The sequence below is a fragment of the Armatimonadota bacterium genome (assembly GCA_031081675.1).
GTDB classification, from domain to species: domain Bacteria; phylum Sysuimicrobiota; class Sysuimicrobiia; order Sysuimicrobiales; family Kaftiobacteriaceae; genus Calidihabitans; species Calidihabitans tengchongensis.
The window spans coordinates 1-55,798 of sequence record JAVHLZ010000004.1 but is presented as its reverse complement, the minus strand read 5'-3'; the positions used below and the strand labels follow the sequence as shown (position 1 = coordinate 55,798).

58 protein-coding genes and 1 tRNA gene (1 of these 59 cut by a window edge) are annotated in these 55,798 nt (G+C 72.5%); 21 read left to right on the top strand and 38 right to left on the bottom strand.

All coding sequences use genetic code 11. The annotated features are described in order from the left end of the window. The 4 genes in view from RB150_02380 to RB150_02365 are tightly spaced (at most 37 nt apart) and all read left to right on the top strand, a layout consistent with a single transcriptional unit that may run on beyond the window. Positions 1–84, top strand: partial view of a cytochrome c maturation protein CcmE gene (locus RB150_02380; GenBank protein ID MDQ7819387.1) — the final stretch only. 306 nt of this gene lie to the left of the window's left edge; 84 of the gene's 390 nt are visible here — the last part of the coding sequence; the start codon falls outside the window, past its left edge; its stop codon occupies positions 82–84. Next, positions 81–2,030: a cytochrome c-type biogenesis CcmF C-terminal domain-containing protein gene (locus RB150_02375; protein MDQ7819386.1), complete on the top strand. Its 1,950-nt coding sequence runs from the start codon at positions 81–83 to the stop codon at positions 2,028–2,030. The genes RB150_02380 and RB150_02375 overlap by 4 nt, the downstream gene beginning before the upstream one ends. Next, complete coding sequence (locus tag RB150_02370) at positions 2,009–2,641, top strand: TlpA disulfide reductase family protein (protein ID MDQ7819385.1); 633 nt, start codon at positions 2,009–2,011, stop codon at positions 2,639–2,641. Before RB150_02375 ends, RB150_02370 begins: the two co-directional genes overlap by 22 nt. 37 nt (positions 2,642–2,678) lie before the next feature. Continuing rightward, on the top strand, positions 2,679–3,122 hold the full coding sequence (locus RB150_02365; GenBank protein MDQ7819384.1) for a cytochrome c-type biogenesis protein CcmH: 444 nt from the start codon (positions 2,679–2,681) through the stop codon (positions 3,120–3,122). Positions 3,123–3,327: 205 nt separating this feature from the next. On the opposite strand, the gene RB150_02360 is transcribed toward RB150_02365, so the two are convergent. The 16 genes from RB150_02360 to hemA are packed head-to-tail and all read right to left on the bottom strand — an operon-like array spanning position 3,328 to position 18,104. Beyond that, a complete protein-coding gene (locus RB150_02360) occupies positions 3,328–4,908 on the bottom strand; it encodes a hypothetical protein (GenBank protein ID MDQ7819383.1) in 1,581 nt (526 codons plus the stop codon). Between the two features lie 3 nt (positions 4,909–4,911). After that, a complete protein-coding gene (bshB1, locus tag RB150_02355) occupies positions 4,912–5,589 on the bottom strand; it encodes a bacillithiol biosynthesis deacetylase BshB1 (protein MDQ7819382.1) in 678 nt (225 codons plus the stop codon). After that, a complete protein-coding gene (locus tag RB150_02350; protein ID MDQ7819381.1) occupies positions 5,586–6,341 on the bottom strand; it encodes a glycosyltransferase family 2 protein in 756 nt (251 codons plus the stop codon). The genes bshB1 and RB150_02350 overlap by 4 nt, the downstream gene beginning before the upstream one ends. A gap of 47 nt (positions 6,342–6,388) precedes the next feature. Next, positions 6,389–7,012 carry a helix-turn-helix domain-containing protein gene (locus tag RB150_02345; protein ID MDQ7819380.1) on the bottom strand — a complete coding sequence of 208 codons (624 nt, stop codon included), beginning with the start codon at positions 7,010–7,012 and terminating at the stop codon, positions 6,389–6,391. Further along, entirely contained in the window at positions 7,009–7,767 is a 759-nt protein-coding gene (locus RB150_02340) for a hypothetical protein (protein MDQ7819379.1), read from the bottom strand. The genes RB150_02345 and RB150_02340 overlap by 4 nt, the downstream gene beginning before the upstream one ends. Positions 7,768–7,781: 14 nt before the next feature. Next, on the bottom strand, positions 7,782–7,952 hold the full coding sequence (locus RB150_02335) for a hypothetical protein (protein ID MDQ7819378.1): 171 nt from the start codon (positions 7,950–7,952) through the stop codon (positions 7,782–7,784). Next, positions 7,949–9,325 carry a protoporphyrinogen oxidase gene (gene hemG / locus RB150_02330; GenBank protein ID MDQ7819377.1) on the bottom strand — a complete coding sequence of 459 codons (1,377 nt, stop codon included), beginning with the start codon at positions 9,323–9,325 and terminating at the stop codon, positions 7,949–7,951. Before hemG ends, RB150_02335 begins: the two co-directional genes overlap by 4 nt. Beyond that, positions 9,322–10,224 (bottom strand): ferrochelatase, encoded by a 903-nt coding sequence (hemH, locus tag RB150_02325; GenBank protein ID MDQ7819376.1) that lies wholly within the window; start codon positions 10,222–10,224, stop codon positions 9,322–9,324. The genes hemG and hemH overlap by 4 nt, the downstream gene beginning before the upstream one ends. Beyond that, a complete protein-coding gene (hemE, locus tag RB150_02320; GenBank protein ID MDQ7819375.1) occupies positions 10,221–11,255 on the bottom strand; it encodes a uroporphyrinogen decarboxylase in 1,035 nt (344 codons plus the stop codon). Before hemE ends, hemH begins: the two co-directional genes overlap by 4 nt. Next, positions 11,252–12,514, bottom strand: coding sequence for a glutamate-1-semialdehyde 2,1-aminomutase (hemL, locus tag RB150_02315; GenBank protein ID MDQ7819374.1), 1,263 nt, complete (start codon positions 12,512–12,514; stop codon positions 11,252–11,254). The genes hemE and hemL overlap by 4 nt, the downstream gene beginning before the upstream one ends. Then, a complete protein-coding gene (locus RB150_02310; protein ID MDQ7819373.1) occupies positions 12,511–13,599 on the bottom strand; it encodes a TIGR04053 family radical SAM/SPASM domain-containing protein in 1,089 nt (362 codons plus the stop codon). The genes hemL and RB150_02310 overlap by 4 nt, the downstream gene beginning before the upstream one ends. Beyond that, positions 13,596–14,276, bottom strand: coding sequence for a chlorite dismutase family protein (locus RB150_02305; protein ID MDQ7819372.1), 681 nt, complete (start codon positions 14,274–14,276; stop codon positions 13,596–13,598). The genes RB150_02310 and RB150_02305 overlap by 4 nt, the downstream gene beginning before the upstream one ends. Further along, positions 14,273–15,283, bottom strand: a complete 1,011-nt coding sequence (hemB, locus tag RB150_02300) for a porphobilinogen synthase (GenBank protein ID MDQ7819371.1) — start codon at positions 15,281–15,283, stop codon at positions 14,273–14,275. Before hemB ends, RB150_02305 begins: the two co-directional genes overlap by 4 nt. After that, on the bottom strand, positions 15,258–16,016 hold the full coding sequence (locus RB150_02295) for a uroporphyrinogen-III synthase (GenBank protein ID MDQ7819370.1): 759 nt from the start codon (positions 16,014–16,016) through the stop codon (positions 15,258–15,260). The genes hemB and RB150_02295 overlap by 26 nt, the downstream gene beginning before the upstream one ends. Next, a complete protein-coding gene (gene hemC / locus RB150_02290) occupies positions 16,013–16,909 on the bottom strand; it encodes a hydroxymethylbilane synthase (GenBank protein MDQ7819369.1) in 897 nt (298 codons plus the stop codon). The genes RB150_02295 and hemC overlap by 4 nt, the downstream gene beginning before the upstream one ends. Next, positions 16,902–18,104, bottom strand: a complete 1,203-nt coding sequence (gene hemA / locus RB150_02285; protein ID MDQ7819368.1) for a glutamyl-tRNA reductase — start codon at positions 18,102–18,104, stop codon at positions 16,902–16,904. The genes hemC and hemA overlap by 8 nt, the downstream gene beginning before the upstream one ends. Before the next feature lie 242 nt (positions 18,105–18,346). On the opposite strand from hemA, the gene RB150_02280 reads away from it, so the two are divergent. Continuing rightward, entirely contained in the window at positions 18,347–19,465 is a 1,119-nt protein-coding gene (locus RB150_02280; protein MDQ7819367.1) for a nucleoside recognition domain-containing protein, read from the top strand. Between the two features lie 3 nt (positions 19,466–19,468). Here RB150_02280 and RB150_02275 read toward each other — a convergent pair whose 3' ends face one another. Together RB150_02275 and yajC are read right to left on the bottom strand one after the other, a co-directional pair. Continuing rightward, positions 19,469–20,164 carry an HD domain-containing protein gene (locus RB150_02275; GenBank protein ID MDQ7819366.1) on the bottom strand — a complete coding sequence of 232 codons (696 nt, stop codon included), beginning with the start codon at positions 20,162–20,164 and terminating at the stop codon, positions 19,469–19,471. A 22-nt stretch (positions 20,165–20,186) separates the two neighbouring features. Continuing rightward, a complete protein-coding gene (gene yajC, locus RB150_02270; GenBank protein MDQ7819365.1) occupies positions 20,187–20,534 on the bottom strand; it encodes a preprotein translocase subunit YajC in 348 nt (115 codons plus the stop codon). Between the two features lie 195 nt (positions 20,535–20,729). Between yajC and RB150_02265 the strand changes: the two genes are divergently transcribed. Further along, entirely contained in the window at positions 20,730–21,182 is a 453-nt protein-coding gene (locus RB150_02265) for a hypothetical protein (GenBank protein MDQ7819364.1), read from the top strand. A gap of 35 nt (positions 21,183–21,217) precedes the next feature. Here RB150_02265 and RB150_02260 read toward each other — a convergent pair whose 3' ends face one another. The 7 genes from RB150_02260 to RB150_02230 form a co-directional block, all read right to left on the bottom strand. Further along, positions 21,218–22,354 (bottom strand): SpoIID/LytB domain-containing protein, encoded by a 1,137-nt coding sequence (locus RB150_02260; protein MDQ7819363.1) that lies wholly within the window; start codon positions 22,352–22,354, stop codon positions 21,218–21,220. Next, positions 22,351–22,557 carry a DUF2905 domain-containing protein gene (locus tag RB150_02255; GenBank protein MDQ7819362.1) on the bottom strand — a complete coding sequence of 69 codons (207 nt, stop codon included), beginning with the start codon at positions 22,555–22,557 and terminating at the stop codon, positions 22,351–22,353. The genes RB150_02260 and RB150_02255 overlap by 4 nt, the downstream gene beginning before the upstream one ends. A gap of 31 nt (positions 22,558–22,588) precedes the next feature. After that, positions 22,589–23,608: a Holliday junction branch migration DNA helicase RuvB gene (gene ruvB, locus RB150_02250; GenBank protein ID MDQ7819361.1), complete on the bottom strand. Its 1,020-nt coding sequence runs from the start codon at positions 23,606–23,608 to the stop codon at positions 22,589–22,591. 15 nt (positions 23,609–23,623) lie between these two features. Beyond that, a complete protein-coding gene (gene ruvA, locus RB150_02245; GenBank protein MDQ7819360.1) occupies positions 23,624–24,292 on the bottom strand; it encodes a Holliday junction branch migration protein RuvA in 669 nt (222 codons plus the stop codon). After that, positions 24,289–24,795 carry a crossover junction endodeoxyribonuclease RuvC gene (gene ruvC, locus RB150_02240; protein MDQ7819359.1) on the bottom strand — a complete coding sequence of 169 codons (507 nt, stop codon included), beginning with the start codon at positions 24,793–24,795 and terminating at the stop codon, positions 24,289–24,291. The genes ruvA and ruvC overlap by 4 nt, the downstream gene beginning before the upstream one ends. Before the next feature lie 132 nt (positions 24,796–24,927). Beyond that, positions 24,928–25,674, bottom strand: coding sequence for a YebC/PmpR family DNA-binding transcriptional regulator (locus RB150_02235; GenBank protein ID MDQ7819358.1), 747 nt, complete (start codon positions 25,672–25,674; stop codon positions 24,928–24,930). Positions 25,675–25,722: 48 nt separating this feature from the next. Beyond that, positions 25,723–28,107: a penicillin-binding protein 1A gene (locus RB150_02230; GenBank protein ID MDQ7819357.1), complete on the bottom strand. Its 2,385-nt coding sequence runs from the start codon at positions 28,105–28,107 to the stop codon at positions 25,723–25,725. Between the two features lie 152 nt (positions 28,108–28,259). Between RB150_02230 and RB150_02225 the strand changes: the two genes are divergently transcribed. The 3 genes from RB150_02225 (at position 28,260) to RB150_02215 (ending at position 30,313) form a co-directional block, all read left to right on the top strand. Beyond that, a tRNA-Ala gene (locus RB150_02225) sits at positions 28,260–28,335 on the top strand. Between the two features lie 98 nt (positions 28,336–28,433). Continuing rightward, complete coding sequence (locus RB150_02220) at positions 28,434–28,856, top strand: hypothetical protein (GenBank protein MDQ7819356.1); 423 nt, start codon at positions 28,434–28,436, stop codon at positions 28,854–28,856. 461 nt (positions 28,857–29,317) lie between these two features. Continuing rightward, complete coding sequence (locus RB150_02215) at positions 29,318–30,313, top strand: helix-turn-helix domain-containing protein (GenBank protein MDQ7819355.1); 996 nt, start codon at positions 29,318–29,320, stop codon at positions 30,311–30,313. Positions 30,314–30,423: 110 nt separating this feature from the next. On the opposite strand, the gene RB150_02210 is transcribed toward RB150_02215, so the two are convergent. From RB150_02210 to RB150_02180, 7 genes are all read right to left on the bottom strand, one after another. Then, the gene (locus RB150_02210) at positions 30,424–31,197 is read right to left on the bottom strand and encodes a creatininase family protein (GenBank protein ID MDQ7819354.1); all 774 of its coding nucleotides are present in this window, start codon (positions 31,195–31,197) and stop codon (positions 30,424–30,426) included. A gap of 5 nt (positions 31,198–31,202) precedes the next feature. Continuing rightward, on the bottom strand, positions 31,203–31,709 hold the full coding sequence (locus tag RB150_02205; GenBank protein ID MDQ7819353.1) for a hypothetical protein: 507 nt from the start codon (positions 31,707–31,709) through the stop codon (positions 31,203–31,205). Between the two features lie 79 nt (positions 31,710–31,788). Beyond that, entirely contained in the window at positions 31,789–33,396 is a 1,608-nt protein-coding gene (locus RB150_02200) for a sodium/proline symporter (protein ID MDQ7819352.1), read from the bottom strand. A 305-nt stretch (positions 33,397–33,701) separates the two neighbouring features. Beyond that, positions 33,702–35,012, bottom strand: a complete 1,311-nt coding sequence (locus tag RB150_02195) for an aspartate aminotransferase family protein (GenBank protein ID MDQ7819351.1) — start codon at positions 35,010–35,012, stop codon at positions 33,702–33,704. 138 nt (positions 35,013–35,150) lie between these two features. Beyond that, positions 35,151–36,389: an ABC transporter permease gene (locus RB150_02190; protein ID MDQ7819350.1), complete on the bottom strand. Its 1,239-nt coding sequence runs from the start codon at positions 36,387–36,389 to the stop codon at positions 35,151–35,153. 10 nt (positions 36,390–36,399) lie between these two features. Then, positions 36,400–37,140, bottom strand: a complete 741-nt coding sequence (locus RB150_02185) for an ABC transporter ATP-binding protein (GenBank protein MDQ7819349.1) — start codon at positions 37,138–37,140, stop codon at positions 36,400–36,402. After that, complete coding sequence (locus tag RB150_02180; GenBank protein MDQ7819348.1) at positions 37,137–38,531, bottom strand: efflux RND transporter periplasmic adaptor subunit; 1,395 nt, start codon at positions 38,529–38,531, stop codon at positions 37,137–37,139. Before RB150_02180 ends, RB150_02185 begins: the two co-directional genes overlap by 4 nt. A 125-nt stretch (positions 38,532–38,656) precedes the next feature. On the opposite strand from RB150_02180, the gene RB150_02175 reads away from it, so the two are divergent. Continuing rightward, positions 38,657–38,818 (top strand): hypothetical protein, encoded by a 162-nt coding sequence (locus tag RB150_02175; protein MDQ7819347.1) that lies wholly within the window; start codon positions 38,657–38,659, stop codon positions 38,816–38,818. A 58-nt stretch (positions 38,819–38,876) separates the two neighbouring features. Here the strand turns inward: RB150_02175 and RB150_02170 are convergent, their stop codons facing one another. After that, positions 38,877–39,899 (bottom strand): glycosyl hydrolase family 18 protein, encoded by a 1,023-nt coding sequence (locus RB150_02170; GenBank protein ID MDQ7819346.1) that lies wholly within the window; start codon positions 39,897–39,899, stop codon positions 38,877–38,879. A gap of 259 nt (positions 39,900–40,158) precedes the next feature. Here RB150_02170 and RB150_02165 point away from each other — a divergent pair, with 259 nt between their 5' ends. Next, complete coding sequence (locus RB150_02165) at positions 40,159–41,109, top strand: 2-dehydropantoate 2-reductase (GenBank protein MDQ7819345.1); 951 nt, start codon at positions 40,159–40,161, stop codon at positions 41,107–41,109. Positions 41,110–41,118: 9 nt separating this feature from the next. Next, positions 41,119–41,859, top strand: a complete 741-nt coding sequence (locus RB150_02160; protein MDQ7819344.1) for a class I SAM-dependent methyltransferase — start codon at positions 41,119–41,121, stop codon at positions 41,857–41,859. Positions 41,860–41,931: 72 nt separating this feature from the next. Here RB150_02160 and RB150_02155 read toward each other — a convergent pair whose 3' ends face one another. Beyond that, complete coding sequence (locus RB150_02155) at positions 41,932–42,336, bottom strand: thioesterase family protein (protein ID MDQ7819343.1); 405 nt, start codon at positions 42,334–42,336, stop codon at positions 41,932–41,934. Between the two features lie 108 nt (positions 42,337–42,444). On the opposite strand from RB150_02155, the gene RB150_02150 reads away from it, so the two are divergent. Then, positions 42,445–44,925, top strand: a complete 2,481-nt coding sequence (locus tag RB150_02150) for a tetratricopeptide repeat protein (protein MDQ7819342.1) — start codon at positions 42,445–42,447, stop codon at positions 44,923–44,925. 127 nt (positions 44,926–45,052) lie between these two features. Here the strand turns inward: RB150_02150 and RB150_02145 are convergent, their stop codons facing one another. After that, complete coding sequence (locus RB150_02145) at positions 45,053–45,766, bottom strand: hypothetical protein (protein MDQ7819341.1); 714 nt, start codon at positions 45,764–45,766, stop codon at positions 45,053–45,055. A gap of 151 nt (positions 45,767–45,917) precedes the next feature. Between RB150_02145 and RB150_02140 the strand changes: the two genes are divergently transcribed. From RB150_02140 to RB150_02120, 5 genes are all read left to right on the top strand, one after another. Continuing rightward, positions 45,918–47,624: an adenine deaminase C-terminal domain-containing protein gene (locus RB150_02140; protein ID MDQ7819340.1), complete on the top strand. Its 1,707-nt coding sequence runs from the start codon at positions 45,918–45,920 to the stop codon at positions 47,622–47,624. A gap of 69 nt (positions 47,625–47,693) precedes the next feature. Continuing rightward, positions 47,694–47,987, top strand: coding sequence for a GYD domain-containing protein (locus tag RB150_02135; protein MDQ7819339.1), 294 nt, complete (start codon positions 47,694–47,696; stop codon positions 47,985–47,987). A 27-nt stretch (positions 47,988–48,014) separates the two neighbouring features. Beyond that, complete coding sequence (locus RB150_02130) at positions 48,015–49,553, top strand: carboxypeptidase M32 (GenBank protein ID MDQ7819338.1); 1,539 nt, start codon at positions 48,015–48,017, stop codon at positions 49,551–49,553. Beyond that, entirely contained in the window at positions 49,550–50,092 is a 543-nt protein-coding gene (locus RB150_02125; protein MDQ7819337.1) for an NUDIX hydrolase, read from the top strand. The genes RB150_02130 and RB150_02125 overlap by 4 nt, the downstream gene beginning before the upstream one ends. Positions 50,093–50,301: 209 nt before the next feature. Beyond that, positions 50,302–50,745 (top strand): prepilin-type N-terminal cleavage/methylation domain-containing protein, encoded by a 444-nt coding sequence (locus tag RB150_02120; GenBank protein ID MDQ7819336.1) that lies wholly within the window; start codon positions 50,302–50,304, stop codon positions 50,743–50,745. Positions 50,746–50,778: 33 nt separating this feature from the next. On the opposite strand, the gene RB150_02115 is transcribed toward RB150_02120, so the two are convergent. Next, positions 50,779–51,636, bottom strand: coding sequence for a hypothetical protein (locus tag RB150_02115; GenBank protein MDQ7819335.1), 858 nt, complete (start codon positions 51,634–51,636; stop codon positions 50,779–50,781). Positions 51,637–51,921: 285 nt separating this feature from the next. On the opposite strand from RB150_02115, the gene RB150_02110 reads away from it, so the two are divergent. After that, positions 51,922–52,776, top strand: coding sequence for an NAD(P)-dependent oxidoreductase (locus tag RB150_02110; GenBank protein MDQ7819334.1), 855 nt, complete (start codon positions 51,922–51,924; stop codon positions 52,774–52,776). A 91-nt stretch (positions 52,777–52,867) separates the two neighbouring features. Here RB150_02110 and RB150_02105 read toward each other — a convergent pair whose 3' ends face one another. Further along, a complete protein-coding gene (locus RB150_02105; protein ID MDQ7819333.1) occupies positions 52,868–53,272 on the bottom strand; it encodes a DUF3054 family protein in 405 nt (134 codons plus the stop codon). On the opposite strand from RB150_02105, the gene RB150_02100 reads away from it, so the two are divergent. Then, the gene (locus RB150_02100) at positions 53,271–54,560 is read left to right on the top strand and encodes an MFS transporter (GenBank protein ID MDQ7819332.1); all 1,290 of its coding nucleotides are present in this window, start codon (positions 53,271–53,273) and stop codon (positions 54,558–54,560) included. The genes RB150_02105 and RB150_02100 overlap by 2 nt on opposite strands. Positions 54,561–54,664: 104 nt before the next feature. Further along, positions 54,665–55,108 carry a periplasmic heavy metal sensor gene (locus RB150_02095; GenBank protein ID MDQ7819331.1) on the top strand — a complete coding sequence of 148 codons (444 nt, stop codon included), beginning with the start codon at positions 54,665–54,667 and terminating at the stop codon, positions 55,106–55,108. Positions 55,109–55,207: 99 nt separating this feature from the next. On the opposite strand, the gene RB150_02090 is transcribed toward RB150_02095, so the two are convergent. Further along, entirely contained in the window at positions 55,208–55,780 is a 573-nt protein-coding gene (locus tag RB150_02090) for an elongation factor P (GenBank protein ID MDQ7819330.1), read from the bottom strand. Positions 55,781–55,798: the final 18 nt, after the last annotated feature.

Here is a 55,798-nt window from a genome sequence, read left to right as displayed (position 1 = left end):
GGCATCTACGGGTCCGACGGCGTCTTCGTGGCCCGCTCGGTGATCGTCAAGCACTCGGAGCAGTACGCTCCCCCGTCTCCGTGATCGCGCTGGGAGGATGGATCAGCCTGGTGGCCGCGGCGGCCTGTGCGGTGGCCGGCCTGGCGGCGTGCGCCCGGCCGCGGGGCGGGCGGCGGGTCGTCCCGCTGGCGGCGGGCATGGCGGTGGCGGTCACCGGTGCGGTGGCGCTCCTGGAGTGGGCCCTGATCGGCGGGGACTTCAGCATCCGCTACGTGGCCGCCACCACCAACCGCACCACCCCGCTGGCGTTCCGGGTGGCGGCCCTGTGGGGGGCGCTGGAAGGGTCCCTGCTGCTGTGGACCTGGCTGCTGGCCGCCCTCACCGCAGGAGTGGCCGTCCGCACCCGCGCGCCAGCGCCCCGCCTGTGGCGCGGGACGGTGGGCGTGCTGCTGGGCCTGTGCGCGTTCTTCCTGCTCCTGCTGGTGGGGCCGGCCGATCCCTTTGCGCGGGTGCCGACGCCACCGGCCGACGGCACCGGACTGAACCCCCTGCTGCAGAACCACCCGCTGATGATCCTGCACCCTCCCCTGCTCTACCTGGGGTTTGTGGGCATGGCGGTACCCTATGCGTTTGCCCTCGCCTCCCTGCTGGCGGGCCGGGATGCCGAAGACTGGGTGGTCGTCAGCCGGCCCTGGACGCTGGGCGCGTGGACGGCGCTGACCGCCGGGCTGGTCCTGGGGGCCCGGTGGTCCTACGACGTCCTGGGATGGGGAGGCTACTGGGCGTGGGATCCGGTGGAGAACGCCGCCCTGCTGCCGTGGCTCACGGCCACCGCGCTGGTGCACTCGGCGATGGCCCAGGTCCGGCGGGGAGTGCTGCGGGCCTGGACGGTGGTCCTGGCTGCGGCGACGTTCTGGCTGACGCTGTTCGGCACGTTCGTCACCCGCAGCGGCGTGCTGGCCTCGGTGCACGCCTTCACCCAGTCGGCGATCGGGCCCGCGCTGCTCGCCGGCCTGGCGGCCGTCACCGTGGGGACGCTCGCCGCGCTGGCCTGGCGGGTGCCGGACGTGCGGGACGCCGGGAGCGTGGCGTCGGTGGCATCCCGCGACGCCCTGATGGTCTTCAACAACGCGCTCCTGCTGGCGATGGCCGCGACGGTGTTTGTGGGCACGGTGTTCCCGCTGGCGGTGGACGTGGCCACCGGGCAGAAGGTCACCGTGGGGCCGCCGTTTTTCAATCGCGCGATCACCCCCCTGGGGCTGGTGCTGCTGGCCCTGATGGGCGCCGGCACCGTCCTGCGCTGGGGACGGTCGTCCCCCGCAGACCTGCGCCGCCTGGCGCGAACCGGCGGCCTCGCCGCCGTCGCCGCTTCCGCCGCGGCGGCCGCCGGGTTGCGGGCGCCCGTCGCCGTCGTGGCGGTGGGGGCGGTGGCGTTCGTGGCCCTGGCCCAGCTGGACGAGCTGGCCCGCGGCGTGCGGGCCCTGCACCGGGGCGGACGGCCGGTTCCGGCGGCGATGGCCGAGCTGGTCCTCCGCCACCGGCACCGCTACGCCGGATACGTGGTCCATCTGGGGATGGCGGTGGTGGTGGCGGGCATTGTAGGCTCCCAGGCTGCTCGCCTGGAGGTGCACCGCGCGCTGCGGGTGGGCGAGGTGATCCGCGTGGGGCCGTACGCCCTGCGGGTGGACGAGCTGCGGGCGGGAACGTATCCGGACCGCCTGGTGGTGTGGGCCCCGGTGTCGGTGGCCGACGGCGGCACGGCCCTGGCCGCCTCCCGCGATCAGGCGCCGGCGGCGGTCCTGCGGCCGTCCCAGAACTTCTACCGCCACGCCCGGACCCCCGTCCCGACGCCCGGGGTGCGGTCCACCTGGCGGGAGGACCTGTACGTGGTACTGCTGGGATTCGACCCGGGCGCGCAGACGGTGGTCCTGCGGGTGGTGATCAGCCCGCTGGTGTCGTGGATCTGGGCCGGCGGGGCCATCATGATCGTCGGGGGAGGACTGGCCCTGTGGCCGCCGCGCCGCCCGTAGGGCGCCCCGACGAACACCTCCGGCCGGCGGGGTCGCCCCCGACCCGGCGGATCCGGTGGCCGTGGGTGGCGCTGGCCGTCGTGGTGGGCCTGCTGGCGGTGCTGGGGGCGGGGCTGCGCCGCGATCCCCGGCGGCTGCCGTCCCCCCTGGTCGGGCGTCCGGCCCCGGCATTCACCCTGCCGCTGTTCGACGGAGGCCTGCTGCGCTCCCAGAACCTGCGCGGGCGGGTGGTGGTGGTCAACTTCTGGGCATCCTGGTGCTACCCCGCCTGCTACGACGAAGCCCCGCACCTGCAGCGCGTGTGGGAGCGCTATCGGGACCGGGGCGTGGTGGTCGTGGGCATCAACATCCAGGACACCGAGGCCGCAGCCCGGGCCTTCCTGCGCCGCTTCGGGCAGACGTTTCCCGTGGGGATGGACCGCTCGGGGGCCATCGCCATCGACTTCGGCGTGGTCGGCGTGCCCGAAACCTACGTGATCGACCGGCAGGGACGGATCGTCTTCAAGCACGCGGGGGCGGTGACCGAGGACCTGCTGGCCCCGCGCATCGAGCCGCTGATCCCCGCCTCCGACCACCGCCCCCCGGGCACCGGCCGGCCCGGCGATCGGTAATGGTGCGGGCGGGGGGTGGTGGAGGAAGGTGTCAGGCATGACCATCGCAGGCCGCGGGAGCGGGGGTCTGGCGGCTCGGGCGAAGACGACGCTCGCGATCGCCGCCCTCCTGGGCAGCGTCGTCTCCGGGATGGCGCGAGCCCAGGATCTGGACGCGCGGGCGCAGGCGATCGCGGCGCGGCTGCGGTGCCCGGTGTGCCAGAACGAGAGCGTGGCCGACTCGCCGTCCGAGCTGGCCGCCCAGATGCGGGCCCTGATCCGGGACAGGCTGGCCCGGGGAGAGAGTGAGGAGCAGATCGTGGCCTACTTCGTGGACCGCTACGGCCCGTGGATCCTGCTGGAGCCTCCGCGGCGGGGCCTCCTGTGGGTGGTGTGGCTGACGCCTGCAGCGGCCCTGCTGGCGGGGACGGCGCTGGCAGCGGCGTACGTCCGCCGGTCGATGCGGCGCAGATCCGGGAACGCGCAGGAGCCCACACGCTGACCGGTCGCCCCACGCGCACAATTCTGGGGTCAGACGCCACACTGCGAAATTTTGGGGTCAGACCCCTAAAATTTTCGGGTCAGACTGTCGGGGTCAGGCTCCCGTCCTGGTGACCGTCACTGTCGGAGGGCAGACCCCTGTTGATGATCCACTGTTGGCGGATCGGGGGTGGGTTCCGTGGTCGGCGGCATCCGGGAGACCCACGCTACGGCCGGGACAGCAGGCCGTCCACCAGGGCGGCGACGTCGTCCACCGGGAAGTAGCAGTACGGATAGCCCCGGTGGGTCGCCGCCGCCAGCGCGGCCTCGGTGGCGGGCCGGTCCAGGTCCCGCAGCTGGCGGCTCAGGCGCTCCACCTGCTCGCCCAAAGCGCGGGACAGCTCGGCATTGATCTCCCGGATCCGGTGGGTGATCTGGCGTCGCTGACGCCGGGTGAGCGCCGCCGAGGACAGCGACGCCACCAGCGACCACTTCTCCTCGATCAACGCCCGCTGCTCGGGCGTCGGATCGTCCAGGACCCGGTCGGGGTTGTGCTGCAGGCGCATCAGGCGCTGGCGCAGTTCCCGGCGCCGGGCGCGCAGGTCGTCGGCCGCCAGGGGCAGGTGCAGGGTGGCGGTGGCCACCGCGTAGGCGGGAGGTGCCAGGCCCAGGTAGTCGGCGATCACGGCGTCCGTCACCCGGTCGTACCGCCCTCCGCCCACCCCGTGGAGGAACAGATCGGCCACCACCAGCCGCGTGAACAGGGTCAGGGTCAGCGCCCGGGGACGCAGCTCCAGTCCCTCCAGGGCCTGCGGGCCCGCCCCGGGGGACAGCTCGGCCACGTCCGCGTCCGCCGCCAGGACCAGGCGGTCCCGCCGCCGCCGCACGAACACCCGCAGGCGGCGGCCCGCGCGCAGCAGCCAGAACGGCGCTTCCACCCCCCGATCGTCGCGCTCCAGGTCCGGAAACGGCTGGGCTCGCGTGCGGACGCCGTGGCGCTCGCGGTAGGCCTGCAGCAGGCGGTTGTACACCGCGGCAAACCGGTCCGCGTCGCCCAGCAGGTGAAGCGCGTACCGCCGGAAGGCGTCGGTGCGGCTGAGGATGGAGACCGGGACCTCCAGGTAGCGCAGGCCTTCGTAGCGGTGGCGGGCCGCGGTGAAGAACGCGCCCAGGTCGCCCGCGCGCAGATCCACGGTCAGCTCGCGGAATCGGCGCAAGGCGGCCTGCGCCCTCTCCAGGGGCACCGCCTCCAGGTGCGCCTGGAGGCGGTCGAGGAACGCCGCCCACTGGTCCGGCGAGGGGGCCGGCAGCGCCTCGTAGGGCACCTCCGGCTCCGCGGCCACCAGCACCTCCCGCGCCAGGACCATGCCGGCCGGCCCGGACGCCGGCGCGTCGGCCCCGACCTCGCCGGCTTCATCGCTGTCCACCGGGATGCCCAACGTCAGGGCCCCGCGGTCCTGCAGCCGGGCGGCCAGGAGGTATTTGACCCACACGCCGGGGTGGAACAGGAAGGGCTGGTGACCGGTGACGACCAAGGGCGCCCGGCCGGGCGGGATGTCCGCGTCCAGGCCCAGCCCGCGGGTGTAGGCGGCGGCCGCCGCCAGGATCTCCTCCCGCGCCTGCGCCCGCAGCCGCCGAAGGGGGAGCCCGCCCAGGACCACGTCGGCGCGGTCCAGATCCGCGCCCACCTCGCGCGCCAGGGCCACCAGCCGCGCGGCCGGGGGAACGCACACCGCCTCCCCGGACCGGCGGGGGATGTCCACCTCCGCGGGGTGCTCGGGAAGGGGCCCTGCGCCGTCCCGGACCATCCCTCAGGCCAGCTGGTCCAGGCCCCGCAGGCCCAGCGGTTCCCGGCAGATGAACGGCTCACCGTATGCGCACCCGATCAGGTGGCCATAATAACGGTTGAGGTCCCGCAGGCGGTCCACAAAATCCTCCGCTCCCCGCTCGGGACCGAACTGGGAGGCGTAGGCCCGCACGGCGGCGAGCTTGCGGTCGATGACCGGGGAGATGTCCAGGATGAACGTCGGCTGCAGCGCCAGCCGGTAGTGGCTGGTCACGAAGTGGATGACCCGCGGCGGGTAGACCGGGTCGCCGGGAATGGTGGTGTGGGTGAGCTTGGCATAGAACCGCGCGGCCTCGGCCAGCGCGCAGGCGGCCACATGGTCGGGGTGGGCGTCGACCCAGTAGGGCACGAACAGGATGTCGGGCCGCACCCGGCGGATCACCTCGGCGACGGCGCGCCGGTGGGGGATCGAGTCCACCAGCTCCCGGTTGGGCAGGTCGAGAGTGATGCGGGAGACTCCCAGCAGTCCGGCCGCCGCGGCCGCTTCGGCCAGGCGCCGTTCGCGGGTGCCCACGGGCGTGGGCTCGCCGTCGGTGAGGTCGCACACGGTCACCTCGTGGCCCTGCGCCCGCAGGATCAGAACGGCCCCGCCCATGCCGATCTCCACGTCGTCGGGATGCGCCCCGATGGCCAGGATCCTCACGGCGTCCTCTCCCGCACCAGCGGGAGGCGGTCGGGCAGCCAGCGGGCCACCTCCGCCTCCAGCACCGACAGGTAATACGCGCGACGGGTGTCGGGATCATCCAGCCCGCCCCAGAACGTCCGGCGGGGGTTCTTGTAGATGCGGGCCACCGGCAGCTCCACCACCCGCAGGCCCCGGGCGGCGGCCTGCACCCACACCTGCAGGGGCATCCCGTAGCTGGGCTCGGTCAGCTCCAGCAGCCGCAGGGCCTCCCCCCGGTACGCCTTGAAGCCGCACCAGGCGTCGGTCAGCGGATAGCCGGTGATCGCCCGCAGCAGCGCCACGAACTCCCGGTTGATGCGGTAGCGGTCGGGGGGCGGAGGGTCGCCCGGCAGGGTCGGGTCCAGGTACCGGCTGCCCGAGACGATGTCGGCGCGCTCGAGGGCCGCCAGGAATGCGGGGATCTGCCGGGGCTCGTGCTGCTCGTCGCAGTCCAGGGTCACCGCGGCCTCGTAGCCTCCCTCGACGGCGCGGCGGAATCCCGAGATCAGCGAGGCTCCGTAGCCGCGGTTGACCTCGTGGCGGATCACCTCAACCGGATGGCGCCGCAGGATGTCCGGGGAGCGGTCGGTGGACCCGTCGTCCACCACCACCACGTCGCAGTCCGGCGCGCGGCGGCGCACCTCGGCCAGCACGCGGTCCAGGGTGGCCTCTTCGTTGTAGACAGGAATGATGACGAGCGCGCGGCGAATCCGGCCGGTCCCGACAGTCACTCACCCAGTATACGGACCGCCTCCGGCGGCGCGCAACCGGCCGGGCGTCAGGCCGGGGCGCGGCCGTAGGCGGCCATCACCTCCACCAGCACCCGGTCCAGGAAGGCGTCGATGCGGCGCAACGCCGCCACCTTCTCCTCCGCCGCCGCGGGCACCCGCGTCGCCACCGACTCGACGATGGCCTCCTTGAAGAACAGAAACGCCTGCGCCGCGTCCAGGGGAGACAGCCCGCGGGCCGCCACCTCCAGACCCAGGGCGCGGCCGGCGGCCTCGCCCTCCCGCAGCGCGCGGCCCTGGCGCCGGCCGCCAGCCAGGTAACCGGCCAGCGCCCCCATCAGGGTGCGGCAGATCTGCCGCAGGCGCTCCGCGCCCTCGGGTCCCACCTGCGCGTACCACATCTGGCGGCGGATCTGCCGGCGGGAGGAGCCGGGCAGCAGCCGCGCCGCCTGGGTCCCCACCACCTCCCGCAGGGACCGGCGCCGGCGCCGGCGGGCCAGGAATGCCTCCAGATCCTCGCGCCGGTATCGCCGGTGTCCGCCCGGGGTGCGGAAGGACGGCAGCTGGCCGGCGTCGGTCCACGCCCGCAGCGTGGACGGATCCACGCCCAGCAGCCGGCACGCCTCGCCGACCGTCAGCCACCGGGCGGCTTCGGCTTCCGCCGCAGCGGTCATGACGCCGCCCTCCCGGCCGCCGGCGCCGGGGCGGGTGAGGGGACGCGGACCGTGGCCAGCACGAACCCCGCGAACATCAGGACCGCCGCGGCCAGTTCGGCCAGGTACAGCACGTCGGCCAGCCCCAGCCGCACCAGGGTGCTGGCCGCGGCCAGGGACAGCGCGCCCGCCGCGATGAGGATATTGCCCACCACCTTCTGGGGGACGATCTCCTTGCGGTACAGCAGCCAGGCCGAGTACAGCGCTCCGCCCACCAGGGTCACGGTGCCGTAGATGTTGAACAGGGGCGTGATCCGCCGCACGGGCGCCCCCCGGGGCAGGATGCCGGGACGGACCTCCCCCGAGGGCGTGGTCGCCTCCCGATACTGCACGCTGAGGGGCTCGGCGGGCGTGAAGCGTGACGCGTCCAGCGGTGTGGTGAAGACCATGGAGGCGGCCGCGAGGCTCCCCGCGGCCAGGACACCCAGCAGCGCCCGGGCCACCGACTTCCGGCGGGCCAGCAGGAACACGGTCCCCTGCCCCAGCCAGGCAGCGTTGAGGATCGCGCCGTTGAGGTACCACAGGCGGAAGACCGTGGGATGCCAGGCCAGGGCCGAGTACGCCTCGGCGAAGCTGGCGATGCCGAACATGACCAGGCCCACCCCCCACAGCAGCAGGTGGGTTCCGCCCCGCTGCCGGTACCGGCGGAACACCAGCAGGGCGAAGACGGCGATCACGGCCGACGAGAGAAACGGCAGCATCTGCGTCGCAGTCATCCCGCGTCCCTCCCTCAGCGACCCGGATAGGGTACCACTCCCAGCAACACGGCCGCGGCCAGGACCAGCACCGCCACGGTGCCCGCCGCCAGGATCGCCAGGAGGAGGGCCACCGTCAACCGGTAGGCCCGGCTGCGGGTCACCGCCGGCCGCGCGACGCGCCACCGGTGGGACGAACCGCTCACGGCCCCGCCCGGTCGGCCTGCTTCGCCAGGACCCGGGCGGCCGCCTCCATTCCCTGACGGACGCAGTCCGGCAGCCCCACGCCCCGGTACGCCGCTCCGGCGACCGCCAGGCCGGGCAGGCGATCCAGATCCCGCTCGATGGCCGCCACCAGATCCAGGTGGCCGACCCGGTACTGGGGCAGCGCCTGCTCCCAGCGGTGGACCCGCACGAGGACCGGAGATCCCCGCAGGCCCAGCAGGGGCCGGGCTTCCTCCAGGACCGTGGCGGCCAGGGCGCCGTCGGCGACCCCCTCGGGAGGGGCGCCGACATAGAAGCGCAGCAGCGCGTGCCCGGGCGGCGCCCGGTGCGGCCACTTGGCGCTGGACCACGTGCACGCCGTGTGCAGCAGTCCCTCCCCCCGGGCCACCAGGTAGCCGTGCCCGTCGAGCGGGCGGCCGACCTGCTCGCGCGCCACGCCCACCGACACGACCGCAGCCGGGGCGTAGGGGATCGTCCGCAGCAACCCGGCGGTCTCGGGGGCCACCGTCTGCAGCAGCGCAGCCGCCTGAGGCGCGGGGGTGGCCACCACCACCGCGTCGGCAGAGACCGTCCTCCCGTCGGCCAGACGCACCCGGTACCCCGCGCCGGCGGCGTCCACCTCCAGCGCCGGGCACCCGGTGCGGACCGTGGTGCGGCGCAGGTCCGCCGCCAGGCGCCCCACCAGCTCGCCCACCCCGCCGGCGAGGGTGGCAAAGACCGACTCCCCCGCCGTCCCGGACAGGGTCCGCGCGGCGCGCAGCAGGCTGCCGTGGCGGCTCACCATCCGCCGGTACTGGGGCACGGTCGCCGCCAGGCTGAGGCGGTCAGGGTCGCCGCCGTAGATGGCGCCCAGCAGCGGCCCCACCAGCCGCTCCACTGCCGCCCGACCCAGCCGGCGCCGGAAGAATGCTCCCACCGACTCGTCGGCGCCGTCGGGGTGCGCGGGCACCAGGACCTCCAGCGCCATGCGGACCTTGTCCGTCCAGGAGAACAGGGAGCTTCCCGCCAGCGCCGCCAGGCTGCGGGGAACCAGCCCGGCCAGGTCGGCGGGCAGGGGGTGCAGGCGCCGCCGGTGCAGGACGTAGAGGCGCCGGGGAGGACGCGGGTGCACCAGCCGGTCGGACAGCTCCAGGGCGCGGCAGAGGTCCAGGGCCCAGGGCTTGACCGTGAGGAAGGAGTCGGGCCCCGCCTCCACCAGAAACCCTCCGACCCGCTCGGTCAGCACCTTTCCGCCCAGGCGGTCTGCGGACTCCACCAGCCAGGGCTCCACCGCCGCCCCCGCGCGCGCGGCGCGGTCCAGGGCCCAGGCGGCGGCGAGACCGGCGATGCCGCCGCCCACCACAACCACCCTCACCGGTCGCCCTCCTCCAGCCACGCGCCGACGATGTCTGCCAGGGCGGCCAGAAAATCCGGATCCGCGTTCGGCGAGCGGGTGCGCACCAGGCGCAGGCCCAGCTCGGCGGCCACCCGCGCGGCCTCGACGTCGATGTCGTACAGGATCTCCAGGTGGTCGGCGACAAACCCCACCGGGCAGACCACCACCGTCCGCCGGCCGGCCGCGTGCAGGCTGCGCAGGACGTCCAGCAGGTCGGGGCCCATCCATTCCTCGCCGGTGGGACTGGCGCTCTGGTAAGCCAGCGTCCACTCCTCCACGCCGGCCTGTTCGGCCACCAGGGCGCAGGTGCGGGCCAGCTGCTCGGGGTACGGGTCGTTCCAGGACAGGATGCGTGCGGGCAGGCTGTGGGCCGTGAAGACCACCGGCGCCTGGGGCAGGTCACGGCGAGCCTCCCCGACCCGCGCGGCCACCGCCGCCACAAATCCCGGGTGGTCGTGCCAGTCCGGGATGCCGCGCAGCGCGATCCCGGCCCGGCCGGCCGCCGCCGCGGCCTCCTCCAGGTAGACGCCGACGCTGAGGCGCGAGTACTGGGGAGCCAGGACCAGCCCCACAGCCCGGCGCACACCCTGGGCGGCCATCTGCGCCACCACATCGGCGATGAACGGGCTCGCGTGCTTGTAGCCCACGTACGGCCGGACCGGCCACCCCCGCGCGCGCAGGAGGGCGGCCACCCCGTCGGCCTGGCGGCGGGTGATCTCGTCCAGGGGAGAGCGACCTCCGATGCGGCGGTAGCGGTCCTGCAGGTGACGCACCTGCTCCGCCGATGGACGGCGGCCCCCGCGGATGTGGGCGAGGTAGGCCTCCACGTCGTCGAGGCTGCGCGGGGTCCCGTAGGCCATCAGCAGCAGGCCGGTCATGCCCGCACCTCCGCCGACGCCGTCTGCTCGTGGACAAACTCCGCCAGCCGCCGCAAGTGCTCGGGCGGCGTCTGGGGGAGGACGCCGTGGCCCAGGTTGAAGATGTGGCCCGGCCGTCCGGCGGCGTCGTCCAGGACGGCGCGCGCCGCCCGCTCCATGGCCGCCGGGTCGTCCACCGCCGCGGCGGGATCCAGGTTGCCCTGGATGGCGCGGGGACCGATGCGGGCCCACGCGTCAGCCAGCCGCACCCGCCAGTCCACGCCGATCACGTCCCCGCCGCAGGCCGCCATCGCCTCCAGCAACCCGGCGGTGCCGGTCCCGAAGTGGATGGATGGCACGCCCGCCGCCCGCAGCGCGTCGAAGATCCGACCCATGAACGGGGCGACGGCCCGCGCGTAGTCGTGGGGGGACAGGCAGCCCGCCCAGCTGTCGAAGACCTGAACGGCGTGGGCGCCGGCGGCGACCTGGGCGCGCAGGTAGGCGATGGTGGCGTCGGTCAGGCGCGCCATCAGCGCCTGCCAGAGGGCCGGGTCCCGGTGCAGCAGGCGGCGGGTCTCGGGGAAGTCCCGGCTGGGACCTCCGTCCACGAGGTAGCAGGCCAGGGTGAACGGCCCGCCGGCAAACCCGATCACCGGGACCGGGCAGGCCCGGCTGGCCAGGCGCAATCCCTCCAGGACGCCGGAGGTCTCCGGATCGGGCGCCCACGGCCGCAGCGCCTCCACGGCGCTGGCGGTGCGCACCGGCGCGGCCACCACCGGCCCCCGGCCTTCGCAGACGTCCACCGCCACCCCCAGGCTCCGCAGCGGGAGGATGATGTCCGCAAAGACGATGGCCGCGTCCACGCCCAGCTGTTCCACCGGGCGGACGGTGACCTCCGCCACCAGGTCGGGGCGGCGGAAGATCTCCTCCAGAGACAGCCGCCGGCGCAGCGCGCGGTACTCGGGCTGGCTGCGCCCTGCCTGACGCATGAACCACACCGGCGTGCAGTCGGTCGGCTCGCGGCGGCACGCGCGCAGGAAGCGGTCGGTCATACGGCCTCCCCGGCGGCGGCCACGGTCGCGTCGATCTCCCGGTCGCCGTGGGCCAGGGTCAGAAACCATCCCTCAAACTGGGACGGCGGCGGCAGGACGCCCCGCTCCAGCATCCGGTGGAAGAACGCGGCGTAGGCGCCGGTGTCGCACTCCTGCGCCTGGGCATAGTCCGCAGGCGGCGCGGAGCGGAAGAAGACCGTCAGCATGCCTCCGGCCTGCGCCACGCTGGCCCGGCCCTCCGCAGCCTGCCGCAGGCCGGCGGCCAGGCGGGCGGCGCGGGCCTCCAGCAGCTCGTAGACGCCGGGCTGGGACAGGCGGCGCAGGACGGCGGCGCCCGCGGCCATCACCACCGGGTGGCCGGCCAGGGTTCCGGCCTGGTAGACCTGTCCCCGGGGCGCCACCTGGTCCATCAGGTCGCGCCGGCCGCCGTAGGCGCCCACCGGCAGGCCGCCGCCGATGATCTTGCCCAGGCAGGTCAGATCGGGACGGATGCCGTAGCGCCGCTGGGCTCCCCCCCAGGCCACCCGGAAACCGGTGATGACCTCGTCGAAGATCAGCACCGCCCCGTACCGCCAGGTCAGCTCCCGCAGCGCCGGAAGGAAATCGGGCTGCGGCAGGACCACTCCCATGTTGGCGGCCACCGGCTCCACCACCACGGCGGCGATCTCGTCTCCGGACCGCCGGAACAGGTCCTCGACGGCGCCGGCGTCGTTGTACGGCGCCACCAGGGTGTGGCGGGTGGCGTCGGCGGGCACGCCCGCCGAGCCCGGCAGCCCCAGCGTGGCCACGCCCGACCCCGACCGCACCAGCAGGGCGTCCGCATGGCCGTGATAGCACCCGGCGAACTTGAGGATCGCGGACCGCCCGGTGGCGGCGCGGGCCACCCGGACGGCGCTCATCACCGCCTCGGTGCCCGAACTGACAAAGCGCAGCCGCTCCACCGACGGCAGGGCGGCCTGAATCGCCTCCGCCAGCTCCAGCTCCGCCGGCGACGGCACCCCCGCCGGAGCGCCGCGCCCGACCGCGTCCCGCACCGCCTCCACGACCTCGGGGGCTCCGTGGCCGAGGATGACGGCGCCCCAGGACGCGATGTAGTCCAGCAAGCGCGCGCCGTCGGCGTCCCACACGTAGGCGCCCTCCCCCCGGACGACAAAGCGCGGCGTGCCTCCCACGGCCCCAAAGGCGCGCACGGGACTGTTCACGCCGCCGGGGAACAGGCGCTGGGCTCGGGCGAACAGCGCGTCGCTGGCGTCGCTCACGGCCGGTACGGACACAGCGGGTCGCTGGCCAGGGGGTTGCCGGTGCGCGCCCACGCCCGCGCCCGCGAGCCTCCGCAGAGGAGGCGGAAGGGGCACCGTCCGCAGCGTCCCAGGAGCCGGGAGGGGTCCCGCAGCCGCACGAACAGGTCGGCGTGGCGGTACAGGTCCACCAGGCTGTGCCGGCGCACGCTGCCGGCGGGCAGGGACAGGAAGCCGGACGGGAACACGTCGCCGGTGTGGGAGATGAACACGATGCCGTTGCCGTCCCGCACCCCGAAGCCCCGCCCCACCGCCGTGCGGAGGATCTCCGGATCGGTCAGGCCTGCGGCGCGCATCCGCCGGTAGGCCACGCGCCGGTAGTGGGGCGCTTCGGTGGTGGCCAGAGCGCACCGTGTGGTGGCGGCCAGATCCACCAGCCAGTGGCACAGACGCTCGGCATCGTCGGCGGAGACCTCCCGGAGCAGGCGGCCCCGTCCCACCGGCACCAGGAAGAACAGGCTCCAGCGCGCCGCGCCCAGCTCGCTGACCAGGCGGAAGATCGCCGGCAGGTCCGCGGCCGTCTCGTCGGTGACCAGGGTGTTGACCTGCAGGCCCAGGCCGGCCTCCCGGATCCACCGCGCGGCCCGCACGGTGGTCTCAAAACAGCCCGGCACTCCCCGGAAGGCGTCGTGGCGCGCGGCCGCCGACCCGTCCAGGCTGACGGACATGCTCTCCACCCCGGCGGCGGCCAGGTCGGCCACCGCCGATGCGTCCAGCCGCGTGGTGCCGCTGGGCGCCACCGAGACCCGGAACCCCCGCGCCCGCGCGGCGCGCACCAGTGTCAGGAGGTCGGGGCGCTGGAGGGGGTCGCCTCCGGTGAACACCAGGTGGGGCAGCGGGTCGCCAAACCGCCGGGCGTCGTCCAGGACCGCCTCCACCTCGGCGGTGGTCAGCTCCTGAGGATGGCGCGCCCGGATGGCCTCGGCCCGGCAATGCCGGCACGCCAGGTCGCAGGCGCGGGTCAGCTCCCAGTAGACCAGAAGTGGCGCCCGGTCAAACGTCATCTGCGGGGCGGCCTCCGCCAGCACGGGCAGCGCGTCGGTCACGGGGATCCTCCCAGCAGCCCCAGGGCCTGCGCCAGGGGGCGGCGGACGCCCGCCAGGATCGGCGTGTCGCGCACCGTGCTGCGCCGGGCCTCGGTCTCCCGCAGGGCCATCACCAGGTCCTGGAAGACCCGGAGGTCGTCGGTCTCGTAGGCGACGATGAACTCCTGGTCGTCCACGCCGAAACTGTAGGCCAGGCACTGGCGCACCTGCGGGTAGCCGCGGCCGACCCGGATGTGCTCGGCCATGACCTCCTGGCGCCTGTCCCGGGGCGTGAGGTACCAGTCGGCGGACTTCACGAAGGGGTAGACGATCAGGTAGCGGGAGCGCTCGCCGTCCTGCAGGGCCTGCTCCTGGGCCGTGGGGTGCCGCACGTACACCGACGGGCGCAGCAGGCCGACCAGTGAGTGGGCGGGCGTGCACCAGCGGCCCACCCCCGCCGCCAGCATGGCGGCGGCGGTCTCCTCCAGGACCTCCAGGGTGGGCGCCTGGCGCCAGAACAGCAGCTGGGCGTCCCGGCGCAGCAGCGTGGAATAGGTGTGCAGGGGGGCGGCGTCGGCGGTGCGCTCCACCGCCCGGATGAACGCGGCCACGTCCTCCTCCCGCTCCGCCGCCGGGCGGCGGCGCCAGGCGGGGTCCACCGCCAGCGCCAGGACGTGGACGACGGGCCGCTCGGTCACGGCCCCTCCCCGCCCCGCCCGGCCAGCCAGCGGGCGGCGTCTTTGGCGAAGTAGGTGATGATGATGTCGGCGCCGGCCCGGGCGATGGCCGTGAGGATCTCCAGCGCGGCTGCCCGCAGGTCCACCCACCCCCGCTGGGCGGCGGCGGTGACCATGCCGTACTCGCCGCTCACGTTGTAGGCCGCCAGGGGCACCGGGGTGGCGTCCCGCGCCGCGCGGATCACGTCCAGGCAGGCCAGGGCCGGCTTCACCATCACGATGTCGGCGCCTTCGGCCACGTCCAGGGCGATCTCCCGCAGGGCTTCCCGCACGTTGGCCGGATCCATCTGGTACCCGCGGCGGTCGCCAAACTGCGGGGCCGAGCCGGCGGCGTCCCGGAACGGGCCGTAAAAACTGCTGGCGTACTTGGCCGAGTACCCCATCACGGCCACGTGGGAGAAGCCGGCGTCGTCCAGCGCCTCCCGGATGGCGGCCACCTGGCCGTCCATCATGGCCGACGGAGCCACGATATCGGCTCCGGCGGCCGCCAGGGACACCGCCGTGCGGGCCAGCAGGTCCAGGGTCTCGTCGTTGTCCACCACCCCGTCCCGGACCACCCCGCAATGTCCGTGGGTCGTGTACGCGCACAGGCAGACGTCGGCGGCGATCACCAGGTCGGCGTCGGCGGCCCGCAGGGCGCGGACCGCCCGCTGCACCACACCCTGATCGTCGTAGGCGCCGCTGCCCAGAGGGTCCTTGCGGTCGGGGACGCCGAACAGCAGCACCGCACCGATGCCCAGCTCCCGCAGGGCGGCCGCCTCCCGGACCAGCTCGTCGGGACTGAGCCGCTCCTGGCCCGGCAGGCTGGGGATCGGCTCGCGCACGCCGCGGCCGTCGCGCACGAAGACCGGGTAGATCAGGCGGTGCGGGCTGAGGGTGGTCTCCGCCACCAGCGCCCTCAGGGTGGCGGTCCGCCTCAGGCGCCGGGGCCGGATGCGCCGGTCAGATGTACGAACTCGCGGATGCATGGGGTCCCTCCTCCAGAGCCGCCGCCACTCCGGCGGCGGTATGCTCCTCGGCGATGACGGTGGGAGACATCCCCAGGGCGCGGGCCACCTCGGCCGTGACGGGCCCGATGCACGCCACCGCCACCCCGGCCAGCCGCACCCGGACGTCGTCTGCCAGGCGGGCGAAACCGCGCACCGTGGAGCCGCTGGTGAACACGACCACGTCCACGCCGTCCTCCAGGGCCCGGCGCAGGGGCAGGCGGGACTCCTCGGGGCCCTCGACGGTCAGGTAGGCCACCACCTCGTCCACCCGGGCGCCCCGCTCCCGCAGGACGGCCGGCAGGAGGACCGAGGCCTGATCCGAGCGGGGCAGGAGGACCCGCCGTCCCGCCACGTCTCCCAGGACATCGGCCACAGCCGCCGTCAGGGCGCGGGGCGGCCGCACGACGGGTCCCAGGCCGGCGTCCACGAGCGGTCGTTCTGTGGCCGGACCCACGGCCGCCCACCGGGGACGCTGCGGCCGCGGCAGCCCCAGGGCCCGCAACCTGTCGGCCACCACCCGGGCACCGTGCCGGCTGGTCAGGACGATCCAGTCGTAGCGCTCCACCTGCCGCAGTGCGGCGTCCAACGGTCCTGTCGGCGCCGGGCGGATCGCTACCGTGGGCACCGCCCGCACCTGCCAGCCGCGCCCGACCAGCAGCTCGGCCAGCGCGCGGCTGTCCGGACCGGTCAGCAGCGCCCGCCGTCCGCTCACGGCATCCTCCCCGCCGCGACGGCCCGCGCCAGCAGCCGGCGCGCCAGCTCCTCGCCCAGCGCCCGCGGGTCGGGCCCCTCGATCTCGCCGCGCACGTCGTGTCTCCCCTCGGGGTCCACCAGACCGCCTTCCAGACGCACCGTGGTGCCGTCGCTGCGGGCCAGGGCCCCCACCGGCAGCCGGCATCCGGCTCCGAGGGTGCGCAGGAAGGCCTGCTCGGCCGTCACCTCCTGCCGGGTCGGGAGGTGGTCCAGCAGACTCACCACGTCCCGGAGGCGGTCGTCGCGGCGGACCTGCACCGCGACGGCTCCCTGGCCTGGCGCCGGCAGCATCGTCTGCGGAGGCAGCACCTCGGCGATGCGCCCGGCCAGCCCCAGGCGGACCAGCCCTGCCGCCGCCACGACCACGGCATCGCAGTCTCCCCTGTCGACCTTCCGCAGCCGTGTGTCCACGTTGCCGCGCATCTCGACCACGCGCAGGTCCGGCCGCGCCCGGAGCAGGTAGGCGCGGCGGCGGGGACTGCTGCTGCCCACCAGCGCCCCCGCAGGCAGTCCCTCCACGCCTGCCCCGGTCCGGCTGACCAGAGCGTCGCGGGGGTCCCCCCGGGGAAGATAGGCTGCCACCACGAGGTCGGGCGGCGGGTCGGCGGGCAGGTCCTTGGCGCTGTGGACGGCCACATCCACCCGCCCGGACCGCAGGGCCTGCTCCAGCTCCCGGACGAACGCTCCCACGCCCAGGCGGGCGACCGGTGTGGCCGGATTCGCGTCGCCGGCGGTGCGCACCACCACCAGTTCCGCCTCGACGCCCCCGGCCCGCAGCCCCCGCGCCACCTCCTCCGCCTGGACCAGGGCCAGCCGGCTGCCGCGCGTTCCGACCCGCACCCGCTCACCCATCTCCCTGTGCTCCGTCCAGACCGAACAGGTCCCGGGCGATCTCCAGGTAGGTCAGCGCCCCCGCGCCTGCGCGCTCCCGCATCCGCACCACGGGGTGGTGCAGCAGTCTGTTGACGACGCGCTGGCCGAACCGCCGCAGTGCCTCGGGGTCCCCGCCGGCGCGGGCCACTTCCTCCTCCACGATCGCGTCGGCCCGCCGGCGCAGAGCCTGGATGGCCGGCACCGCCCGCCGCGAGGACATCCAGCGCAGGAACCGCTCGGTCTCCTGCTCCACAACCGCCCACGCGGCCTCCACCGCCTGCAGCGCCAACGGCGCGGGCGCGTGAGCCCGCAGGTCGTCCAGGTCGTAGAGGCGGACGCCCTCCACATCCCGCACGTCGGGGGCGACGTCCCGCGGCAGCGCGACGTCGACGACGACCAGCGGGCGGCTACCGCGAGCTTCCATGATGCGGCGGACCCGCTCCACGCCCAGCACCGGGGCGGGGGATCCGGTGCAGAAGATGGCGGCGTCGGCGCGCTCCAGCAGGGCGTCCAGCTCATCCAGGACCGCAGCCTGCCCGCCCGCGCTCCTGGCCGCCTCCTCCGCCGACCGGGCCGTGCGGCTGGCGACGACCACCTGCGCGCCGGCCTGGCCGAAGGTGCGCGCGGCCAGGGCGCCCATCTCCCCGGCGCCCACCACGACCACCACACGGCCGCTCAGATCGCTCAGAACGTGGCGGACCACGCCCGCCGCCACCCGGGGGACCGATGGCTGGCCGCGGCCCAGGGCCGTCTCGCGGCGGACCCGCCGGCCGCAGATCAGGGCGTGCTGGCCCAGGCGGGACAGGACGGGCCCCAGGCGTCCGGCCTCCGCGGCGAGCGCCAGCGCCTGCCTGACCTGACCGAGGATCTGGGGCTCGCCGACCACCATCGAGTCCAGCCCGGCCGCCACAGCCAGGAGGTGGCGGACGGCGGCCGGTCCTTCGTGGGCCATCAGGGGCGTCTGCCCGGGCGCCCCGGCGGCGTCCAGCAGCACCTGCCGCAGGACCGTCGCTGCGGCAGTCCCGTACAGCTCGCAGCGGTTGCAGGTCACCAGCAGAAAGGCCTCAAACGGGACGGACCGCAGGATCCCGACCGCTGTCCGGTTGCTGAAGGCGAACCGCTCCCGAACCTCAAGGGGAGCCGTCTTGTGGGTGACGCCGACGACGCTGATCACCGGTGAACGCCCCGCCCGCCTGCGTCCCGTGTTCGCCCTGGAAACCGGGGAATCCTCCGGGATTGCATGGAAAGTTGCGGAGATATGATTGCAGGCGAAGCCGGACCCGTCCATCGGTCGGCTGTCTGATTGTGCGTCGGCGGGCGGCCCTATTGCAGTCGGAGCCGGGCGGGCTCAGGCTGCGTGGCGGGATGCTTCGCGCCAACCGCACTCCGCTGGAGGCCACAGGCGGAGGGGGCCACGTGGTCGGAGAGTGGATCTCCTCCACGTTCTGGGTGATCGGCTCCCTCGCCGCCCTGTTTGCGGCTCTGTACTGGGGAGGAGGCACCCTCGCCGCGATGCTGGAGGGTGTCTGGGGGCGGTGGGGATCGGCCGCCGTGGCCGCAGCGGTCGGCCGGACGATGGGAAGGGGCCTGGCCGCACGGATCGTCCTGTGGGGGCTGGACGGAGGGGTCCAGGCGCTGATCTCGGTGGGAATCCCCTACGTGCTGGCCTACTACCTGGTCTTCGCTGTCCTCCAGGAGACAGGGGTGGTGGCCCGCGTCGCCGCGGCCGCCGACAGGCTGCTGGTCCGCACGGGGCTCTCGGCCACCCCTTCGCTACCCCTGGTGATGGCCGCTGGCTGCAACGTGCCGGCACTTCTGGCGCTGCGTGCCCTGCCCGGCGGATCCACCCGCATCGTGGCGGGCACGCTCGTCACGCTGGTCCCCTGCGGAGCGCGCACGGCGGTGATCTTCGGAACCGTCGGCGCCGCCCTGGGCGCAGGGTGGGCGGCGGCCCTGTACGGGGTCGTCGCTGCGGTCCTCGTGGGCACCGGCGGCCTGCTGCGTGTGTTCTTCCCCACCGCCCGCCTGTCCCCGCCGCCTCCCGGGTCCCTGCGCTGCCCGTCGGCCCGCGCGGTGACCCGGACGGTGGCCGCAGCCGCCAGGGAGTTCCTCTTCGGCGCGGCGCCAGCGGTCATGGCGGGAAGCCTGGCCCTGGGGGCGCTCTACGAGACCGGCGCCATCCGCCTGGCCGCCCGCCCCCTGAGCCCGGTGGTGGAGGGCTGGTTGCTCCTGCCCCCGGCCGCCGGGCTGACCCTGCTGTGTGCCATGCTGCGCAAGGAGCTGGCGGTGCAGCTGCTGACGGCGCTGGGAACCATGACCGGCGTCCCCGCGGGGGCTGGCCTGAGGGAGTGGCTGACCCCGGCGCAGATCTTCACCTACGCCCTGGTGAACACTCTGGCCCTGCCCTGCCTGGCCACGGTGGGGGTGCTGGCGCGCGTGGTGGGAACGGCGCGGGCGGCGGCGGTGGTGGGCCTCGGCCTGGGAATGGCCGTTCTGCTCGGGGGAGCGGCGGCGCGGTTGCTGGCCGCCCTGTGAGGGCTACAGCAGCTTGACGCCGTTGATCTGGAGCTTGAACTCGCAGTTGAGGAACTTCGCCGCCCGCCGGCACATCACCATGCGGGTGAGGAAGATCTCAAAGTACTCCATCACCTGGGACAGCTGGGTGTCGATGGTGAGCTCCAGGGTGATGGTCCGGCTCTTGTCATCCACCCGCAGGAACGAATGCTGGACGGCGTAGTTCACCCGGTCGTGGATATCGAAGGTGGTGGGGTCGGGGTTGCGGACCCGCGACCGGTGGACGTCGGATTTGTCGGCCAGGATGACCGCCGCCCCCACCGGGCTGACCGGCTCGCCGTGCTTTTCCTCGTGGTTGCCGATGGCGCCCATGACGATGGCGCGCTCCACCGGGTCCATGCCCAGGCGCTCCAGGATCCGGTTGGCCAGCACCGCGCCGGTGTGCTCGTGGTTGACCCGGCTGACCAGGTTGCCGATGTCGTGCAGGTAGGCGGCGATGGAGGCCAGCTGGGCGTCCCGCTCCGGATAGCCCAGGCGCTTGAGGGTGTTGTAGGCGATGCTGGCCGTGAGGTTGGCGTGCCGCGCCCCATGTTCGGTGTAGCCGATGGCGCCCGTGTACTCGTTGGCCTTGTCGATGTAAGCCTCCACCTCGGGGTCGCGCTTGACGTCCTCGAGGGTCACCAGTCTCGTTCCGGCCACGCCCGTCTGCGCGTCGGCCATCGCCATCCTCCCGGGCGGGCTCCTAGCGGGACGGCTGGACGGGGACGGGTTGGGGCTGCTCGTCGCGCTTCTTGCCCCGCACGTAGCTCACCGCTCCCCGGTCAGCCTTCACGCGGAGGTTGGGGGCCAGTTCCAGGGTCAGCGTGTTCTCGTCGTCAATGTCCCAGATGGTGGCGTGCAACCCCCCGATGGTCACCACCCGGTCGCCTTTCTTCAGGCCCTTGAGCATCTCCCGCCGCCGCCGCTGCTGGGTCATCTGCGGTCTGATCATGAAGACGTAGAAGACGGCGAGAATCAGCAGAAGGTACCACACCAGCCACCGGCTGCTCGCCTGCTGGGTTGCCTGCATCACCACGTACGCCGCCGCCACCTCGCACCTCCCGCTCCGCTGTCTGCCGCGTGCCTTCCCTATCCTACCAGAGCGGCGGCTGGGGGGCGAGAACCGGAAGATGAAGGTTGGAGGGCCTGCGGGGAGGGCAGGAAGGAGAGGGCTGCCGGAGGTGGAAGGTCCCCGGGGAGGGCCGCAGGGCGGTGGCGCCTGCGGCCGCCGCGTGGGAGGGACCGGATGGACGAGCAGAAGCCCAAGAGCCGCGAAGAGATCCTGGCCGCCATCAAGGCCAAGGCCGACGCCCTGCGCGCCCAGCGCGCCGCCGCCCAGCCCCCGCCGGCGGCCCCGGCGGCGCCGCTGGAGACCCCCATCTCGTCGGTGAACGTCGCCGGGCGGCCGGCGGGCCCCCCGCAGAACCGCCGCATCCGGGCCGTGGCCACGGTCACCCAGGGTGTGGAACTGACGGCCGAACGGACCGAAGAGGAGAATATCAAGAAGCTGCTGGGCGGCCTGGGGGCCTACGCCAATCCGCTGCGGGGCGGCGTATGGCAGCTGGACTACCGGTACTATGCCGAGGCCAAGCGCCGCCTGCAGGCGGCCGGCTACGAGATCGAGGAGGACCAGTACGGCCGCGTCCCGCTGGGTGCGTGGACCCCGCACCGGGGAGGGTGGACCAAGGTCGAGGACTGAGTCCGGACCCGGAGGCGCCCGGTGGGGGGACGGGGTCAGCGGCCCTCCACCTCGACGCCCGTATAGTAGTACCGGAGGATCTCCCGGTAGGTCCGGCCGGCGGCGGCCAGGCCGCGGGCGCCCCACTGGCTGAGGCCGACTCCGTGGCCGCTGCCCCGCCCCGCAAACTCCCACGCGCCCTCGCCGCCGCGGACGGCGAACAGGGTACTGCGCAGTACGCCGACACCCACCGCCGCCCGCAGGTCGGTCCCGCGGATCACCAGCGTCCCGTGGGCCCCCTGCACCCGCACGGTGGCGGCGCGGCCGGACGGGGTGAGCTCGGCCACCAGCACCTCGGTGATGCCGGCCACCGGGAACCCGGCCTGGCGCAGCCGCGCCTCCAGGGTGGCGGCGTCCAGCACGACGACCCACTGCTGGGTGGGCGCCCCCGCGCTGTACGGATCCGGGACGCCCCGCAGGTAGGGGTACCGCCCGCCCCACACGTGCTCGCTGCTCTCGGTGTGGCCGCCGGAGTCGGAGTGGAACGCGGCAAAGATCGGCCGACCCTGGTACGTGACGATCTCGCCCCGGGTGGCGTCCACGGCCAGCGACGTCCGCGGGTCCTCCACCCCGGCGCCGCCGTAGACCTGGGTGTCGGTGGTGGCCCGCACATCGTAGCCTTCCGCGGCATACCGGTTGAGGCTGTAGACCGCCAGGGTCCGGGCGGCGACGGCCTGCGCCTTGAGCGCTTCCTCCGGCCAGCGGGGATCCACCTCCACGGGCAGGACCCCGTAAAGGTACTCCTCCAGCGGGACCTCATTCACCACCACGAGCCGGCCGCCCGACGGCCGCAGCTCCAGGATCCCCCGGTAGGGACGGATGCCCAGGTACAGAAGGGCACCGTCGGCGGGGACCAGGCGCACCGGCCCCTCCCAGCGCCCCACCCCCGCGATGTCCACGCCCGAGGGCGTGGCCGCGGCCTCGTAGGCGCCCGGGTCCAGGCGCACCGACACCGCGGTCCGGGCGGTCAGCGTGATGGCGCGGTCGCTGAGGACCACCACCCGCTCCTGCTCGCGCAGCAGCCCCACCCGGATCACGGCGGGGGTCTGCCCCTGCGCCGCAGGCCCGGACCCCGCCGCAAGCGCGAGGGCCGCCGCCAGCGCGGCGGCGTGGAGGGCGGGCCGCGCGGTCATCGGCGCGCGAGCAGGCTGAAGACCACGGTGAGCAGGACGCTGAGGACCAGGCTGGTGGCCAGGGGAATGTAGACGACCAGCCCGTCGCGCCGGATCAGGATGTCTCCCGGCAGGCGCGGGACGCGGCCCACCACGGTCATCAGCGCGCCCACCACCAGGAGGATCGCCCCGAACAGCATCAGGGTCCGTCCCAGCGACGACATCTCCACCGGTTCTCACCTGCCGCGGGAAGGGTTACAGGAGGTGCCCCTGACGACCGGCGTCCGCCGGCAGCCCCAGGTGCTCCAGGGCCGCAGCGGTGATGCGGCGGCCCGCCGGGGTCCGGGTCAGGAATCCGATCTTCAGCAGGTAGGGCTCCACGACCTCCTCCAGCGTCTGCGGCTCCTCGTTGAGGGTGGCCGCCAGCGCCTCGATACCCACCGGGCCGCCGCCGTAGACCACGGCAATGGTCCGCAGCAGCTCCCGGTCCAGCCCGTCCAGCCCCCGCTCGTCCACCCCCTCAAAATCCAGAGCCTCGGCGGCCAGGGCGGCGGTGATGCGGCCGTCCGCCCGCACCTGGGCGTAGTCCCGCACCCGGCGCAGGAGCCGGTTGGCGATGCGGGGTGTCCCCCGGGACCGCTGGGCGATGGTGGCGGCGCCGTCGTCGGTGATGGGAACTCCCAGGATGGACGCCGACCGCCGGACCACCGCCACCAGCTCGTCCACGGTGAAGAAGTCCAGGTGGTGGAAGATCCCGAAGCGCTCCCGCAGGGGACTGGACAGCAGCCCGGCCCGGGTCGTGGCCCCCACCAGGGTGAACGGCGGCAGCTGGTAACGCAGGGTGCGGGCGTGGGCGCCCTTCTCGATGACGAAGTTGACGCAGAAGTCCTCCATGGCGGGATAGAGGAACTCCTCCACCGCCCGGGACAGCCGGTGGATCTCGTCGATGAACAGCACGTCCCGCGGCTGCAGGTTGGTGAGGATGCCCATCAGGTCGCCGCCGCGCTCCAGCGCCGGCCCCGAGGTGGTGACGATGTTGGCATCCATCTCGCGGGCGATGACGTTGGCCAGCGTGGTCTTGCCCAGCCCCGGGGGGCCGTGCAGCAGGACGTGGTCGAGGGCCTCCCCCCGCTCCCGGGCGGCCCGGATGCTGATCCGCAGGCCCTCCACCACCCGGGGCTGCCCGATGCACTCGTCCAGGCTCTGGGGGCGCAGGCTGCGCAGGAACGGTTCGTCCACCGCGGGGTCAGGGGCGGGGCGCTTGGGCGACGGCATCGCGGCCTCCCGGCGTCAGGGTCTGGGATCTCCCGGGCCCCGGCGGGCCTCGCCCGAGGCGGGGGGCTCCACCGTGACCCGGTACACCTCCTGGAACAGTTCCTCCGCCGACGAGATCTCCGGGCGGCGGCGCAGCGCCTCCTCCACCATCCGCCGGGCTTCGGCCATCCGGTGGCCCAGCTGGCGGGTGAGCACATCCAGCACCTCGGCCCGGAAGTCCTCCGCAGGCGGCGGCGACGGCGGCGGGGCGCCCTGCAGCAGGGCGTACTTGCCCATCTTCCCGTGCAGGGCGGCCACGATCTTCTCCGCCGTCCGGGCGCCGATGCCCGGCAGCCTCCGGAGGAACTGCACGTCCTTGCGCTCGATGGCGTCGGCGATGGCGTGGATGGGGTGGACGATGGCCTTCATGGCCTTGGTGGGGCCCAGCCCGTCCACGGTGATGAAGCGCTCGAAGAACTCCTGCTCCACCTCGTGGAGGAAGCCGATCAGCAGCGGGCGGGGCTGGTTCTGGGTGGCGTGGTATGAGATGTACAGCTCCACCACCGGCGACTCCCCGTCCCGCACAGGCGGGAGGGCGCGGGCCACCACCGCGGGCAGGTGCACCTCGTAGCCCACCCCGCCCACCTCCACCACCACCACGTCCCCGGCCCGCCGGCGCAGGGCGCCCCGCAGGAAGGCGATCACCGGACCACCCCCGCTGCCGCGGGCCGCAGGGGCACCCCGCGGCGGGACAGGGCCGTCAGCGACACGGCCACCGCGTCGGCCACGTGGGAGTCGGCGGGTGCGGGCCGGCGCAGCAGCCGTCCCACCGCGGCCTGGACCTGCACCTTGCTGGCCCCCCCGAACCCCGCGATGGCCTGCTTGACCGCCGCCGGGGGCAGAGCGACCACCTCGATGGCCCGCTCCGCCGCCGCCAGGCAGACAACCCCCCGGACGTGGCCCATCAGGATGGCCGTGCGGGGGGAACAGCGGGCGGTGTACAGGTCCTCCACCGCCACCTGGACGGGACGGTGCCGCCCCAGGACCTCCTGCATGCCCCGGTAGATGACCTGCAGGCGCCGGGGAAGAGGCGCGTCCTCGTCGGTCCGGATCAGGCCGGTGTCGACCAGCTCGACGCCGTCGGCCCGGCCCCGCAGCAGCGCGTAGCCGGTCTGGCGTAGCCCCGGATCGACGCCCAGCACCAGCATGGCCGAACCTGTGTTCGCATTATACCACGGTCCCTCAGGCATGCCAGAAGGAAGTTCGCGCCGTCCGCCCGGACCCCCTGGGAGGGGCGGATGCGCGGCGACTCCGGTCCGGCGCGCAGGGCGGCCGGCAGTTCAGCTCACCTGCTGGAGAATCTCGTCGGGGATGTCGAAGTTGGCGTACGCGCGCTGGACGTCGTCGTGGTCTTCCAGCGCTTCGATCAGGCGCAGGACCCGGCGGGCATCCTCGCCTTCCACCCGGACCGTGGACTTGGGCACCAGGGTGATATCGGCCGACTGCAGGGGAATGCCCGCGGCCTCCAGGGCCTGCTTGACCGCGAAGAACCTCTCGGGAGCGGTGATGACCTCGTAGACATCCCCCGAGGTCCGCACGTCGTCGGCACCCGCCTCCAGGGCGGCCAGCAGCAGGTCGTCCTCGCTGGCCCGGGACCGCTCGACGGTGATCAGTCCACGCCGGTCAAACATCCACGCCACCGACCCCGCCTCGCTGAGCGACCCGCCGTGCTTGGTGAACAGGCTGCGGATCTCGCTGGCGGCGCGGTTGCGGTTGTCGGTGAGGACCTCCACCAGCACCGCCACGCCGCCCGGCGCGTAGCCTTCATAGGTGACCGTCTCGTAGGTGGCCCCTTCCAGGGCCCCGGTGCCCCGCTGAATGGCCCGCTGGATGTTGTCGTTGGGCATGCCGGCGTCCCGGGCGCGCTCGATGGCGGTCCGCAGCCGGGGGTTGGCGTCGGGATTGCCGCCGCCCTCCCGGGCCGCCACCGTGATCTCCCGGGCCAGCTTGCTGAACAGCTTGCCCCGGACCAGGTCGGCCTTCTGCTTCTTGATGCGGATGTTGTGCCACTTGGAGTGACCGGACATGGCTGCGCCCCCGTCCATTGTACTACCGCCGGGCGCGGGCGGCACCCGCTATCTCTCGATGACGGTCAGCGTGGCGGTGGCCCGCGCCCCGTCCGGGGCGGTGGCGGTCACGGTGATCACGTACCGGACCCCGCTCTGGCGCAGGGGCGGCCGGAACAGATAGGCGAAGCGGCCGTCGTTGGTGACGGGGATACGGGTCTCGGCGGTGGTCTCGGTGGCGCCGCCTCCTCGCACCGCCACCCGCAGGCTCACCACCGCGTCGGGGTGGGTGAGCCCCTCGATCACAAACGGCGACGACACCGCCTGACCCTGGGCGGGGCTGGTGAGGGTGAGGGGAACCGCGGCCCCCGCCGGACCGGTGTCTTCGGCCGGGGGCGGGCTGATGTCGTACTCGGTGGGCTCGGTCCCGCGCACGAAGACCTCCCGGCGGGGGTCCGGGCACTGGCTGGTGGCCAGCCGGCCGGAGGTGCCGCAGACGGTGGCCACCACCACCCCCTCCGGCGGAGCCCAGTCCTCGGCCGGCAGGTCGGCCACCGCCACCCGCATGAACGCCGCCCAGATGCGGGCCGGCACCGTGCCCCCCACCACCCGCCGCATGGGCGTGTTGTCGTCGTTGCCGACCCACACCGCCGCCACCAGGCGCGGGGTGTAGCCGATGAACCAGGCGTTGCGGTAGTCGTCGGTGGTCCCGGTCTTGCCGGCGGCGGGCCGGCCGATCTGGGCGGCGGTGCCGGTGCCCCGGAGGATCACGCCCTTGAGCAGGTCGGTGAGCACGTAGGCCACGTCCGCGCTGAGGGCCAGCCGGCGGCGCGGCGTGTGCTCTTCCAGGACCCGCCCTTCCCGGTCCACCACCTTGACGATCCCGAAGGGTTCGGCGTGGATGCCCAGGGTCGCCAGGGCGCCGTAGGCGCTGGCCATCTCCAGGGGCGTGACCTCGTTGGTCCCCAGGGCCAGGGACAGAACCGGCTCCAGGGGGCTGGTGATGCCCATGCGCCGCGCCGTGTCGATCACCGCCTGGGGGCCCACCTCGGCCAGCGTCTTGATGGCCGGGATGTTAATGGAATGCTCCAGTGCGTACCGCAGCGTCACCGGGCCCCGGAACGTCCCGTCGTAGTTGCGGGGGGTCCAGAGGCGGTCCTCCGGCCGCACCGTCCCCCGGATCTCGTAGGTGACCGGTTCGTCCACGATGATCCGCGTGGGCGGGATGCCCCGGGCCAGGGCGGTGGCGTAGATGAACGGCTTGAACGCCGAGCCGGGCTGGCGGCGCGCCTGCCAGGCGCGGTTGAACTGGCTCTGGGCGAAGTCGTACCCCCCGATCATGGCCCGGATGGCGCCGGTGGCCGGGTCCAGGGCGACCAGGGCGCCCTGGGAGACCCGGAGGTTCTGCCGGCGGGCCTCGTCCAGCCCGGCCCGCACCGCCTTCTCGGCGGCCGCCTGCAGCCGCGGATCCACGGTCGTGTACACCCGCAGGCCGCCGCTGTAGACGGCGTCCTCCCCGTACCGCCGCAGCAGCGCCGGCAGGATGTAGGAGACGAAGTACGGCGCCCGGATGCCCAGCAGGCCGGCGTTGCGCTCCTCAGCCAGCCGGACGGGCTGCTCACTGGCGGCCTGCGCCTGCTCGTCGGTCAGGTAGCCCAGCTCGGCCATCCGCCGCAGGACCACCCGCTGGCGCTCCAGGGCCTGCGGGAGGTTGCGGAACGGGTTGTACACCGACGGCGCCCGGATGATCCCGGCCAGCAGGGCGCTTTCGGCCAGTGTCAGTCGGCGGGCGGGCTTGCCGAAGTACACCTGGGAGGCCAGTTCCACGCCGTAGGCGCCGTTGCCGAAGTACACCTGGTTGAGGTAGCGCTCGAGGATCTCGTCCTTGGTGAGCCGACGCTCGATCTCCAGCGCCAGCATCATCTCGGCCACCTTGCGGCTGAGGACGCGCTTCTGGGTGAGGAAGACCGCCCGCGCCAGCTGCTGGGTGATGGTGCTGCCGCCCTCGCGGATCTCCCCCGCCAGGAGGTTGCGCCACAGGGCCCGCAGGGTGCCCCGCACATCCACCCCCCGGTGGCGGTAGAAGCGCTCGTCCTCGATGGCGATGACCGCCTGGCGCAGGCTCAGGGGGATCTCGTCCAGGGGCACGAACTCGCGGTTTTCCCGGAACAGGCTGGCGATGACCTCCCCCGTGACCGCGTACACCCGGGTGGCCTCGCTGGGCGGGGCGTACAGGGTGGAGACATCGGGCAGGTGGCGGGAAAACGCCAGCGCCATCCCGGCCACCACGCCAGTGGCGACCACCGCCACGATCCCCCCGGCGGCGGCCACCACGGCCGCCAGACGCAGCCACGCCCCCGCCCCCCGGGGCAGCCGCGGCCCGGCCCCTCGGCGCAGGTGCGGCACCCGGCGGGTGGGAGGCGTCAGCGAGAACCGCTGCGTGTGTCCGGACATGGACATCTGGCCCCGCGCGCATGGCGGCGGACCGCGACCATTGTAGCACCCGGCGGCTGCCCGCCGGACGGACACGGGTATCCGGCCGGGGCATGGACGCCCCCGGTCGGAGTTTCTATAATACACAGGGCGCGGGGTTCCGCGCCTCCGGTGGGGACGTAGCTCAGCTGGGAGAGCGCCGCACTCGCATTGCGGAGGTCGGGGGTTCGAATCCCCTCGTCTCCACCACGAAACCTCCTGATAGACGCGAGCCTTCTGTGCGATCCCTCGCCGGGGAAGGAGACGGGCAGAGGTAAGGCCGATGGTGTAGGAAGGGAGGGTTGAGCGTGTCCTTCTTCAGGCGTGTGCTTGGCCGTTGGGAGATGGTAACGAGTACCGCCGCTGAGGTAACGCTGCCCGGAAACGGAACATTCCCGCTCGCGATTGTTGGAGAATCCAAATACCAGCATCATCTCGAAGCCATCTGCGGCGGACGCACCGAGGAAGGTGTGGACATCACGAAATCGGCACGGCTCATTCTTGAAGACACCAATCCCTATGACAGGAACGCGGTTCGCATTGAAATCGAGGGTCGTGTGGTCGGCTACCTGAACCGGCAAGACGCGCGCGCTTACCGAGAATACCTAGAGCGGATTGGGGCAGTTCGCGCAATCGGCATCTGCGAGGCCCGCATTCGCGGAGGATGGAAGCGCGGTGAACACGATCAGGGGCACTTTGGCGTCTGGCTTGACTTCACTCTACATGGGTAAGGCCGCCGCGTCGCAGCTCTCGTGGCCTGATCGAAGAGGCAGCCATCTAACAGGAAGGTTAGCAAGATACGAATCGCCATTCGGGTATTGCGGGAAACTGTGGTCCGCGTGATCGAAGATTGCCGGCCCGACCTCTTGCAGACCAAGCAACAATATCGAGAAGCACACCTCAGCCACCTGCGGAAAGTCCTGCCCCAAGGTACACGGGTCGAGAGGGAGTACTGCGACGGCGGGACGACAGCAGACTTGTACCTCGCTGCAAGGAAGGGCTCCTCCTACCGTCCGAAACGGAGATCTTCTTCGAGCTGAAGCACAACATGAGAAAGAAGGCTCAACTAGACTGTCCTGTATGGATGTAGTGTTTGCACTTGAGGAGCTGCCCTTGGTGAACACAGGAGGGCCACTGCCCAGGCTCCAACCGAGGTTTTGGTACCAGCAAAACCCTGGGAAGGGGTGGGCAGATGACCCTCGAGGACAGTGTACTGCGACACCGCCTGGCCGTCATGCACCCCGCGGCCGCCCTGGGCAATGTCAGCCAGGCCTGCCGCGAGTTCGGGATCTCCCGGACCCTCTTCTCCCGCTGGCGCCAGCGACTGGTCCGCTATGGGCCGGATGACTTGCGACCACGCCCTACGCGGCCGACCCGCTGGCCCCGGCAGGCCACGCCGGCCCTGGAGCACCAAGTCGTGGCCTACGCGCTGCTCTGGCCGACGCATGGCCCGGCGCGTATGGCCGCCCACCTGCGCCAGCCCCGCTGGGGTGGCTGGCAAGTGAGCGCCTCCGGGGTCTACGCCATCCTCTGCCGACATGGGCTGCGCACCCGCTGGGAGCGGCTCACCAAACTGGAGGCGCACAGCGCGAGCACCGTCGGGCTGCTCACGGAGCGGACCCGCACGTACCTGCGCCCGCCGCCCGTGGAGGCTCAGCGGCCGGGGGATCTGGTCTGCCTCGATGCCTTCTACATCGGCAAGCTCACAGGGGTGGGCAAAGTCTGGCAGCTCACCGCCTGCGACGCGGCCTGCTCGTATGCGCTCGCCACCGTGGTCCCGCGGGTCACCGCGCAGGCGGCCGTGCACTTCTTGCGGACCCACGTGGTCCCGATCTACCAGCGCGCCGGCCATCGCATCCGAACTGTGCTCACCGATGGCGGGCCGGATTCCAGACGGCCTTCACCGCAGCCTGCCAAGCGCGGGGCATCGAGCACCGACGAACCAAGCCGCGCCACGCCTGGACGAACGGGTTCGTCGAGCCGCTTGCAGGGCACCCTCCTCAGCGAGCTGTGGCGGGTGGCCTTCCGGCGCACCGACGATACCAGCCTGGGACAGTTGGAGCGGGACCTGCAGGCGTACCTGCGCTTCCACAACCGGGAGCAACCCCATCTGGGCTATCGCCTCAAGGGTCGAACCCCGGCCATGGCATTCAGGACTCGGTTGGAGTCTCAAAGTGCAAACACCTAGTCCGAACTTGACACACTAGGCTGATCAGGACCGCCTCGACGGAGCACTTCAAACGGATCCCGTGCCGAACGTCTCGGCCAACTGCCCGGGCCAGGAAATTTGCTAGTCTATCATGCCGGATGTGACGCGGTCGCTCCGAACCACTCGCGCAAGGCTCCGGTCAATCCTGTGACAATGTGAGCAGCCAGCCGCTCGCCGATTTCGGCTGACGCCCCTGCGGCGTTGGCATACACGCCGCTTGGCGGGCGGACCACCTCGGGCTGAGGGAAGACCCTGTACGGGAGAGTGCGGGGAGCTCGATCGTCGGTGATTCTCTCCCGCCGCACCAGTTCTGGATAGAAGGCCAGCATCAGAGAGGTCTCGGTCAATGCAGCATGTTCGGCCTCCCACCCGGGCCAGGCGTCGCCGAAAAGGTCGCGGATGAGGGCGTCACTCACCAACTCCCACCAGTTCACCAGGAGCACTCGCGCCGTGGGAACCCGCCCGCACGCCAGTTCGACGCCCTCCATGATGAATGGCACGCTTTCCAGGTGACCGTTGAGGATCAGTGCGCGCGTGACACCTTGCCGGAAAAGATCATCCAACAGGGCCCGGGTGTACCCGAGCAGAGTTTCTCCATCCAGGTTCAGGGTGCCAGGCCACCAATTGCTGTGCCTAGCGTAGGTGTGAGACAGAGGGGGAAGCATGACAAAAGGGAATCCCAGCTCTTCTTCGACGCCAGCGTCGGCAAGACGATCCGCAAGCCCGACAGGGATGAGCACATCTGTCCCCACCGGGAGGTGCGGCCCGTGTTGTTCCACTGCTCCCGCCGGTATCACGGCTACAACCCCTCGGGCTCGGGCATCAGCAATCTCCGGCCACGTGAGATGCTCCCACCTCCGCATCCCCCTCATGGTCCCCGCTCCCCCCTTTCTCCCTGCCCGGTGACATACAGCACGTCATGGGGAGGGACCACGCTGTACTCCCCAGTGATGGTGTCCAGAGCCAGGAGCACCGTGGTCCCCGTGCGAAAGGTCACTTTGTACAGCCGCAGTTCCTTGTACACCGGCCGCGCCTCGCCGAGCTCCACCCGCACATTCATCCACGAGCGCACCCGACGGGAAGCATACTGCCACAGGGCTTGCCGAACGTCGTGCCTGTACAGATCGGCAGCCCGGACGGCAAACGCCACCACCTGGAGGTCACCGAGAAAGGGATCACCTGGGGCATCCTCGATCTCCAGAAGCGGCGGCGGCACTACCAGCTCGCCTGACACTCCATCGACGGCGATTCGCCAGCGCCTGGACACCGGAGGAAGCAGAAGCGGGGCCTCCACGCGAATCCAAGCCTCAACATCCCAGTACGGATAGAACACCGTTCCCGCAGGCTCCACGGCCACCGCAGAAGTCGTCACCACCGGCGGCAACGTCGTTACCTGCGGCTTCCACCGGCGCGCAGGGCCGTAAGACTGCTCCACCGACTACCGCCGCCTCCGGTCAGATTCCCACCGCATCCTGAACCATCCGCCTTCCACGTGAACGGAACGGGCCTGATTGCCGGTCATCACCCCGCCGCACCTGCGCCACGACCGCCGCGACCTCCCGCTGAACCGTCGCCGAGGACCCGGCCGCGACGGCCGGCGGAAGAGGACCGTACCCGGCGGCATCGTCAAAAGCCGCCACCGGCTCCCCCACCGGCGGAGGGGTCAGCCAGGAGCCGATGAAAATGGCCAGCACGGCCACGATCAGGCCCAGCATGAAGGGATGCAGGCCAAAGATATTCCACTTACCAACGGTCGCACCCACGTATACGGCAAGGGAGAGAACCATGCAGGCCACCACACCTCCAGCGCTGGTCTGTTTCCAGTAGACGGAGAAGAGGTTGGGCACGCCAAATGACAGCGCCATGGCGCCAAAGGCGAAGATCACGATCGTAAAGACAAGCGCAGGAGGTCGGATGGCCACCACAAAAGCCAGCACGGCCAGGACGGCCACCAGGATACGAGCTACTCGCAGCCGCTGATGCTCGGTAGCGCGGGGCATGAAGAAGCGGTGCAGAAAATCGTGCGCCACCGTCGACACAAGAAGGATGAGGAAGGAGTCTGCTGTCGACATGATGGACGCCACCGCCGCAGAGCTCATCAGGCCGGCCAGCACCGGGTGCAATATCATGAACCACAAACGAATCCCGGCCTCCTCCACATCGGCGGGAGGCTGAAGGAGCAATACCCGCGCCAGAGCCCCAATCATGTAATAGAAGAAGGAGAAGAGGACGACGAACACAGCAGTAATGAGCATCGCGTAACGCGCATTCCTCGGATCTTTCAGCGAAAGGTGTCGGATGGTAACATGCGGCAGGCCAAAGGATCCCATGATGATCAAAACGATGGGTGTCACCGCCGCCAGGACTGTGCCATAGGCATCTCCTGGACCAGCCGGGATCACCAGCTGCGGGTCGATGGCGGCCAGCTTGTCATTGAAGGCGGGAAACCCGCCAGCCAACGACAGGGCTGTCCAGAATAGGACGTGGGTGAGCGCCCACATGAGGGAAAACTGGATGACGTCTGTATAGACTACGGCCAGGTAGCCGCCCATCAGTGTGTATAACAGGACGACGGCGCCGCCGATCACCATGCCAGTGACGTAACTAGTGTTGAACATGACGCCGACGAGCTTCCCGGTGGCTACGAATTGCGCCACCAGATACATGGAGACGGTCACCAACACGATCAGTCCGGAGAGGACGCGCAGCGTCGGACTGTTGAATCGCCGCTCGTAATACTCGGGCAAAGTGATGGCCCCCAACAACTCCGCATAACGCCGCAGGCGGCGCCCGAGTACTCCGAAACTAAGGGCGTTGCCGGGTGCATCGCCGGTAGCCCACCACAGGGTAGAATAGCCGCTTCGATAGCTCAGCCCCGGGGCGGCCGTGTATGTATACCCGCTCATGTAGGAGGACACCAACGAGAACGACGACGCCAGCGGGCCGATGCGGCGCCCTCCAATCATGAAATCGTCATACGTCCGCACGCGGTTCATGAAATACCAACCGATACCCAACAGGACAACCAGGTAGACGGCAAAGACGACGTAAGATGTAACCATCCCCGCCTCCTTTCCACCACGTCCGGTCAGACGTCCTCGGCACAGAGTCTCGCTTACATTAGGTACGCGACTTCAGAGCTTCCTGCTCCTTGCGGGCCTGATAGATGTAGATGACCCCGACAATCACCAGGACAAGTATCTGCCCGGCGAAAAACAGCCACGTGCCGGAGCGCCAAAAGAGTTCTGATCCGCTCACGCTCTCACCCCCAGGTCTCACAGCCAGCACTCGAGATAGTTCCTTCCGACTGTTGAAATCCAGATCCCTGCTCCTGCCGCACGGTCGTGGGCCGATGATAGGAGGCATCTCACCGAGACAGTTCCGTCACAACCTCCGAGAGGATCGCTAGGCCGGCCGCAAGCTCATCTTTAGTGATGATCAACGGGGGAATGATCCGCAGCACATGGCCAGCGTACCCTGCCGGGTAGAGCAACAGCCCGCGCCGCAGGGCTTCATTCAGGATACGCCGTACGATCTCTCCATGGGGCGCACCATCGCGCTCTGGGTCCACAAACTCCACACCAATCATTAATCCTCGACCGCGCACGTCCCCGATGAATGCCGACCGCCGTTGCAGGTCGGTCAGCGCACTCATTGCCTCCTCAGAGCGCTGCCGGACGTTCTCCAGGACTGGCTCGTTCCGGAGAACTTGCAACGTGGCGAGGGCAGCGGCACACGCCACGGGGTTGCCACCGAAGGTTGTTCCGTGGGCCCCCGCCGGCCACTGCCCCATCAGTTCTCGCCGCGCAGCGACGACACTGAGAGGAAATCCGGACGCGAGGGCCTTCGAAAGTACGAGGATGTCGGGGCGCACACCAAACGCGTCCGCGGCGAAGAGGGCACCCGTCCGGCCGAATCCCGTCTGGATCTCATCAAGGATCAGCAGGATCCCATATCGATCGCAAACCGCTCGCAGGCGGGGAAGGAAGTCAGCCGGAGGTACAATGTATCCCCCTTCCCCCAGAATGGGCTCCACGATGATCGCTGCCACATCCTCAGGTGCGACTACGTGCCGAAACAGTCTCTCCAGACTGTGGAAGGAGTCTCCGCAACACCCGCCGGAGGTCCGGAACGGACACCGGTAACAGTATGGAAACGGCAGATGATATACGGATGGCAGCAAGGGCTCATAACCGTGGCGGTACTTGACATTGGACGTTGTGACCGACGCGGCACCCAGGGTGCGGCCGTGAAACCCTCCCACGAACGAGATGATGGCCGGGCGTCGGGTCACGTAGCGGGCCAGTTTCAAGGCTCCCTCCACTGCCTCGGCTCCGCTGTTGCTCCAGAAGAACATGTCCAGCCCGCCAGGAGTGACTGCGGCCAGTTCCTCGCTCAACTGCAGAACCGGGTCATAGAGGGCGACGCCAATGGGGCCGTGGATGAGGACTTCCAGTTGCTGCCGCGCCGCCTCCACGACCCGCGGGTGGCAATGTCCGAGGTTGCAGGCGGCCATGCCGGACACAAAGTCGACATACCGGCGACCGTCCAGCCCGATGAGGTACACACCCTCACCCCGCACGACGGGAAGATTGGGCCAGTCCTCGGCAAGGCTGGGTGCCAGTAACTCGCGAAGCTTAGCGATACGGTGAGCGAAACCCGCATCGGCCTGCGCCATGGGCCCCCCCGCGGCTCGCTACATAAACATAATTATCTCGCGAGGCCGATGCGTCAATCGGATACGGAATCGATGTCCTCCGGCGAGCAGGGCAGCCTGCCTACGTGCTCTGGAGACCTCACCATTTCTTGTGCCGCTTCACTCGTACCGCAGCGCCTCCACCGGGTCCAGCCGCGACGCCCGCCAGGCCGGGTAGACGCCGAAGACCACCCCCACCGCCACCGAAAACCCGAACGCCAGCGCCACCACCGGCGCCGCCGACGCCACCGTGGGCAGGCTGCCGAACAGCCGTGCCGCGAGCGTCCACGACAGGGCCAGCCCCGCCAGCATCCCCAGGAAGCCGCCCACCAGGCTGATCAGGACCGCCTCGGTCAGGAACTGCAGGAGGATGTGCCGCCGGCGCGCCCCCACGGCCAGGCGGATGCCGATCTCCCGGGTGCGCTCGGTCACCGACACCAGCATGATGTTCATGATGCCGATCCCTCCCACCACCAGGGAGATGCCGGCGATGCTGGACAGGGCCACGGTGAGAATGCGGAAGATGGCGTCCAGGGAACTCAGCAGCTGGCTCTGGGTCAGCACTGTGAAGTCTTCTTCGCCCCGGTGCTGGCGCAGCAGCACCCGCTGCACGGCGCGGCGGGCCTCCCCCACCGCGGTGGGGTCCGGCGCCTTCACAAAGAAGAAGGTGGCGTAGTTGAGGTTGAAGATCTGCTGGGCGGTGGTGAAGGGGATGTAGGCGCGGTCATCCAGGTCCAGACCCAGAATCGAACCTTCGGGCCGCAGCACCCCCACCACCTCGAACCCCCGCCCGCTGAGGGTGAACCGGCGCCCCACCGCCGTCAGCGGGTTCCGGTACAGCCGGCGGGCCAGGGTGTCGCCCAGGACCGCCACCCGCTTGCGGCGGATCAGGTCGGCCTCCTCCAGAAAGCGTCCGGCGGCCAGGGTGAGCCGCCGCGCCACGTACAGGTCGGGGGTGGTACCCACGACGGTGGTCGTCCACGCCCGCGACCCCGCGGCGACCTCGATCTGGGTCTGCAGCACGGGCGCCACCGCCGCGATCGGTCCCCGGTGGGCGGCCAGGGCCAGGGCGTCCTCGTAGGTCAGGGTCAGCCGTCCCTCCTCCGCGGGAGCGGACCCGAACTGGCCTTCTTTGGCCTTGCCGGGCAGGACCCACAGCAGGTCCGGCCCCAGGCTGGCGAACTCGCCGACCACGCTGCTGCGGGCGGCCTGGCCCACCGAGACCAGGGCGATGACGGCCGCCACGCCGATGATGACCCCCAGGGCTGTCAGGACCGAGCGCAGGGGGGTGGCGCGCAGGGACAGCAGCGCCACCTGCAGCGCATCCAGCACCTCGACGGCCGAGACCGCCCGCCGCACGGCGCGCCTCCTACATCCCTCCGGCGGCCGGCAGCCCGGCCAGGATGTCGGCGGCGCGGCGGGGGCGCGGGACCGGCCGGTCGCCCACGATGCGGCCGTCCCGCAGGGTGACGATCCGCCGGGCGTGCTCGGCAACCTCCGGGTCGTGGGTGACCATGGCGATGGTGATCCCCCGGGCGTTGAGGTCCTGGAACAGGGCCAGGATCTCGGCCCCGGAGCGGCTGTCCAGGTTGCCGGTGGGCTCGTCGGCCAGGATGATCGCCGGGTCGGTCACCAGCGCGCGGGCGATGGCCACCCGCTGCTGCTCGCCGCCGGACAGCTCCGCCGGGGTGTGGGACAGGCGTCCGCCCAGTCCCACCTGCTCCAGCGCCTGCCGGGCGCGCTCCCGCCGCTCGGCGGCGCCCACCCCCGCGTAGATCAGGGGGACCTCCACGTTGCGCAGCGCGTTCAGGCGCGGCAACAGGTTGTACATCTGAAACACAAAGCCGATGCGGCGGTTGCGGATCTGTGCGCGTTCGTCGTCGTCCAGGTGGGCCACGTCGCGACCGTCCAGCAGGTAGCGGCCCGAGGTGGGTCGGTCCAGGCAGCCCATCAGGTTCATCAGGGTGGACTTGCCCGACCCGGACGGGCCCATGATGGCGACGAACTCCCCCGGGCCGATCTCCAGGGTGACCCCCCGCAGCGCCGGCACCTCCACCCGGCCCAGGCGGTAGACCTTGGTGACCTCCTCCATCCGGACGACGGGGGTCATGGCACAAGCCGGGGACGCACCCGCATCCCCTCCCGCAGGGTGCGGGGATCGCCCAGCGCCACCACCTCGCCCTCGGACAGCCCCTCCTCCACGGCCACCAGCGTGTCGCTGCGCGGGCCCGTCCGCACCAGACGCCGGTGCAGCCGCCCGCCGTCCACAACGTAGACCCAGGAGCCGTCGTTCTCCGCGGCGACGACCGCCTCCACCGGCACCACCAGCGCCTGGGGCACCGTCTGCAGCAGCAGGTCCACGTCCACGCCCGTGCCAGCCCGCAGGGGGACGGGGCCGTCGAGGACGATGCGGACCCGCACCTGCCGGGAGCCCGGCCGTTGCTCCACCTGGGCGCCGACGGCCGCCACCCGGCCGGTCAGGACCAGTCCCGGGTACGCGTCGGCGGTGATGCGCGCCCGCAGGCCCACCGACACCCTGCCGATGTCGGCCTCGTCCACCTCGGCCGTGATCCACCCCGCCGGCGCCACTACCGTCACCACCGGCACGCCCGGTCCCACCAGGGCGCCCGGCCTCAGGTACACCCGCGCCACGATCCCGTCAAAAGGCGCGGCGAGCGCGGCCCGGCGGGCCCGCGCCGTCGCGGCGTCCGCCGCCGCCCGGGCCTGGCGGGCAGCCAGGCGGGCGGCTGCCAGGGCGGCCTCGCTCTGCCGCAGCGCCGCGCGGGAGGCGTCCAGCGCGGCCTGCGCCTGGCGCACCTGCTCGGACGCGGCGGTCACATCCTCCGGGCGGGCGCCGGCCTGCAGGGTCTGCAGGTGCGCGAGAGCCTGCCGGTACTGGGCGGCGGCGCTTGTGTACTGGGAGCGCGCCGCGTCCAGCTGGCTGGTGGACACGGCCCCCTGGGCGTACAGCTGCTCGGTGGATTGCAGGGTCCGCCGCGCCTGGTCCAGCGCCGCCCGGGCGGCATCCACGGCGGCCTGCGCCTGCTGCAGTTCGCCGGAACGCGCACCCGCCTGCAGCCGGGCCAGCGCGGCCTGAGCGGCGCGGTAGGCGGCTTCCGCCTGGCGGACCTGGGCGCGGGCGGCCTCGACCGCCGCCTGCGCCTGCCCAACCTGCGCGGCAGCCGCCTGGGCGGCCGCCTCCGCCTGGGATGCCTGAGCCCGCAGTTCGACGTCGTCCAGGAAGGCGAGAACCTGGCCGCCTCGCACGGCCTGCCCCTCCTCCACCAGGACGCGGGCCAGGCGGCCGGGCATGTCGAAGGACAGGTCCACGGCGGGGACCTCGTAGACGCCGGTGACCGGCAGGGTCACCTCCAGCGTGGCCCGCCGCGCCACGGCCGCGTCCACCGGTGTGGCCGCAGCCAGCGGACCTGACCGCAGGGCCCACCCGGCAGCGGCCAGGACGGCCAGCCCTGATGCGATCCACCACCCCAGTCGTCGCATGCGGCCCCATCATACCACTGCGTCTCCGCGTCCACCCAAGGGCCGTCCGGGCCCACAGGAGGGGCCCTGGGCGGTCCGGCGCTGTTGGTATGATGGAGCCGGAAGGTGGTCGCCGTGGGGAGTGGATGCGACGTCGCCCATCCCGCCGCGACGCACCGGACGGGACGCGCACGCCCCCGGCGGGCGCGGACGCTCCCTCCACCCTGCTGACGCTCCTGCGGGACCTGCTGGCCGTGCGTCCCGAGGTCGTCCCGCCCGCCGACGAAGAGCAGACGCGGGCGGCCTGAGGCCGACAGCCACAGGCCAGGCGGATGAGGCGGGGGTGCGCCCCGCAGCCGGACTGCGTCAGCGCAGGGACGAAACGGTCAGGGAGGGGCGGATCCAGGCACCGGCTTTCTCCCACAGGTCGGGTGACTCGCTGCCCAGGCGCCAGAAGGCCACGCCGGCCAGGCCCAGGTGCGCGGCCAGCGCCAGTTTGCGCTCCACGCTGCGGACGTCCTCGAAGTGCACCGTGCGATCCAGAATCCGGTAGTAGGGTGTCTGGGCCCGCACATCCCAGACGACCGGTACCCCCGCCCGCGCCGCGCGGCCCAGCGCCTCCCGCATCGAGACCACCTCGCCAGCGCCTCGGGCGGGCCAGTCGTAGCCGAACAGGGCGACTCCCAGGATGATCCGCGAGCGCGCCACCTGCGAGGCGGCGGACCGGACCGCCCCCTCCACCCACGGCAGCGGCGCCACCGGGCCAGCGGGGCCGGCCGAGCGCCCCTCGTGATACGCCCGCAGGATCACCCCATCGGCCACCTGGTCCAGCGCCGCCAGGTCGTAAGCCCCGGCCGGGAGACCATCCTCTGCCAGCGGAACGATCACGGACACCCGGCGGCCGCGGTCGTGGGCGGCTCGGGCCACGGCGGCCACCAGCCCCGACAGCGCCGGGCGGTCCGCCGCAGGCAAGACGCCCAGGTCGAGAACGGCCCCGTCGTAGTTGTGCTCCCGCAGGACGTCCGCCACCGCGGCGGCCACCTGGCCGGCCAGACCGGGGCGGCTCACCGCCGACCGGACGACGTCGGGCGACGCCGCCGAGACGCGGAAGGACACCCGCGCTCCCCGGCTGCGGGCCAGCGTCATCACCCGCGGGTCGTGGCGGCCGGCGAGCGTGCCGTCGGACGTCAGGACGACGTCGGTGGTGACGACCGCGCTGAGCCGGTGTCCCTGGGCGCGGACCGTGGACCAGGAGTTGGGGTCCCAGTCTGCATAGAAGCCCACGCCGGCCAGAGGACCCGGGGCCTGCGCCGGGGAGGCGCCGGCGGCCAGCAGGCAGACCAGGGCTGTGGGGGCGAAGGCGGCGAGGGTGCGTCTCAGCAGCGTCACGTCAGACAGGTCCGTCGTCAGGTGCGGCGTCGCCGGGCCGGTCGGCCCGCTGTCGGATTCGACGGGCGACCGACACTTTCCCTACCGGCGACCCGCGCTATCGACACTGTGCCCGCCGCCGCCTCCGGCCAGACAGACCGCGCCGCAGATCTCGCCCGCGGCAAGGACTCCCCCGGCCGCGGTGCCGAAGTCACGCCTGTCCGCAGCCGTCGCGGCGGAACGCGACCGCAGGGATGCCGGACGTTTGGGGGAAGATGCGGTGAAGATCGCGGTGGTGGGAGCCGGCGCCATCGGCGGGTACTACGGGGCGCTGCTGCAGGACGCGGGGTGCGAGGTCACCTTCCTGGCCCGGGGCGAGCACCTGCGGGCGCTGCGGGAGCAGGGGTTGCGCCTGGAGGACGTGGGCTCCCCGGCCCGGGTCCTGCCCGTGCGGGCCGTGGACCGGGCAGACGCCATCGGGCCGGTGGACCTGGTCCTGTTTGCGGTCAAGTCCTACGACACCGAAGCCGCGGCCGCCCACCTGCCGCCGCTGCTGGGCCCGCACACCGCCGTCCTGACCCTGCAAAATGGCGTGGCAAACGTCGAGGTCCTGGCCGAGCGGGTGGGCCGGGAGCACGTCCTGGGGGGAGCCTGCTACATCTTCACCTCGGTGCCGGCCCCCGGCGTGATCCGCCGTACTGGCGGGCCCCGGCGCATCGTCTTCGGGGAGCTGGACGGGTCCCGGTCGCCCCGCGCCCGGGCGATCGAGCAGGCGCTGGCCGCCACCGGGGTCCCGGTGGAGCTGTCGGACCGCATCCTGGTGGAGCTGTGGGAGAAGTACCTGTTCATCACCGCCCAGGGCGGGATGACGGCGCTGACGCGCCTGCCGGTGGGGGTGCTCCGCAGCACTCCTGCCACCTTCGAGATGTACCTGGACGTGGCCAGCGAGGTCGCCGCGGTCGGGCGCGCCCACGGCGTGCCCATCCCGCCCGGGGAGAGAGACCGGGTGCGCCGGTTCGCCGACGCGCTGGACCCCGACAGCTACTCGTCCCTGTATACCGACCTGACCCGGGGGCGGCGCCTGGAACTGGACGCGCTGGTCGGATACGCCGTCCGGCTGGGGCAGCGCTACGGCATTCCCACGCCCATGTGCCGGGCCATCTACGCCGCCCTGCTCCCCTACGACGAGGTCGCCCGCCGGACGGCGGCCCCCGGGCAGCCGGAAGGCTAGGCCACCGCCATGGAGTGGTGGCGACGCCTGTTTGACTCGCCGCTGTACTTCGAACTGTACGAGCCCCAGGACGTCGCCCGCGCCCGGGAGCAGGTCCCTCAGATTCTGTCCCTGCTGCAGCTCCGGCCGCCCGCCCGGATCCTCGACGTGCCGTGCGGATACGGTCGCCACGCGGTCGAACTGGCCGCCCGGGGGTTCGCGGTGACCGGGGTGGACATCTCCGAGGTCCAGCTGGGCCGCGCGCGCCAGCGGGCGGAGCAGGCCGGGGTCGCGGTGACCTGGGTGCGCCAGGACGTCCGGGACCTGGCGCTGCCCCCGGAATTCGACGCGGCCATCACCATGTTTCTGTCCTTCGGCTACTTCGACACCGACGAGGAGAACCTCGCCATGCTGGCTGGCATCGCCCGCGCGTTGCGCCCGGGCGGGCGCTTCCTGCTGGACTACTGGAACCGGGAGTACGAGATCCGCACCTTCGACCAGTACCAGGTGGACCGCACGGGGGACGTCTTCGAGGTGGAGGAGTGGGAGTTCGACCACCTGCGGGGGCGGCTGAACTGGACCAACCACATCTTCTTCCCCGACGGCCGCCGCCAGTCGTGGTTCCACTCCATCCGGGCCTACACGGTGGCCGAGGTGGTGGCGATGCTGGACCGCGCCGGCTTCCGGCTGGACGGGGTGTACGGCGGGCTGGACGGCCAGCCCTACTCCCTGGACAGCGAGGCCGCCGTCTTCGTCGCCACCCGCCGGTAGCCCGCCCCGCCGCGCCGGGAGGCCGTCCGCGGAATCGGAAGTCAGACCGCTCCGCGCGATCCGAGGGACACGCTAGGTACCGCCGGCCAGGCGGGCAATGACCTCCTGCCACTGGCGCCGGGACACCAGGACCTGCACCTGCGTGCCCTCCCCGATCTTTTCCCGGGAGTTGAAGGCCTCCACGGCGCAGATGATCCGGCGGCCCTCGATGGCCTGCAGCCGCGCCCGGACGGTGACCCGGTCGCCGGGGCCGGTGGGCGCCAGGTGGGTCACGCTGATGCTGTGGCCCACCGTGTCCTCGTCCGCCTCCAGGAACGGGAGGACGAGCGTCCGGCAGGCCAGCTCCATGTGCCGGACCAGCGACCAGGTGGCGTAGACGGGGTGGACCGGACCCAGGCCTTCAAACGTCGCCAGCATGTCCGGGGTCACCGTGACGGTGATACGGGCCTCGGCGCCGGGGGACAGTCCGGGTTTCACGCTGTAGTGGGCTTCGTCCGCCCCGGCCGCGCTCCTGCGGGGGAGATCGGCCGCCCGGCCGCGAAAGGTCCTGCGACACCCGCACAGGCCCGACGGGGGCGGGCGGCCATGTCTGCACGGCCGGCGGGAACGGTCACCTTCCTGTTCGCGGACATCGAGGGGTCGACCGAGCTGCTCCAGCAGCTGGGGGATGCGGCCTACACGCGCGTGCTGGCCGGGTACCGCGCGCTCATGCGCCGCTGCAGCGTCCGCCAGCGGGGCTACCCGGTCGATTCCCCCGGGGACACGTTCTTTGCGGTCTTCGCCGCTCCCCGGGATGCCGTGGCCGCCGCGGTGGCGATGCAGGCGGCCCTCGCCCGACACCGCTGGCCCCGGCGGGCGACGGTCCGCGCCCGCGTCGGGCTGCACACCGGCACCGCCGTTCCCACCCGCCGGGGCTACGCCGGCGTGGATGTCCATCGGGCCGCCCGCATCTGCGCCGCCGGCTACGGGGGGGCAGATCCTGCTGTCCGAAGCCACGGCCGTCCTGGTCGCCGGCACGTTGCCCGCACACACCTGGGTGTCTACCGCCTGCGCGGGCTGCGCCGGTCGGACCGGCTGTACCAGCTGCGGCACCCCCTCGTGCCCGCCGTTCTGCCTCCGCTGCGGGCCGAGGCAGCCGTGCTGCACAACCTGCCCCTGGCGCTGACCAGCTTCGTCGGGCGCGAGGAGGCGCTCAGGCAGGTCGCGGGGCTGCTGGCCGACTCCCGCCTGGTGACCCTCACCGGCCCCGGCGGCGTGGGCAAGACGCGGCTGGCCCTGGAGGTCGCCCGGACGCTGCTGCTTCGGTTCGCCCACGGCGTCTGGCTGGTGGACCTGACGCCCGTGACCGATCCCTCCCAGGTCCCCGCGGCCGTGGCTGCGGTGCTGCGGGTGCGGGAGGAACCCGGCCGACCCATGACTGCCACGCTGGTGGACGCCCTGCGCGGCCGCACCCTGCTGCTGGTCCTGGACAACTGCGAGCACGCGGTGGAGGCGACGGCGCGCCTCGCCCACGCGCTGCTGGGGGCAAGCGAGGGCATCACGATCCTGGCCACGAGCCGGGAGCGCCTGGGCGTGCCCGGGGAGGTGTCCTACCCGGTCCTCCCGCTGTCGCTGCCGGACCCTCACGCGACGCACCCGGCCGCCGTCCTGGGTGCTGAGGCGGTCCGCCTGTTCGTCGAGCGGGCGCGGGCCGCCCTGCCCGGGTTTGCGGTGGACGAATCCGCCCTCCCCCATGTGGTCCGCATCGCGCACGCCCTGGACGGCATCCCCCTGGCCGTCGAACTGGCCGCCGCCCACGCGCCCGCCCTGGCGCTGCCGGACCTGGCGGACCGGCTGGTGGACCGGTTCCGGCTGCGGATGGCCGGGGGGTCGCACCCCTCCCGCCACCAGACGCTGCAGGCGGCCCTGGACTGGAGCCACGACCTGCTGACCGACGGCGAGCGCCGTCTGCTGAGCCGCCTGTCGGCCTTCGCCGGCGGCTTCACCCTGGACGCCGCCGAAAGCGTCTGCGCGTGGGGCGGCATCACCCGGGACGAGGTGGTCCCGCTGCTGACGCGGCTGGTGAACCGGTCGCTGGTCCTGGTGACCGGAGCGCGCTACCGCCTTCTGGACACGGTCCGCCAGTACGCCGGCGAGCGGCTGGAGGAGGCGGGCGAACAGGACGCGGCCGAAGAGGCCCATCTCCGCTTCTACCGCGACCTGGCCGAGAGGGCCGAGGCGGGACTGCGCGGCCCTCAGCAGCACCTGTGGCTGCGGGTCCTGGACGCCGACGCGGCCAACCTCGCGACCGCCCTGGCCACCGCCCGGCGCCGCCCCTCAGCCGCCCCGGACGCCCTGCGACTGGCAGCATCCCTGTGGCTGTACTGGTACATCCGGGGCTACTGGAAGGAAGGGCGGGCTCTGCTGGCGGAGGTGCTGAAGGCGGCAGACTCCTCCCCTACCTGGTGGCGCGGCCGCGCGCTGATGGCCCTGGCGCACCTGTCGTTTGTCCTCGGGGACGACCACGGCGTGGCGGAGAAGACCCGCTTGAGCCTGCAACTGTGCCGCGAGTCGGGGGATACCTTCGGTGAGGCGTACTCCCTGCTCGTTCTGGGGGCCCTGGCCCGCCGGTCAGGCCGCGGCGAGGAGGCGGTGGCCCTGCACGAGCAGAGCCTGACGGTCTTCCGGCAGATGGGCGACCTGTGGGGAACCGCGTGGGCGCTGCGGCTGCTGGCGATCGTCCGGTGGTTCCGGGGCGAGCGCGATCGGGCCGTCCGCCTGTTCGAGGACAGCCTGGACCTGTCCCGCTCCCAGGGAAACACCATGAACCAGGCCGCGGCCCTGCACGGCCTGGGCCGCATCGCCGCCTACTCCGGAGACCACGCCCGGGCCGAGGCGCTGTTGAAGGAAGGCCTGCTGCTGTTCCGGGACCTGGGGGACCGGGAGGGCATCGCATCGTCGATCCTGATGCTGGGCTACGTGGCCGCCGCCCGGCAGCAGTACCGTCGCGCGGTGAGCTGCTGGCCGCCGCGCACGGGGCGCGCAGCGCCATCGGCGAGCCCTCCTCCGACGACCAGGCACAGGTGATCGGCGCCGCCCGGGCCGCGCTGGGCGACCGGGCGGTGGAGGAGGCCTGGGAGGAGGGCCGCGCGCTGGCGGTGGACGATGCGATCGCGGCGGCCCTGGAGTCCTGATGGCCCGCCGGGCCGGCCGGTCAGAAGGTCTTGGTCAGCGCGATCTGCAGCCCCGACCACGTGTACGTGCTGCCCGCCGCGCCTGCGTCCACCGTGGTGGACGTGTACGTCACGGCCATCCCCCAGTCGGTGGGAGGCAGAGGGCTGGGCCGGCCCACGCCGCCCAGCAGCGCGGGGACGTACGGCGGCGAGTCGCCGGACATGCGCAGGGACGGCAGCTTGTAGTGCAGGCCCACGCTCCACTCGGTGGCCGCCCCTGATGACGTCGTCAGGCCCGCGCTGGCGTTGGAGGGCGACCACACAAACCTCGCCGTCACCGCCCATCCCTCCGCCAGGGGCCGGCGCACCTCCACGCCCACCCGCACGCCGCTGCTGCGCACGCTGAGCCCCGGCGGCGCCCACTGCAGCGACCCGTAGCCCACCAGGCCCGTCAGCTGGACGGCGTCGGCGCCCAGGTCATGGGTGGCATCCGCGCTCCAGAAGGTGTCGGTGCCGGCGGCGTGCGCGCCGCTGAGCACGCGCAGGCGCAGCCCCCAGGGGGAGTCCCCGCGCACCATGCGATAATCCAGCCCCCACAGGCCCACGGTCCACGCCGCGCCCGTGCTGGACGACGCCGACGCCGGCCAGTAGGTCGCCTCCACCGTGTGGCGCGCCGGCGCGGCCATCTGGGCGCCCGCGGGCACCGCCGCCACCAGGACGAGCACCACGCAGTACACCCATGCTCCCCGCACCATGGGGCCCACCTCCGCGAGAAGTCACGAGGGAACGGCCGAAAGGACGGCGGCCGGCGGACGGAGCCGGCGGGCCGCAGCGCGCGGCCCACAGACAGCGTGAACGGTTGGCTGGAGTATTCCCGCCGGGGCGGGCATCTCCTGCCCGTGGACGGTGGCCGCCGCAGTCCGGGGGGCCGCGTTGCGGGGCGGCCGGGAGGCGGCTATCCTGAACGGCGTGACCCCCTCCCTGGACCTGGGCCTGACCGGCGGGACCGTGGCCGACGTGCGGGCCGGCCAGGTCCACCGCCGGGCGGTGGGCATCCGGGCGGGGCGCATCGCGGCCGTGGGTGCGGACGAGGAGATCGCCGCCCGAAGCCGCCGGGTGCTGGACCTGGCCGGGGCGGTGGTGGTCCCGGGATACATCGAGCCCCACGGCCACCTGCTGGTCGCCAGCCCGACCGAGTTCGCCGCCGTGCTGCTGCGGCACGGCACCACCACCGCCGCAGTCGACGCCCTCCCCCTGATGATGCTGGCACGGCCGGACAGGCTGGAGGGCGTGCTGGAGCACCTGGCGGCCCTGCCCATGAAGTTCCGCTGGCTGATCCGCCTGCACCCCCAGTCCTTCACCGACGGCGACGGGCGGTTTGCGCCCGGGCGGCTGCGCGCCCTGTGGCGGCGGCCCTGGGCGGCGGGGGTGGGCGAGGTGACCCGCTGGTTCGACGTGGTGCTGGGCGACCCGCAGCTGCGGGCGCTGATCCGCGCGGCGCGCGAGGACGGACGGCCCGTGGAAGGCCACGCCCCCGGCGCCTCGCGGGACCGCCTGGCGGCGCTGGCGGCGGCGGGGATCACCTCCTGCCACGAAGCCGTCACGGCCTCGGAGGTCCGGGACCGGCTGGAGGTGGGGCTGGCGGCCATGCTGCGGCACAGCAGCATCCGTCCCGACCTGCCGGTCCTGCTGGAGGCCGTCACGCCCCGGGACATCGCCTCCGGGCGGGTGATGCTCACCGCCGACGGCCCCACGCCGGCGTTCATCGCCCGGGCGGGCTACCTGGACCACCTGGCCCGGATCGCGATGGACCGCGGGGTGAGCCCCCTGGACGCGCTGCGCATGATCACCTACAACCCCGCCCGCTACTACGGGTGGGACGACCTGGGCGAGGTGGCCGTGGGGGCGCGGGCCGACCTCAACGTCCTGGCCGACCTGCGCGAGCCTACTCCGCTCGTGGTGATCTCCGCCGGCGAGGTCGCCGTCCGGGACGGGCGGGTGCTGGTCCCCCTGCCGCCGCCGGACTGGACCGGCGTGTTCGAGACACCCCCGATCCCGCACCTGGCGCCCCAGGCGCTGGCCTGTCCCCCGGGCCGGGTGGGCCTGCGCCTGAGCAACGACGTCATCACCGACCTCCTGCCGCCGGACGCGGTCCCTCCGGGGGCCCTGCATCTGGCGCTGGTGGACCGCCGGGGTCGGTGGATCACCCGCGCCCGCCTGGCCGGATGCGCCGACCGCCTGGGCGGGCTGGCCACCACCCTGACCAGCGGCTTCGAACCGGTGGCCGTCCTGGGCAGCGATCCGGAGGACATGGCCCGCGCCTTGCGCCGGCTGGCGGACCTGGGCGGAGGCGTGGTGGTAGTCGAGGGCGGCGCGGAGGTCTTCGCGCTGCGGGTGGACGTGGGGCCGTACTCTTCCCTGACGTGGGAAGAGGTGGTGGAGGCCAACCGCCGCTTCAACGCCCTGATGCGGTCCCGGGGATATCCGTTCTCCGACCCGCTGTTCACGCTGCTGTTCCTGACGTTTGACGCGCTGCCGTGGGCGCGGGTGACCTCCCGCGGCGTGTGGGACGTCCGCCGCCGCCAGGTGGTGCAGCCCCCCGACCCCCTGTGAGCCGCGCAGGAGAGCGCGGGGCCGAAGGGCAAGACATCCAGCACCCCACGGACGAGGAGGGACCATCCCATGCCCACGTACGCGATGCTGTTCACGTGGACCGAGCAGGGCGCCCGGACGGCCCGGGAAACCACCGCCCGGGCGGAGAAGTTTACCGCGCAGGCGCAGGCGTTCGGCGTGCGGGTGCGGGAGACCCTGTGGACCATGGGACCGTACGACGCCCTGGCGCTTCTGGACGCGCCCGACGACGCCGCCGCCAGCCGCGTGGCCATCTGGATGGCGGGCCAGGGCAACGTCCGCACCCTGACCATGCGGTGTTACACGGCCGCGGAGATGGCGCGGATCCTGCAGGGGCTGGGCTGAGACCCGCCCGATCCCAGAGGAGGACCTATGGCCGACGGCACCACCCCCGAACCCATTCAGCAGCTGCGAGCGCACCTGGCCACCATCGCCGACCTGCGGGCGGCGGCGGCGGTCCTGCGCTGGGACCAGGAGACCTACATGCCGCCGGCGGGAGCGGCCGGCCGGGCCGAGCAGCTGGGCACCCTGATGCGCCTGGCCCACGAACTGCTGGTGTCCCCCCGGACGCGGGAGCTGCTGGCCGCCGCGGAAGCGGTCCTGGACCGCCTGGACCCCGACTCGGACGACGCCCGGATCGTGGTGATGACCCGCCGGGACTATGACCGGGCCAGCCGCCTGCCGCCGGAGTTCGTCGCCGCGCGGGCCCGGCACGCGTCGGCCAGCGTCCAGATCTGGCGCGAGGCCCGGCGCCGCAACGACTTCCCCGCGTTCCGGCCGGCGCTGGCGCAGATGGTCGAGCTGGTCCGGCGGGAGGCCGACTACCTGGGCTATGCCGAGCACCCCTACGACGCCCTGCTGGACCACTACGAGCCCGGCATGACCTCGCGCCAGGTGGAGGCGCTGTTCGCGCGGCTGCGGGAGGCGACGGTTCCCCTGGTCCGGGCCATCGCCCGACGGGGCGCTCCCGACGACAGCTTCCTGTACGGGGAGTTCGACATCCAGCAGCAGCGGGCGTTCGGCCTGGAGGTGGCCCAGGCCTTCGGCTACGACCTGCGGCGAGGGCGCCTGGACGAGTCCACCCACCCCTTTGCCACCGCGTTCCACCCCGACGACGTCCGCATCACCACCCGGTACAGCCGCTATCTGCCCTCGGCCCTCTTCGCCATCTTCCACGAGGCCGGACACGCCCTGTACGAGCAGGGCATCCCGCCCCAGCTGGCCCGCACCTGCCTGGGCCGGGGGGCCAGCCTGGGATTCCACGAGTCCCAGTCCCGGCTGTGGGAGAACCTGGTGGGACGCAGCCGCCCCTTCTGGGCGCACTACTATCCGCGGCTACTGGAACTCTTCCCGTCCCTGCGCGGCGTGGACCTGGACCGGTTCTACCGGGCCGTCAACCGGGTCCAGCCGTCTCTGATCCGGGTCGAGGCCGACGAAGTCACCTACAACCTGCACATCATGCTGCGCTTTGACCTCGAGCGTCATCTGGTGGAGGGGACGCTGGCGGCGGACGAGCTGCCCGACGCCTGGCGGGAGAAGATGCAGGCCTACCTGGGCATCACCCCCCCGAGCGATGCCGAGGGCGTCCTGCAGGACATCCACTGGGCGTCGGGGTCGGTGGGGTACTTCCCCACCTACACCCTGGGCAACGTGATCTCCGTCCAGCTGTACGAGGCGGCGCGCCGGGACCACCCCGGCCTGCCGGAGGACATCGGCCGGGGGCAGTTCGGGACCCTCCTGGGCTGGTTGCGGGACCGCGTGCACCGGCACGGGCGCAAGTACCTGCCTGCCGATCTGCTGCGCCGGGCGACCGGATCCGACCTGACCCCCGACCCCTACCTGCGCTACCTGGACAGCAAGTTCGGGGAGATCTACGGCCTGGGGATCGGGCAGACCGCCCGGCGCCCATGACGCCGCGCCTGTGCACGCACTGCGGCGCGCCCCTGCAGTGGCGCCGTCTGGCCGACGAACGCCACCCGCAGCCGGTCTGTCCCCGCTGCGGCCTGGTGCACTGGCAGAACCCCAAGCCCACCGTCTCGGCGTTGATCACCCGCCAGGGCCCGGGGGGACGGAGGGAGGTCCTGCTGGTGCGGCGGGCTGTTCCGCCCCGCCAGGGGATGTGGGACTGCCCGGGCGGGTTCATCGACCCCGGGGAGTCTCCCGCCGAGGCGCTGGCCCGCGAACTGCGTGAGGAGCTGGGCGTCGAGGTGGCCCTCGGCCCGGTGGTGGGCATCTTCCCCGACCGCTATGGGGACGGCGAGGACGCCGAGGCGACCCTGAACATCTACTATCAGGCCGCCGTCACCCGGGGCGAGCCGGCTCCGGCCAGCGACGTCTGTGAGGCCCGGTGGTGGCCGCTGGACGACCTGCCGCCCCTGGCCTTCGACAACAACCGGGCGGCGCTGGCGGCCCTCCGGCAGGCACTGGCCGCGCCCCGCGGCTCGGCGTAACCATGTCCCGGCCCGGGCATGTCCGCAAGGGAGGCCCCAGGCCTCCCGGTGAGTCCCGTGCGCACGGCGTTCTGGATCGCGGTGGTCATCGCCATCGGGTGGGCGGTGGCCCGGGGGATGGACGCGTTCCTGCAGGCCCACCCGCGCCCGACCCTGTAGCCCCGCGCCGGGCCCGGCCGGGTACAATGGGGGCCGGAGGTCCGGCCGCGATGCAAAGGCGCGCCCGCAGCCGGTCCCGCGCAGACACTGGCGGGAGCGGCCAGTCGGGTTTCACCCTGATCGAGCTGCTGGTCGTGGTGGCCATCATCGGCATCCTGGCCGCCGTGCTGATCCCCAACTTCCTGCGGGCGCGCGCTCAGTCCCAGGTGGTGGCCAGCAAGGGGAACCTCCGCAACCTGGCCACGGCCCTGGAGACCTACTACCTGGACCACGGCCGCTACCCGGCACGCCTGGACGAGCTGGCCAGCGGCCAGGTGTACCTGCGCGCGGTGCCCGCCGACCCGTGCACGGGCCGCCCGTACACCTACACGCCGGTGGGCGACCCCCCGGCCGACTACCGGCTGTCGGCCGCCTGGCCCGCCGGAACACCCTGCGGACGAATCCAGCCGGGCATCAGCTACACGCCCTCGGGCGGACTGCAGGACAGCCCCTGACCTCGCGGCAGCAGGCCGGCGGGCGCGGCGGTATCAGTGCGCCTGGCGGGGGGGCCGCGGGGCGGGCGGGTGCGGCTCGCTGCCGCGGTAGGGCATGGGGACGTACTCCACCGACGGTCGCCGGAGGCCGGCCTGCGGGTACAGGGCCATCAGCCGGTAGACCTCCTCGGGCACGGCGGTGGACACCGGCAGGCCCAGCTGCTGCGCCTCCGCCACGGTAATGGGGTAGTCGTGGGTCCAGGTGCCCGACGTGAGCACGTCCGCCACCCGGGAGGCCTGGTCGCCGCCCATCTTGTCGCTGAGCAGCTGCACCACCGTGTCCCGCACCTGGCGCAGGGCCTTCTCGGCCACATCGGCCAGGATGAAGGTCTGGTCGTCGATCTCGTTGGGATCCTTGCGGGCCAGCACCTTGAGGACCGACGCCGCCGGGAACTGGCCGATCTGCGGGTCCATCGGCCCCAGGACCGCGTGCGGGTCCATGACGATCTCGTCGGCGGCCAGGGCGATGAGGCTGCCCCCGGACATGGCGTAGTGGGGCACGAACACCGTCACCCGACCGGGGTGCGCCCGCAGGGCCAGCGCGATCTGCTCGGCCGCCAGGACCAGGCCGCCGGGAGTGTGCAGGATGAGGTCGATCGGCATCTGGGGCGGGGTGAGGCGGATCGCCCGCAGCACCTCCTCGCTGTCGTGGATGTCGATGTAGCGCAGCAGGGGAAACCCCAGCAGGCTCATGGTCTCCTGGCGGTGAATCATGGCGATGACCCGCGACCCGCGCCGGCGCTCCAACAGGGTCAGCAGCCGCATGCGGGCTGCTTCCAGCATCCGGCGCTGCACGACGGGCTGCAGGGCTGACGCGATGAAGAACAGCCACAGGATGTCCAGCGCAGACATCAGGCACCTCCCCCACAGACGACGCCCGGGGATCCGGGACCCGCATTCCGCCGCCAGAGAAGGGCGTATGCACGCCCTGCCCTTTTCCCCTCTTCCCTTTTCCCTCTTCCCTTTTCCCTTCCCCAGCGATGGCCCGGCGTACGTACCGCTTGAGCAATTGCCTCTTCCCTTTTCCCTTTCCCGATCCGCGTTCCGCCACCAGAGAAGGGCGTATGCACGCCCTGCCCTTTTCCCCTCTTCCCTTTTCCCTCTTCCCTTTTCCCTTTGTGAGGAGGTGAGTTCCTCGTGGATGGCCAGGTTGCCGTGCTGGGACTGGGGCTGATGGGCCGGCCGGTGGCGCGCCGGCTCCAGGAGGCCGGATGGCAGGTGCGGGGATGGAACCGGTCGCCCCTGCCCCCGGACCTGAGCGCGGGCATCTCCCTCGTCCCCAGCCTGGCCGACGCGGCGCGGGCGCCCGTGTGCCTGCTGCTGCTGGCCGACTCGGCCGCCGTGGACGAGGTGCTCGCCGCCCTGCGGCCTCACCTGCGGCCGGGCCACCTGGTGGTGGACATGGGCACCTCCGACCCGGCGCGCTCGCGGGATCACGCCCTCCGGCTCGCCGCTGTGGGCGTGGGGTGGGTGGACGCCCCCGTCTCGGGCGGTCCCGAAGGCGCCGCCCGCGGCAGCCTGGCCATCATGGCGGGAGGGACGGACGCGGACGTGGCCCGGGCGCGGCCGATCCTGGAGGCGCTGGGGCGGGTGGTGCACGTGGGGCCGGCCGGAGCGGGCCACACCTGCAAGCTGGTCAACCAGGTGATCGTAGGACTGACCATCGGGGCCGTGGCCGAGGCCCTCACCCTCGCCGAGCGGTCGGGCGTGGACCCGCGGGTCGTCCAGAAGGCCCTGGCCGGCGGGTTTGCCGACTCCCGGATCCTGCAGGTGCACGGCAGCCGGATGGTCGCCCGGGCGTACATTCCCGGAGGCCGCGCCCGCACCCAGCTGAAGGACCTGCTGCTGGCCCAGGCCCTGGCCCGCGAGCACGGGGTGCGCCTGCCCCACCTGGACAGCGCGGTGGAGCTGTACCGCCGCGTGGTGGAGCGGGGCTGGGGTGACCTGGACCACTCGGTGGTGCACCGGCTGCTGTGGGAACAGGCGGAATAGTGACAGGCTTCTCCCAGGTTCATGCATCCGGACGGACGGCGGGGCTCTGCGTGCGCGCCCGTCCCCGCGGCGCCTGGGGAGAGGAGGCGCGTCACGGCCATCCGGCCGCGATCCGCGCCGCCAGGCGCGCGGCGCCGACGCACACCGCCGTGAAGACCCACGCGGCGGCCAGGAAGACCAGCGTGCCGCGCCCCAGGGGGCGTCCCAGGAGAACCTGGCGTACCAGCAGGCCGGCGGGGACGGCCACCGCCCAGTGCCGGAGCAGGCTCACCCAGCCGGGATTGCGGTACACCCCGGTCAGCGGGGCCAGCGCCCACCAGGCCGCCAGCAGCGGCACCGCATCCCGGGCCACGGCCCGGGCGGTCAGGAGGCCACCGTGCACGCGTACGCCGGCCGCGACAAACACCAGCAGGCCCAGGGCGTCGGCCGCCACCAGGAGCCGGCGGATGCGGCCCGCGGGCGCCGGGCCGGCCCGTCCACCGTGAGGTATCGCCATGGCTGATCCCCCCTCCCCAGCCACCGCCGCCGCGCCGGCCGTGGCGCCGCGCCCGGGCGGGACGTTCGCCTCCCTGCGCCACCGCAACTTCCGCCTGTGGTTTGCCGGTCAGCTGGTGTCGTTGTTCGGCACGTGGATGCAGGCCACGGCCCAGAGCTTTCTGGTCTTCGAGCTGACCCGCTCGCCCGCGTACCTGGGCTACGTGGGTTTTGCCTCGGGCATGCCCACCTGGGTCTTCATGCTCTATGGCGGGGTGGTGGCCGACCGGATGCCCCGGCGGACACTGTTAGTGTACACCCAGGGGGTCATGATGCTCCTGGCGTTCGCCCTGGCCGCGGTCACGTTCACCGGGAAGGTGGCGCCCTGGCACGTGGTGGCGCTGGCAGCGGCCCTGGGCGTGGCCAACGCCTTCGACGCGCCGGCCCGGCAGGCCTTCGTGGTGGATCTGGTCCCCCGGGACGACCTGACCAACGCCATCGCGCTGAACGCCACCATGTTCAACGCCGCCACCACCCTGGGGCCGGCGGCCGCCGGGTGGGTGTACGCCACCCTGGGACCGGCGTGGTGCTTCACCATCAACGGGCTGACGTTCGTGGCCGTGATCGCCGCCCTCCTCCTGATGCGTCTGCCTCCCGCCCCCGCGCCCCGGGGCTCGGGGCGGACCGGCCAGGACCTGCGGGAGGGCCTGCGCTATGCCGCGGCCCACGAACCGGTGCGGGTGCTGATCCTGGTGGTGGGCCTGCTCAGCCTGCTGGGGATCTCGGTGGGCACGCTGATCCCGGCGTGGGCGGTGCAGGTTCTGCACGGCAACGCCGCCACCAACGGCCTGCTGCAGTCCGCCCGGGGGGTGGGCGCGGTGGCCAGCGCCCTGTTCATCGCGTCTGTGGGCTCCCGCGTCCGGCGCGGCCGCCTGCTGGCCGGCGGACTGCTTTTGATCCCGGTGGCGTTGCTGGTGTTTGCCGGCGTGCGCCACGTGGCCCTGGCGCTCGGGGCGATGGCGGTGGTGGGCGCCGCGATGATCCTGGTGATGAACCTGGCCAACGCCATGGTGCAGTCCGCCGTGCCCGACGACCTGCGGGGGCGCGTGATGAGCCTGTACAGCCTGGTGTTTTTCGGTGCCATGCCCGTGGGCGCCCTGTGGGCCGGGGCCCTGGGCGAACGCGTCGGCGCACCTCTGGCCGTGGTCATCAACAGCGGCCTGCTGCTGGCCCTGGCGGTGGGGGTCCGGCTGCGGGCCCGGTGGCTGGACGTTGAATCTGCGCAATCTGCGCGATCTCCTCAATCCTGAAAGAGCGAAATTAACAGATTGCGCAGATTGCACAGATTGAGGAGATTCCCCGGTAAGGGGGGAACTTCGCCTGCCCTGGATGCGTTCCCAGGAGGGGAGGTGATGTGGCTGTGAGCAAGCTGGCCTGGACTGCGTGCGGCCTCGCCGCCGTCCTGGTCCTGGGGGCGGCCTCCGGGGTCCTGGCGCGGCCCTGGGGACCGCCGCCTGCCGACCGGCTCGCGCTGACCGCGCCCCGCCTGCAGCAGGCTCTGGGCCTGACCGAGGATCAGGCGAGGCGGCTGGAGACGGCCCTCCGGAGATACCGCGACCGGACCGCCCGCCTGCGGCTGGATCTGGCCCGGGCCCGGCTGGATCTGCGGGAGGTGATGCTGGCCGAGCGCCCCGACACGGCGCGGGCGGACGAGATCGCCCGCCGCATCGGCGCGCTGACCGCCGAGCTGATCCGCGCCCGGGTGGCCCTGCAGGCCGAGCTGCGGGAGATCCTGACTCCCGACCAGCGCGCGCGCCTGGGCGCCCTCCTGCGCCAGAGAGCCCGCCGCGGGCGGTAAGGTGAGGGAAGAGGGAAGAAGGAAGAGGGAAGAAGGAAATGATCAAGGATGAAGGGCGCGGGGTCGTTCCCTTCTTCCCTCATCCCTCTTCCTTCTTCCTTATTTCTTCTTCGCCCGCTCCAGGTAGGTGGCGGTTTCCACTTCGACCCGGATCACCTCGCCGGGGGCGATGAACGGCGGGACCATGATGGTCAGCCCGTTGTCCAGGCGCGCTTCCTTCCACACGCTGCCCTCCACGCCCACACCCCGGGTCGGCGGGGCGGTGTCGGCCACCCGGACCTCCACCACGTCCGGCATGACGACGCCCACCGGCTGGCCGTCGGAGAACTCCACGGGCAGGGTCATCCCCTCGACCAGGAAGGAGGCCGCCCTGCCCAGCCGCGCGGCCTCGATGGACACCTGCTCGTAGGTCTCCACGTCCATGAAGTGGCACAGGTCGGCGTCCCGGTACAGGAACTGCATCGTCCGCCGGGCCAGGGTGACGTCCTCCAGCCGGTCGTCGGGTTTGAAGCGCACCTCCCGGATCGCTCCCGTGCGCATGTTCCGCAGCTTGGCGTGGGTCACCCCGCTGAGCTGGCCGCCGCCCATGTGGTAGGACGCGGCGATGACTTTGTAGAGGTCGCCTTCCAGGCGGACGGCCATGCCCGGCCGCAGCTCGGATGCCAGGATCATCCGCGCTCACCCCCGGCC

Coding starts and splice junctions, on each gene's coding strand:
- RB150_02365 (MDQ7819384.1), top strand. CDS start 2,679: ATGACCATCGCAGGCCGCGGGAGCGGGGGTCTGGCGGCTCGGGCGAAG.
- RB150_02200 (MDQ7819352.1), bottom strand. CDS start 33,396: ATGGTTACATCTTACGTCGTCTTTGCCGTCTACCTGGTTGTCCTGTTG.
- RB150_02180 (MDQ7819348.1), bottom strand. CDS start 38,531: ATGCGACGACTGGGGTGGTGGATCGCATCAGGGCTGGCCGTCCTGGCC.
- RB150_02150 (MDQ7819342.1), top strand. CDS start 42,445: ATGTCTGCACGGCCGGCGGGAACGGTCACCTTCCTGTTCGCGGACATC.
- RB150_02175 (MDQ7819347.1), top strand. CDS start 38,657: ATGCGACGTCGCCCATCCCGCCGCGACGCACCGGACGGGACGCGCACG.
- RB150_02130 (MDQ7819338.1), top strand. CDS start 48,015: ATGGCCGACGGCACCACCCCCGAACCCATTCAGCAGCTGCGAGCGCAC.
- RB150_02255 (MDQ7819362.1), bottom strand. CDS start 22,557: ATGTCGTCGCTGGGACGGACCCTGATGCTGTTCGGGGCGATCCTCCTG.
- hemB (MDQ7819371.1), bottom strand. CDS start 15,283: ATGCATCCGCGAGTTCGTACATCTGACCGGCGCATCCGGCCCCGGCGC.
- RB150_02235 (MDQ7819358.1), bottom strand. CDS start 25,674: ATGTCCGGTCACTCCAAGTGGCACAACATCCGCATCAAGAAGCAGAAG.
- RB150_02260 (MDQ7819363.1), bottom strand. CDS start 22,354: ATGACCGCGCGGCCCGCCCTCCACGCCGCCGCGCTGGCGGCGGCCCTC.
- RB150_02340 (MDQ7819379.1), bottom strand. CDS start 7,767: ATGACTGCGACGCAGATGCTGCCGTTTCTCTCGTCGGCCGTGATCGCC.
- RB150_02125 (MDQ7819337.1), top strand. CDS start 49,550: ATGACGCCGCGCCTGTGCACGCACTGCGGCGCGCCCCTGCAGTGGCGC.
- RB150_02090 (MDQ7819330.1), bottom strand. CDS start 55,780: ATGATCCTGGCATCCGAGCTGCGGCCGGGCATGGCCGTCCGCCTGGAA.
- RB150_02265 (MDQ7819364.1), top strand. CDS start 20,730: ATGGACGAGCAGAAGCCCAAGAGCCGCGAAGAGATCCTGGCCGCCATC.
- RB150_02215 (MDQ7819355.1), top strand. CDS start 29,318: ATGACCCTCGAGGACAGTGTACTGCGACACCGCCTGGCCGTCATGCAC.
- RB150_02105 (MDQ7819333.1), bottom strand. CDS start 53,272: ATGGCGATACCTCACGGTGGACGGGCCGGCCCGGCGCCCGCGGGCCGC.
- RB150_02230 (MDQ7819357.1), bottom strand. CDS start 28,107: ATGTCCGGACACACGCAGCGGTTCTCGCTGACGCCTCCCACCCGCCGG.
- RB150_02185 (MDQ7819349.1), bottom strand. CDS start 37,140: ATGACCCCCGTCGTCCGGATGGAGGAGGTCACCAAGGTCTACCGCCTG.
- hemE (MDQ7819375.1), bottom strand. CDS start 11,255: ATGACCGACCGCTTCCTGCGCGCGTGCCGCCGCGAGCCGACCGACTGC.
- RB150_02345 (MDQ7819380.1), bottom strand. CDS start 7,012: ATGACCGCTGCGGCGGAAGCCGAAGCCGCCCGGTGGCTGACGGTCGGC.
- RB150_02115 (MDQ7819335.1), bottom strand. CDS start 51,636: ATGTCTGCGCTGGACATCCTGTGGCTGTTCTTCATCGCGTCAGCCCTG.
- RB150_02210 (MDQ7819354.1), bottom strand. CDS start 31,197: ATGCGGAGGTGGGAGCATCTCACGTGGCCGGAGATTGCTGATGCCCGA.
- RB150_02275 (MDQ7819366.1), bottom strand. CDS start 20,164: ATGGCCGACGCGCAGACGGGCGTGGCCGGAACGAGACTGGTGACCCTC.
- RB150_02360 (MDQ7819383.1), bottom strand. CDS start 4,908: ATGGTCCGGGACGGCGCAGGGCCCCTTCCCGAGCACCCCGCGGAGGTG.
- hemC (MDQ7819369.1), bottom strand. CDS start 16,909: ATGGGTGAGCGGGTGCGGGTCGGAACGCGCGGCAGCCGGCTGGCCCTG.
- RB150_02160 (MDQ7819344.1), top strand. CDS start 41,119: ATGGAGTGGTGGCGACGCCTGTTTGACTCGCCGCTGTACTTCGAACTG.
- RB150_02135 (MDQ7819339.1), top strand. CDS start 47,694: ATGCCCACGTACGCGATGCTGTTCACGTGGACCGAGCAGGGCGCCCGG.
- ruvC (MDQ7819359.1), bottom strand. CDS start 24,795: ATGCTGGTGCTGGGCGTCGATCCGGGGCTACGCCAGACCGGCTACGCG.
- hemH (MDQ7819376.1), bottom strand. CDS start 10,224: ATGACCGGCCTGCTGCTGATGGCCTACGGGACCCCGCGCAGCCTCGAC.
- RB150_02145 (MDQ7819341.1), bottom strand. CDS start 45,766: ATGGTGCGGGGAGCATGGGTGTACTGCGTGGTGCTCGTCCTGGTGGCG.
- ruvB (MDQ7819361.1), bottom strand. CDS start 23,608: ATGCCGTCGCCCAAGCGCCCCGCCCCTGACCCCGCGGTGGACGAACCG.
- RB150_02195 (MDQ7819351.1), bottom strand. CDS start 35,012: ATGGCGCAGGCCGATGCGGGTTTCGCTCACCGTATCGCTAAGCTTCGC.
- RB150_02100 (MDQ7819332.1), top strand. CDS start 53,271: ATGGCTGATCCCCCCTCCCCAGCCACCGCCGCCGCGCCGGCCGTGGCG.
- RB150_02120 (MDQ7819336.1), top strand. CDS start 50,302: ATGCAAAGGCGCGCCCGCAGCCGGTCCCGCGCAGACACTGGCGGGAGC.